The sequence below is a fragment of the Alkalihalobacillus sp. CinArs1 genome (genome assembly GCF_947387515.1).
GTDB lineage: Bacteria > Bacillota > Bacilli > Bacillales > Guptibacillaceae > Guptibacillus.
In genome coordinates this window covers 173,015-230,685 of sequence record NZ_CANDOB010000003.1, presented here as the reverse complement: position 1 = coordinate 230,685, position 57,671 = coordinate 173,015, and the positions used below count along the sequence as shown (strand labels likewise).

Below are 57,671 nucleotides of genomic sequence, written 5' to 3'. Positions count from 1 at the left end.
ATATTACTCAGATTTAATCGAACAATTAACAGCGGAAGGGGAAACAGAAACAGGCTACAAAAAAGTTGGAGCCATCAGCCTACACACTGATGAGAAAAAGCTTGATAAGATGATCGAGCGCGCTCTGAAGAGACGTGAAGATGCGCCAGAAATTGGGGAGATAAGAAAGCTGACGACAGAAGAAACGAAAGCAATGTTTCCGCCGGTTTCAGAGGATTACCAGTCTGTGTATGTGAGCGGTGCAGCAAGAATTAATGGTGCAGCGCTTAGGAAGGCTCTTTTACGTGTTGCTAAAAAGTTCGGCGCAACTATGGTAGAAGGAAACGCACAACTACTGCATACAGCGGGTAATGTGACTGGTGTTAAGGTTTCGGATCGTGAGATAAAAGCAGATAACGTGATCGTTACTGCTGGAGCATGGGCGAACGAGCTGTTCGAACCACTCGGTTTATCATTTCAGGTAACATCGCAAAAAGCTCAGATCGTGCATCTTGATGTGCAGGAAGACACTGGGCAGTGGCCGGTCGTAATGCCTCCGAACGATCAATACTTGCTGAGCTTTGACGATGGTCGAGTGGTTGTCGGTGCAACGCACGAAAACGATGTAGGATTTGATAAACGAGTGACAGCAGGTGGGTTACATGAAATCTTTAGTAAAGCACTACAAGTAGCTCCAGGTCTTAGCGATAGTACGATGGTCGAGGCGAAAGTAGGGTTTCGTCCATTTACACCAGGTTTTCTCCCTGTGTTTGGTCATGTTCCAGAAACAAGTGGTCTACTAGCGGCTAACGGACTAGGAGCATCTGGATTGACGGTTGGACCATACTTAGGTCTAGAGCTTGCGAGAATGGCGATGGGAAAAGAAACGGAATTATCTCCACTCGATTATGATCTTTCTGAAGCCATAACAAGGTTGGATTAGTGTAGCATAGGAAGGTTTCTCAACTCGTGTATAGAAGAGATAAAGAATCAGCCCTTGTCAGTAAAGGAGTGGTCAAGATTAGATGGTTTGCGTTACTAACGTTGCTTATGGTAACCGCATGCGCTTCATCAGATGAGCAGACAACTGCGCCAAATGAAGGATCTGCCGACGTTATCGTTGAAAACCTGCAGATTCCATGGGAAATCGTGAAGTCAGGTGAAACATTCTATATGACTGAAAGAGAAGGAACGATCGCGAAGTATGAAGACGGCAAGCTAGACCGCGAGGAGATCATGCTCGATAAGCCTTTACTAACGAAAGGAGAAGGTGGCTTGCTTGGTATAGAACTCTATCCGGATTTTTCTGAATCAGGGAAAGCGTTCGTCTACCATACGTATGAAGAGGATGGGCAAACAGTAAACAGAGTGATAGAAGCGACCAAAAGTGATAACGGATGGAATGAAACGAATGAATTGATAAGCGGGATACCTGGGTCTCTTTATCATAACGGAGGAAGAATCAAGATTGGTCCAGATGAGAAGGTATATATCACGACTGGCGATGCTACGAACCCTGATCTAGCTCAAGATAAAACGAGCCTTGCTGGAAAAATCCTTAGAATGAATCAAGATGGTTCGATACCAGATGATAATCCCTTTGCAAATTCCTACGTCTATTCATATGGTCATCGTAACCCACAAGGTTTAGCGTGGGATGATGGTGGCCAGCTGTATTCTTCTGAACACGGAGATTCAGCTCATGATGAAATCAACAAGATCGTACCAGGAGAGAATTACGGGTGGCCGGTTATTGAAGGAGACGAAGAACAAGAGGGGATGACCTCTCCAATGTATCACTCTGGTAAGGATACTTGGGCCCCTTCAGGAATCGTAATAAAGGATCAAACGCTCTATGCTGCAACGTTAAGGGGGAATGAAGTCCGCTCCTTTGCTCTTGATGAAAACAACAGTGAAACGGTTATTTCTGGTTTTGGAAGACTTCGGTCATTGTATTATGATGATTCCCTTTATGCAGTCACGAACAATACAGACGGCAGAGGGAATGCGTCCGAGAAAGATGATCGGTTCATTGAGATCCAACTAAATAAGTAATGCCATATATCGTCATCTCAATTCGTTTGAGATGACGATTTTTTATGTAGTTTGTTGAAAAGAGACGTAAGGCTTCATGTTGGATCTAAAAAGTTACATAATCCGTGTTGATATGGAGCATCGTTGGCAGATTTGATAAACCCTGACTGTTTTTAAGAACCTTTGTCATCATGCAGGAAATTCCATATGAAGGCATTGAATAGAACTGTAATACATTTGGGGAGGACTGGCAGTAATGAATAATCATCTGATGATTTCTGGTGTTGCTGACCTGTTTAAAGTGACCAAACATACATTGAAGCAGTGGGAGAATCAATTCTCTGCATTCCTTGAAATTCCACGTGATGAAAACAATTCTCGTACTTATACGGATAGAGATCTAGAAATCCTTTACTTGATCACCAACATGAAAGCGAGTAACACAGATGATGATGCGATTTCGTTAGCACTCGAACAGCACATTATTGAACTCCAAGAACAAAAAGCAATCGATGAATTTAATCAAGCTGCAGAGCTCAAGCGACAGGAGATTGAAAGGGAAAAAGAGCTGCAAGCACAGGTTGAAGAAGTAGAGAAAGTTGAAGAATCGGTAGTTTACTCAACGTATGAAGACCAAGAAGAAATAAAAGAATCATTATCAAAAATCGTTTCGTTTGTTGAATCGGAAGAAGTCAAGCAATTGCTGAAGATGGATAAGACGGTTAAGAAGATGGAAAAAGATATCGTTCATCAGATTCATGAAATCGTCCATGAAGAAATTGCGACTGCTTCTGATGCTCATGCGTCTATGAATCAACTAGAACTTAACGCGATTGGCAAAAAGATCGATGATTTAACGGATGTTTCTGCGGAGGAAAGAGCGTTCTACCAGGAAGAAGTTGAAAAGGAACGGAAAGTAGCTGCTGCACACATGTCGGAGCGAGAAGAGCGTTTAATGGCTATCGTTCAAAATCGTTTTCGAAATGAAGAAACGCAGGTAAAAAGGAATGAAGCTGATTCGAAATGGGGTGTAGGTAAGATTAAGCACATCTTGGGCTTTGTGAGGTAGAGAGAAGTAGAAACTTGATAGGGGGAAAATCGATGGAACATGCTAAAGTCATGTTTTCCATTCTTAGTCTTCTCATCGCTGCCACGTTCGCTGCCCTATATATTTATATATTTTCACTTCATACAGAAATGGAAGGGTCGAAGGCAAGTGCAACAGAGGTGTCTGCCGCATCATTTCCTACTGAATATCAGTTTGTAGAAGATTTTGTTTCAGATTTTCATGCTTTTTATAATAGAACGACCGGGTATGGGATGATCGAGAGAGTCGAAATGGAAGATCAAGAGAAACATGCTGAGGCAGTTACTGCCTACATCAATATCTTCCTCGAAAATGGTGTGGAGCATCATGATCTAAAAGTAGATTTACAAGCGATCAAAATGATCGCGAGCAGTGAGCTCGATGAAGCCGACGTGAGGCTCCTTCACCGTTATTTTCACGATCTTGATAAAGCAATGAACGGATACGATCATCCAGATACGTTCGGTGTGACCGAAACGTTCGGTGGAGAATACAATCATGAATGAAGTCATAGGTATGGCGACGTAGAAGCGATGTTTTATGAAGTGATAAAACATCGCTTTTCGAATTGTCTGTCAACACCTTGTGCGATTTCCTTTTGTTGGATAAACTAGTTAAAAAGGCACATGAGAGGGGAATCTATGAAAACAAAAACGGTGGTTGTCTGGCTTGGCGTAGCATCGATACTGACGCTTGCGTTAACAGCATATTATATTTTTTCCTTGGATAAGGAAGTGAAGTCAACGCAAGGTAGTTTTGTAGCCACCCCGAATGAAGCGGTGGCGCAAGATGAGAGGTTATCGACTGAAGAGCTAAGAGAATTAGAAGCTAAAGTGATTTCTGAACCACAGTTTGATAACATTAAAGAGTTTATTTCTCTTACGCACGGGTTTTATAACGAAACAGCTGGATACGGTGGTATAAAAGATTTAGATGATAACGTACAAAGTGAAAAAGCAATCAACGTCATCATTCATGCAAACCATTACATAGAGACAGAATCAGAAAACAAAGATCTCGTAAAAGATTTAAAAGAGATTAAAACGTACGCACTTCGTTATCTTGAAAAACCTGGTGCAAACCACATTAAGAAACTCCATCGTTATTTTCATGATTTAGATATCGCCCTAAATCAGTACAATGGTCATGACAAGGTGTGGGGCGTGACAGAGCTTTACGGGAAAGGAAGATAAAAAAAGTCACCATCATGGTGACTTTTTTCTATTAATCTTCGTCTTTCATATCTTCATCGTCTTCACCTAGGTACTCTTCGTCAGTTTCAAAGAGCAACCCGGTTTGACATGATTGACAATCTCTAACACATTGATTAAAGCTGAATGGAAATAACCTACGACAGACAGATGAACAGAATCTTGAACAGTCCCCTCTCGATTCTCCACCTGTATTCGAGCTATAAGAACGGTCGCTCGCAAGGCGAGGACGCTGAGGCAGTCTCTTAAAATAAGGTTTGCTATGCTTCACAAAATCCACCTCCTTACGTTACTAGAGTATGCAAGAGGAAGAGGACATGCTAATACTCTTAATGAAAAAGTTGACAAGTCAGGCTTTATCATCCATTCGTTTTATTGATACACTTAGTATAAAAATGTGAGAGGTGAAGGTATGAGTGAAGATGGAAAGAATCAATTCGTGAATAAGCTGATCGATGAAAAGTCGCCGTATTTACTTCAGCACGCACACAATCCCGTCGATTGGTATCCATGGGGAGAGGAAGCGTTCGAAAAAGCGAAGCGTGAAAATAAGCCAGTGTTGGTGTCGATCGGTTATTCGACGTGTCATTGGTGTCATGTGATGGAGCGGGAGAGCTTTGAAGATGTTGAAACAGCGAAACTCTTAAACGAGCGGTTCGTAGCGATCAAAGTAGATCGGGAAGAACGCCCAGATATCGATTCGATCTATATGAAAGTTTGTCAGGGATTAACAGGACAAGGTGGCTGGCCGCTCAATGTCTTCGTAACTCCAGATCAAAAGCCATTTTATGCAGGAACATATTTTCCTAAAGAAAGCCGGTATAACATTCCTGGTTTTAAGGATGCGATCATGCAGCTCTCTGAACAGTACAAGTCGAATCCAGAGAAGATTACGAGAATCGGCGATCAAATCACGCAGTCTCTTCAAGAACGAATGAAGTCAGAAGGTTCTTCTCTTTCTGAAGAACCGCTTCATACAGCCTTTGACCAGATGCAAAATATGTTTGATACAATTTTTGGTGGATTTGGGACGACGCCTAAATTCCCTTCTCCACACATGCTGATGTACTTGTTACGCTATGCGCGTACATTTGATAATGAATTGGCTACGACGATGGTAACGAGGACGCTCGATGGGATGGCAAACGGCGGCATTTATGATCACATTGGGTATGGTTTTGCTCGCTATGCCGTCGATCAAGAATGGCTTGTGCCACACTTTGAGAAGATGCTCTATGACAATGCGATGCTCGCGATGACCTATACAGAAGGGTATCAAGCGACTGGAAACGAACGTTATAAGGAAATTGCGCAACAAGTCCTCGAGTATGTAAAAAGGGATATGACTTCAAACGAAGGTGCATTCTACTCTGCAGAAGATGCCGACTCCGAAGGTGAAGAGGGGAAATTTTACGTTTGGACAAAAGAAGAAGTCATAAAAGTTCTTGGAGAGGAAGTAGGAGAATTCGTTGCTTCGACTTACGATGTGACTGAAAAAGGGAATTTTGAAGGTAAAAACATACCGAACTTGATAAAAACTACGATAACAAAGCAGGCTGAGACACACGGCTATTCAGAAGAGGAGTTTCGCTCGATTCTAAGTGAAGCTAGGAAGAAGCTGTATACTGAACGAGAGAAGCGTGTTCATCCCTATAAGGACGATAAGATCTTAACAAGTTGGAACATGCTGATGCTCGCTGTATTCGCAAAAGCTGGCAAAGTATTTGATAACGATGAATACAAAGAATATGCTGCACGAGCCTATTCGTTCATTGAAAAAAACCTTGTTGTTGAAGGCCGCCTTATGGCTAGATATCGAGATGGGGAAGTAAAACATAAGGCTTTCCATGATGATTATGCGTATGGACTTTGGGCTCTTAATGAACTATATGAAGCAAGCTTCGAAACGACGTATCTAGTAAAAGCGAAGCACATGGCAGATGAGATGAACCGTTTATTCTGGGATGAAGAAGTAGGCGGCTTCTATCTTTACGGCCATGACGCAGATGAATTGATTGCAAGACCAAAAGACGTCCATGATGGGGCGTTGCCGTCTGGAAACAGCGTTGCGGCTCTTCAACTCCTAAGACTCTCAAAGCTAACAGGTGAAACGAAGTATGAAGAATGGGGAAATAAAATGTTCACAGCATTCGCAGGAGATGTATCCTCGTATCCAAGTGGACATGCCTATTTCTTAATGAGTAAGCTGCTCACAGTTTCTTCTCCGAAGGAAGCAGTTGTGATCGGTGATAAAGAGGACGAGAAGACAAGGAAAGTACAGACATTTTTCCAACGTGAATTTTTACCTGAACTTACGGTTCTTGTAACTGATGATCCTAGTAAATTACGAGAAGCGGCAACATTTGCTTCTGAGTTTGAAAAGCAGAGAGAAACAGTGGTTTATCTCTGTGAGAACTTTACGTGCAGTATGCCGACATCAGAAATTGATCACATTATAAATAAGCTAAAATAGAGTAAAGCTATCGGGTTATCGCTCGGTAGCTTTTCTTAAGGTGGGCTATGTATGGATCGTATTAGAGAAGCGCTCGCTTTAATTGAAAAAGAGAACAACGTGCACATCTTGTTTGCATGTGAAGCGGGAAGTCGCGCGTGGGGATATGATAGGGCAGAGAGCGATTATGATGTAAGGTTCATATATGTACATGAGATAGAATGGTATCTCACTCTTTTTCAAAAAAGTGATGTGATTGAAAAGGCGGCTGATGAAGTAGAGTTGCACGGTTGGGATATAAAGAAAGCGCTAGGTCTTTTAACGAAATCGAATCCAACATTATTGGAGTGGCTTCAATCGCCGATCATTTATCGAGAAAGTGATTCGTTTCACCGTGTACGCGAACTTGCGGGTGAGATGATTCAGCTAAAGCCGGTCATGTTTCATTACACGAAGATGGGGAAGAAAAACCTTACAAATTACCGTGAGTCAGGAAAACAAAAACACCTGCTATATGCGCTTAAGTCCGTCCTGTTTACGGAATGGATCTATGACCGTAAACGTATACCGGATAAAAAAGTTCAAGAGCTCTTACAATGGTCGACGATACCAGTTCGTTTAAAGGTTACTTGTGCGTATTTACTCAATCGAAAAGTGATTCAACATGATAATCTGGTTTCAGACTTTCTTGAACAACAGCTAAACGTTTATGAAGAGAAAGCAAAAGAACTACCGATGCATGAGACCAATAGAGAGAAAGTGGATCATCTGTATCGAGAACTCATCGAAAACGACTAAAAAGGTTTTACATCTGTTCAAAGCGAATTGGAAGTGTAATAAAGAGGCGTTCTGCCTCTTTTTCTATTGCTTATAGGTAGAATTGCAAACAGACATTCGCTACAATAGGCATAGAACATTGAGGTGAAAGCGATGAATAGAAAACAAACGTTAGAAACATTAATACATGATTTAAAGCAAGATGAAAACATCGCTCATTGGCATGAGATCGAACCGGAACCTGCCAAGATGAGAGAGATGCCTGAGTCACTTGATCATCGAATACAAAGTGCCCTTCGTGAGAGGGGAATCGAACAGCTTTATACTCACCAGTATGATGCTTACAATGAAGTTCAAAATGGAAATAGTATAGTAGCCGTTACGCCAACTGCATCTGGTAAGACGCTTTGTTATAACCTTCCCGTGCTCCAATCGATCGCTGAAGATGAAAATAGCCGTGCGCTATATTTGTTTCCAACGAAAGCTCTTGCGCAAGATCAGCGCAGTGAGCTTACGGAGATAATCGATGATATGGGAATCGATATTAAGAGCTATACGTACGATGGTGACACGTCCCCAAATATAAGGCAGGTTGTGAGAAAAGCGGGGCATATCGTGATCACGAACCCAGATATGCTGCATTCTGCAATTCTTCCTCACCACACGAAGTGGGTGTCTCTATTTGAGAACCTAAAGTACATTGTGATCGATGAGCTTCATACGTATAAAGGCGTTTTCGGAAGTCACGTCGCAAACGTGATCAGGCGCTTAAAACGTATTTGCAACTTCTATGGCAGTGACCCGATTTTCGTTTGCACGTCCGCGACGATTGCTAACCCAAAAGATCTTGCAGAACAATTGACAGAGAAACCGATGTCTCTTATAGAAAACAACGGTGCACCTCGCGGCAGAAAACACTTTGTTTTTTATAATCCGCCGATTGTGAACCAGCCACTCAATATAAGAAAGAGCGCTACCGTCGAAGTAAATCGTATCGCAAAAGACTTCTTGAAAAATAAGATTCAAACGATCGTCTTCGCAAAAAGTCGTGTCAGAGTTGAAATCATTTTAAGTCATCTACAGGAGCTTGTTAAAAAAGACATCGGACCTAAATCGATAAGAGGTTATCGAGGCGGTTATCTTCCTAAACAAAGGAGAGAGATCGAGCGTGGCCTTCGTAGCGGCGACATCATGGGAGTCGTAAGTACGAATGCACTAGAATTAGGTGTCGATATCGGACAGCTTCAAGTATGCGTGATGACAGGCTACCCAGGAAGTGTTGCGAGCACATGGCAGCAAGCGGGTAGAGCGGGAAGAAGACAAGAAGAGTCGTTGATCATCATGGTCGCTGGGTCAACGCCAATCGATCAGTACATCGTTCAGCACCCAGAGTACTTTTTTGAACGGCCGCCAGAATCTGCAAGGATCAATCCCGACAACTTAGTCATTCTTGTCGACCATGTGAAATGTGCAGCTTACGAACTTCCATTTAAACAAAACGACCGTTTTGGGTCGATGGAAATAGAAGATATACTTGAATACCTCGCTGAAGAGAACTTGCTGCATCATAAGGGAGATAAGTATTATTGGATGAATGACTCGTTCCCAGCTCACAACATCAGCCTCAGGTCTGCTTCACAAGAAAACGTCGTGATCATCGATCAGTCGAACGTAGCGGATCATATCGTCATCGGTGAAATGGATCGGTTCAGCGCTATGACGCTTCTTCATGATGAAGCCATCTATTTGCACCAGGGTATACAGTATCAAGTGGAAGAGTTGGACTGGGATGAGAAGAAAGCTTATGTGCGCCAAGTAGATGTGGAATATTTTACAGATGCGAACCTTGCAGTTAGCTTAAAAGTATTAGAAGAAGACAAACTTTCTGAGCACGATTCCACTACTGTTGGGTTCGGGGATGTTACAGTGAATGCGATGCCTACCATATTTAAGAAAATCAAGTTAAGTACGTTTGAGAATATCGGTTCAGGGCCAATACATTTGCCAGAGGAAGAGCTGCACACGACATCGACATGGGTTAGCTTAAAAGAAGATAAAGATCAGCTCGGTACAAAAACGATGGAACAGATCCTCTCAGGCATTTCGAACGTGATTAAACACGTTGTTCCAGTACTCGTGATGTGTGATCAAAACGATGTCCACGTTGTTCCTCAGATCAAGGCAACACACAACAATTTGCCAACAATCTTCCTGTACGATCGTTATCCTGGTGGAATCGGCCTCTCGGATGAACTATATAAGCGATTTGAGGAACTCGTCACTTCAGCTGAGAACCTTATTCGAAACTGTCCATGCGAGGACGGTTGTCCTGCATGTATCGGAACAGAACATGAGGCGAGCAATGCGAAAGAATTGAGTATGAGACTACTTAGAAGACTGATGGAGGAGCGATGATCCTCCATCACAAGAGGGGCGCGAGTAGGTTAGCGCCTCTTGCTTCTAAATTTGTAAGAGGTGAACGTTTATGTCACTTAAAGCAAAATTAAATAGAATGAAAAAGCATATCAACACCGATGAAAAGAAAGAAGAAGTGAAAGCGGTCGAACCTACACTCACTGTGCCTCACCTTGAGAAATGGACGAGCCTTGATTCTGAGCCGTTCTTTTTTGACGATGAGTATGCGATCGTGAGAAAGAAGACTTATCCGAAGGACCATCAGCATGGTCGTTATGTATTCAATGAGCTTGAACGTGTGATCCAGAGGTGGAACAATTTTCACAGAGCTCATCCACTTTCATCAAAAAACCTTAATCCAAGTGATCTTTTATTTTTCGATACTGAAACGACAGGCCTTGGTGGCGGAGTTGGAAATACGATTTTTCTTCTAGGGTACTGTCAGTATACGAATGAAGGAATTTCAATGAATCAATACTTTCTACCAGGTCCAGGTAGAGAAGTGCCGATGTATAAGGCCTTTCTCGATGATGTTCAACATTTGAAAAACCTTGTCACGTATAACGGGAAAGCATTCGATTGGCCGCAGGTGAAAACAAGGCATACACTTATCCGTGAACAAGTTCCGAAGCTTCCACAGTTCGGACACTTTGATCTTCTTCACGGAGCACGAAGATTTTGGAAGAACGAAATGGAATCCGTGAGGCTATCGAACGTGGAGCAGCAGAAACTCGACTTCATTCGTAAGGAAGATACACCTGGATATTTAGCTCCTATGCTTTACTTTGAGTTCGTAAAGGATCCTGATCCAGACTTAATTTCGAGCGTGATGAAACACAATGAGGAAGACATTCTCTCATTGATTACACTCTATATTCATATGTCCAACTTATTATTGGACAATAGAGGACATCATTTATCTGCAATGGAGCAGTTTCAATCTGCAAGATGGTGGGAAGCTGTAGGTGAAGACGATCATGCAGCATCACTTTATCAGCTTTCGATCGACGGGAAATATGATCGAGATGCTAAAAAAGCTCTTGCAAAAATTCATAAAAAGCAAGGCGATCTCGCAAAGTCACTTCCAATTTGGATCGAGTTATCGGAAGACACGAACGATGAAGAAAGTGACATCGAGCTTGCCAAATATTATGAGCATAAAGAGAAAGACTATGAACAGGCGCTTCATCATGCTTTATTAGGCTACCAAAAGTGGAAGAGTAAGAAACGAATACTAAAAGATAAAGCTGAGGCTGAACGAATACAGTACATGAAACGAATCGAACGATTAGAGCAGAAAGAAGCACGTAGACGGTAGGAGGTTATTATGCAGGACTTTTATGACGTATTAAAGAAAAAGGAACCATTTCACTCACTTAGCGACGCAGAAGTTGAGGAATTGATCGCATCAGCTCGCTTCTCCACCTACCATAAAGGGCAATTTCTGTACCATGAAGATGAGGATGCAGATGCGCTTTATTTATTAGTATCAGGTATTGCAAAGAACATCGTTCATAAGTCGAACGGCCAACAAGCCACGATGCGCTTCTATTATCCAGGAGACTTAATCGGGCTCATGATTATGCTGACAGATGAAACGATGACGTTCTCTGTACAAGCCAATGATGATTGTGAAGTCATCCGCATTAAGAAGGAAGTTATGCTGAAGATCATGACGGAGAATCCTACTTTCTCACACAATGTTCTCGACACGATCGGTGAGCGGATGAGAAGCCTGTATGATGAGATCAAGCAGGAGCGGGACCGTGAGACAGAAGGGGAAAACATTGCTCTCTACCGTACAAGAGTGAGCTCGATCATGGATTCGAAAGTGACGATCCCACCTACCTACAGCGTTCTAGAAACCGCTGAATTATTTAGAACGAAGAATTATGATGGCGTGATCGTGAGCGAAGATGGAGAAAGTGTAATGGGGACGGTTACGCCTCTCGAGTTATTTAACGCGTTCACACGTGGGGATTTTCAAGATCCCATTCATAAGTGGATGTATCAAAACCCCAACCTTGTTGAGGAAGATGCATTTAGTTATGAGGCTCTCGCATATTTAAAATTTCACAAAGTATCTCTTCTACCTGTTGTAAAGCGAGATAAGCTCGTTGGGATGGTATCTGCAAAATCGTTCCTAGGCATTCAAGAATCGGCGTATCTTGACCTATCCTATCGATTATCACGTGCGAAAGAACTCCAGGAAATCGTTGATCTTTCTCCGCCAAATCACAAGGAATTTCATTCATTCATCGAAGAGCTGCTCGAAGCAAACACACTGGGGTACGAAATCTGCGAGATGATGTCCAATTACAATGATGAGATCCATAGAAGAGTGATTCTTCTAGCTGAAAAAGAAATGATCAAGGAAGGGTATGGACGACCTCCCGTCAATTACTGCTTTATCGTCATGGGAAGCGAAGGGAGAAAAGAACAGGCGTTCAGCACTGATCAAGATAATGGCATGATCATTGACGATTATGAGCACCTTGCTCATAGAAAAGAAATTGACTCTTACTTTAGCAAGTTATCTGCAAAGATCAATAGAAAATTAACAGAATGTGGATTACCAGAGTGTTCTGGCGGGATAATGGCACAAAATGAGAAATGGAGAAGATCGCTGACGAATTGGAAAAAAGAGGTAAATAGATGGATCACCGAAACTGATGCAGAAGAAATTCGTAACTTTACAATCTTTATGGACTTCAGACCGGTATATGGTGATTTTGATTTATCAAGAAGTTTACGGCATGCGATAACGAGCAAGATCAAACGTGCCCAAACTCTTCAAATGCTTCTGATGAAAGATACGATTCGGTTCCGTGTACCGTTGAATCCGATTGGGAAGCTTCAGCTTCGTGGAAAGGAAAAGACGCTCGATCTGAAAAAATCAGCGATTATGCAGATCGTAAACGGAATTCGAATCTTTGCCATGAAGTATGGTGTTGAAGAAGTGAATACCATCAAACGATTACACGCATTGAAGAAAAAGGAAATCTTTCACCATCGGGATGTAATCAACATCGAAACAGCACTTCATTATCTCTATAGTTTCAGGATCAGGCAAAACCTCCACCAGTTAAGTAGAGGCATCGAGATCACAAACAGCGTAAAGCCCATGGAATGGGATAAGGAAGAAAGAAGGAAAATGAGGGAAGCGCTCCTAGTTGCAAAGCGTATGCAGCAAGTAAGTGAACTGAGCTTCCGTAGGAATCGGAGTATTTAGTTATGCCTTCAATAGGATACAAGTTAATAAAATATTTATTGTTCAACCGACGAAAATGGAAAAAGAAGATGCGAAAGGAAATCGACTCGCCCGTCTATAAACGGCTTGAAGAAAAGCTGCCTGAATATCAGCAGGAGAGCGTGAGGTATTTTACAGTATTCGACTTAGAGACAACGGGGTTCTATCCTGCGATCGGTGATGAAGTTATTTCCATTGGAGCTGTAAAAATTGATCTTGTAGAAGGTCGGATATTAGAGGAATCGTTTTATCGAATCGTCCGACCGTTTAATAAAGTGCCGAGGTTCGTTAGACAACTAACAGGGTTATCCATCGGAGAGATAAGAGCTGGTTGGTCATTTTTAGAAGCTCTTGAAGAATTCATTTCCTTTAGTGAAGGCACAACGCTCATCGCGCACCCCGTAAAGTTCGATGTGTATGTTCTGCAAGCGCTCGTTCAAAAGTGGAATTTACCAGATTATTTACCACCTTATTTAGACTCTGAAGCACTAGCGAAGGAAGTATTTCCATCAGGAAATCCTCAGCTTGATTCGTTGATCCGCAAGTTAAATATCGAACGGCATGAACGACATCATGCGTTGAACGATGCAAAGATGACTGCGGAGTTGTGTTTGAAGCTATTCTCAAAGCTTCATGTCGAGAAAACACTAGATGAGGAAATAAAGGCTCGAATACAGCGAGAAAATCTGGTATTTGGCAGGAAATAACCATTCTTACTAATCATTTCCCGGGTAAGCGCATAATATTGTGCAATTCGACGAAATCTAAGTAAAAACTTGTCATTTCTGCGTTTACATTTGTCGTAACTTGTTGTAACTTTGAATAGGAAAAAACATTTTGTTTAGCATTAACGTAATGGAGAGATGGAAAGTGAAACAGGTCATAATGGTTTTGTTTTTTGTAGTGATTGCATTAACGGTAGTAGTTATGAGTGAAATCAGCGAGTCTGCTCAATTATACGATGATTCTGAAATCGTCCAACAAAAATAGGCGGTTTCCGAGCGTTTCAAACGGCAAATAAGGACAAACACACAGTACATGTACGCATGTGGTTACATAAATTAGTAGGGAAATCTATATTCTAGAAGGGGGAACCTACTAAATGTTTAGACGTAATGATCACATGGGTCCAAACGGTAACATGCCTAATCAGGTAAGTCCTAGTATGCATGGTCCGAACGCAAACATGCCAAACCAGGTCATGCCTGCTATGCAAGGTCCGAATGCAAATATGCCGAATCAAGTGAGCCCGGCGATGCAGGGGCCAAATGCAAATATGCCACATCAAGTTAGTCCCGCTATGAAAGGTGGAAATGGGCAAGTAAGTCCAGCCAATCAAGGTCCTTGTCCAACAGGTCCATTTGTCTATCCGACAAAGCAATGTGTAAAGAACTACTGCTACAAGCATCAAGTAGAACACATTCATCCTACACACATTAAGAACGTTCATCATCATATGTATGAGCACAACCATGTGTACCCACTAACTCAGTCTGACGAAGTATTGGCTTCGCATACGAACAATTATCCACCACCAAGACCTACAGGTGCTATGCCAGCTGGAATGGGGCAAGACCCATCACAAGTGGCTGGAGCAATGCAAGGTCCAGGCGGCCCGGCTCAAAAGAGAAGAAGATAATTACAACAAAACGAACTGGATCCCAGTTCGTTTTTTAATAGGAGTGGAAACGATGGCTAACGTATTGCTCGTTACAGGGTATAAAGCTCACGAGATAGGCATTTTTAATGACGATCATCCCGGATTACATATCATCAAGGAAGCTTTACGGATCAGGATCTCTCAGCTGATCGAAGACATGGAGTTTGAATGGATACTCATCAGTGGCCAGACTGGCGTCGAGCTATGGGCGGGGGAAGTAGCGCTCGATTTACGAGAAGAATATCCAGACCTTAAATTAGCTGTATTAACTCCGTTTCTTGATCAGGAAACGAAATGGAAAGAATCAACTCAGGAGTATTATCAAATGATAATGTCAGAGGCTGATTTCGTTGAGTCGATCACGAATCGACCTTATGAAAATCCTGGCCAACTGAAGGCAAAGAACGAATTTTTGGTTAAAAAAAGCGATGCTATGCTCATTCTTTATGATGAAGATACGCCAGGATCACCGGATTTTTATTTAAAAGAAGCGGACAACAGAAAGAAACAGCAAAGTGAATACGAAGTTTATACGATAACCCCTATCGATCTTGATTTGCTGCAGCAGGACTTGCAGGAGAGCGACCCAGATTTTTACAGTCAGTAAACATTCCAATTGACAAGTTGAAAGACTTTTGGAAGAATAAAATAAAGACAAAAAACAGTGTACATACTGAGGTGATATTATGGCAGAACAGCAATCGTTACAATTAACAGCTAAAGATATTCTTGAAAAAGACTTTAAGAGTGGTTTTCGTGGGTATGACCAAGATGATGTAGACAAGTTTTTAGATGTTGTGATCAAAGACTACGAGAATTTCGAGAATGAAATCGATCATCTTCGCCAAGAAAACACGCGTTTAAGAAGAGAAATGGACCGCATGTCTGAGCAACAAAAACGCCAACAAACGCGTTCTCAAACTCAACCAGGCAATACTAACTATGATATTTTGAAACGTTTATCTAACTTGGAGAAGCACGTATTTGGAAGCAAACTATACGAATAAACCGCCAAAACAGGTGGTTTTTTTTCTTAGAAGTAGATAAATTTCAATTACCGTACTTTACGTATAAAAACTTTAGTCCAAAACAAGATAGTAAGGTATTCTTGCAAAATCCATCGAATTAAGCTATAATGAAGTTTGTTGTCCTAATAAAGATAACGTTCGGGTAATCGCTGCATAGGAGTCTTATCTCTTATGTAGAGGAAAGTCCATGCTCGCACGATCTGAGATGATCGTAGTGTTCGTGCCTGATGAAACAATAAGTCAGGGTAGTCCATTCGGGCTAACGGCGGGGAAAAGGCCTAAGTCTTTCGAGATACGGCCTGAATACTCTGAAAGTGCCACAGTGACGAAGTCTTAATGGAAACATTAAGAGTGGAACGAGGTAAACCCCACGAGCGAGAAACCCAAATTATGGTAGGGGAGCTTTCTTGAAGGAATTTAACGGATAGAAAGCCAGACGGAGGACGCGTCTGGAGATAGATGATTACCACCTGAGTGCGAGGGGAGACCCGTTTGCAGTACAATGGAACAGAACATGGCTTACAGAACGTTATCTACTTTGAAAAGCCCCGCAAAGGGCTTTTTTGCATGTTTAGAGGAATTCCTGTATGATTAAGTCGAAAAAATGTACGGGGTACATCTTAGAAAGATGCAGTCATACGATCGGAGTTGAATAGAATGGCAAAATATGAACTGATTGCAACGGCTACAATGGGTCTTGAATCTCTTGTAGGTCGAGAAGTAAAAGATTTAGGTTTTGAAAACGTACGTGTCGATAATGGAAAAGTTACATATGAAAGCGATGAGCTCGGTATTTGCAGATCAAACTATTGGCTAAGAACAGCCGATCGCGTCAAGTTGAAGGTCGGGGAATTTAAAGTAACAACCTTTGATGAACTATTTGAGGCAACAAAAGCTTTACCATGGGGCGATCTCTTGCCAGAAAATGCGGAGTTCCCTGTTTCGGGTAAATCGGTTAAATCAACGTTATATAGTGTGCCGGATTGCCAGGCTATCGTAAAAAAAGCGATCGTAGAGAGTATGAAAGAGAAATACAACGTTTCATGGTTTGATGAAGACGGTCCGCTCTTTAAGATAGAGGTTGCTATTCATAAAGATACTGCAACCCTTACAATCGATACGAGTGGTAAAGGTTTACATCGAAGGGGATACCGTTATCATCACAGTGCAGCTCCGTTGAAAGAGACGATGGCAGCAGCGATGATCATGCTCACAAACTGGAATGCTGACAAGCCCTTCATGGATCCTTTTTGTGGATCAGGTACGCTTCCAATCGAAGCGGCGATGATCGGGCAGAATATCGCCCCAGGCTTTAACAGAGAGTTTGCTTCAGAAGATTGGGCGTGGATCGGGAAAAAGCGATGGGAAGAAGCGATGATTGAAACAGAAGACCTTGCTAAATATGATCAGCCGCTTCATATCTTTGGAAGTGACCTTGATCCGAAGATGGTCGAACTCTCAAAGAACAATGCATTAGAAGCTGGTTTCGGTGATATGCTTCAGTTCAAGCAGATGCAGGTTTCTGACGTGAGTTCTAAGATGGAATACGGTTGTTTGATCGGTAACCCTCCATACGGTGAGAGACTTGGAGATCGAGAAGAAGTCGAACAAATGTACAAAGACATGGGACGAGCGTTCCGCGATCGTCTCGACACGTGGTCGATCTATATCTTAACATCTCATCCAAAATTTGAAGAGTTATACGGCAAGAAGTCTACAAAGAACCGTAAGCTTTATAACGGTGATATTAAAACCCACTATTATCAGTTCTTTGGACCTAGACCGCCTAAGAAGTAATGAAGAAACCCCCAGCATGTGCTGGGGGTTTTGTTTATACTTTTTCTACGATATACGCTCGTTTATCTCGGAAATACTTTTCCCCGTCATCAGAGGAATGTTCAAAAAAACCTTCCAATTCATTCACTACTTTATATTCCCTCTCAGGATCTGAAAAAAGTTGGGAAGCATTACTTGCTAGTAGTACAACGTCCGTCGTCGATACGAAGCTATCAAGTTCTTTTGCGGTATAATGTTCTCCAGGTTTAAGTGTGTTGATTCGGTGTTGTCTCATGATTAACTCCTCCTATCTAATTGCGTTATAGTATCCTCTACCCGGGAACAACCTGCATGTAAACAACCGAATACGTATAAATTTAGTATTGAGAATTATTTGGGGAGGGAAGGTATGAAGAAAACTGGGTTTTATCTTTTTGTTTTTATTGTGCTAGGGTTGTTCTTGGTGAATCCTCAGTCTGAAGATTATGTGCAGTGGGCGGCTGATGAATTGAAAAAGGATCAAAATAAATTAGTGGAGATCGGGGTAGATCTTGCGGTAGTTCCGTATCTTACTGCAAACACTGCTCGGACAGATTGGTTCGTTTTCTCGATTTACAAAACGAAACATATAGATGGTACTGTCATTACAACGGTGGGCGTGGTGAATAACTTTATCGTTATTTCTAAAAAATGATTGATGGACGTGTACGTTATTTTCATGTATCGTTTTTAGTGGACTCAATAGAAAGGGGGATATGGAAATGGAGTTAAGCATTTTTAGTTTTCTAGTTCCGATTATTGTTGCTGTGTATCTTGCTATCGATGCACCTAAACATGGCAAAAACCCATGGCTTTGGGGGATATTAGGATTTTTATTTACACTTCTACCATTAGGGATCTACTTGATTAAGACGGATCGTAAAGTAGCGGGTTGGATTTTCGTTGTACTATCGATTCTTTCGATCATCGGTACAATCGCACTTATAGGCATGGTGATCGCTATTTTCTCTAGCGGAAGCGCAGGTATGTAATCTAGCTGTTTTGAACTTCTTAAAATAGGGAAAAAGAACCTCATTGGATATATGGAGGAATGGATATGAAGTATTGTATACAATGTTGTTCTTTGTTGAAGCGGTCAGAAAAGGAGTGCCCCGAGTGCTTGAACGACCGGTTTACTACTCTCGAAATTACATTACAGCATTAAAAAAAGACATAGGATTTATCCTATGTCTTTTTTCGTATTCTTAGTTAATCGTATACCAGGTTATGGTAGGATAGTTACATAGAGGGATTAAGTTGTTCTCAGTTCTTTCTCAGAGAAATATTCGGGCTTTTTAGCACCTTGTGCATGTAATTCCTTAAAGCAGCATTGATACTCATGCAATGACATGTTGCCATTTAAGTAATTCACCTGAGCGAAATCGAGCAGCTCGTCCGCAGTAGATGGCTCTTTACCTTTAACTTGTTCGAATGTTTTGATCAGACTATTGATAGACAATCTAGACCCCTCCTTGAACTAGTTTTCCTTACAAAAAGGATAACATGAGATTTTTAAAATCCATTGTTTTTGAATTTTTTAACTTCCGACAAAACGTTACATGTTTTAACGAGGGTTGTCGAATGCGTCATGCCGTTACATAACAAACACTTATACGAAAGGGAGCGAGAAATATGCAAGTCGATTTGAATAAAATTGAACAAGATTTTTTGAACTATACGAAGAAGATGACAGGCTTTAATGAAGCGATCGGGCTGATGTACTGGGATTTAAGAACGGGTGCGCCGAAAAAAGGAGCTGAGCAACGTTCTGAGGTCATCGGTATGATGTCATCTGAGGTGTTTAATATGTCCGTCTCGGACGAAATGAAAAACTATCTCTCTAACCTATCAAATGCAAAAGACCAATTAGATGAGAAGACAGTTAAGGCTGTCGAAGAATGTCAAAAAGAATATGACCGAAACATTAAAATTCCTGCAGAGGAATATTCAGAGTACGTTATTTTAAGTTCGAAAGCTGAAAGCGTGTGGGAAGAAGCGAAGGAAAAGAATGACTTTGAATTATTCCGACCATATCTTGAGAAGTTGGTAGCTTTTAATCAAAAGTTCGTGGAGTATTGGGGCTATGAAGACAATAAGTATAATACGCTGCTAGATTTATACGAACCTGGGGTTACGGTGGATATGATCGACCGCGTGTTTGGACAACTGCGTGACCATATCGTTCCACTCGTTAAAAAGGTAGTTGAATCGAGTGACAAACCTCATACTGATTTCTTATTCGAACATTTTCCTAAAGAGAAGCAGCAAGATTTCAGTTTAGAAATACTTAAGAAGATGGGGTATGACTTTGATGCCGGACGACTTGACACGACTGTACATCCTTTTGCTACTGGCTTAAATCCTGGGGATGTTCGTGTTACAACGAAGTATGATGAAGGTGATTTCCGCACAGCTGTATTTGGAACCATCCATGAAGGTGGGCATGCGCTGTACGAACAAAATATCTCTACAGATTTAATTGGGACACCACTATGTTCGGGCACTTCTATGGGAATCCATGAGTCTCAATCTTTATTCTGGGAAAACTTCGTCGGTCGTAATAAATCATTCTGGAAAAATAATTATGAGACGTTAAAAGCGTATTCTTCAGGACAGTTCGACGGCGTGAGTTTAGACGATTACTACCGTGCGATCAACGTTGCAGGACCATCTCTCATTAGAATTGAAGCAGATGAAATGACGTATGCCCTTCATATCATGGTTCGATATGAAATTGAAAAAGGGTTGATCAACGGGGAGATCGAAGTAAAGGACCTTCCGTCTATTTGGAATGAAAAGATGGAAGAATACCTAGGAATCACTCCTGACAATGATGCGAATGGTGTCCTGCAAGATGTTCACTGGTCAGGCGGTGCGTTTGGGTACTTCCCTTCCTATGCACTAGGTTATATCTACGCAGCACAAATAAAGCATGCGATCTTGAAAGACCTTCCTAATTTTGATGAACTCTTAGAATCAGGCGATCTTCTTCCGATAAAAGAGTGGCTCACTGAGCATATTCATCAATACGGAAAGATGAAAAAGCCTGTTGAAATCATTAAAGATATTACTGGTGAAGGACTAAACGCTGCTTATTTAATCGAGTACCTAGAAAATAAGTACAGTGAAGTCTATCACATAAATGCTTAATTGAAGCTTTTAGCTATCACAAGAGTCGTCCAATAAAACACCAAATACATCTCTGCCTGCACAGAGATGTATTTGTGTTTCCATCGTGCATGAACGCCTGTGACTAGCTACCTCTCACAGTTCATCTTGGTGTAACTACTCTTAAAGAAGGGTACATCCATTAGTGTTGAAAATGTAAGCAGATTAGAGGAGGGACGTTTTATGGAGAAGATCCGTTGGGGTATCATCGGATGCGGTGATGTGACAGAAAAGAAAAGTGGGCCAGCTTTTCAAAAGATTGAACATAGTTCACTTGAAGCCGTGATGAGAAGAAATGGAGAAAAAGCAAGAGATTATGCAGAACGGCATGGCGTCCCTAAGTGGTATGATGATGCAGAAGATCTGATACATGACGAAGATGTGGATGCTGTCTATATAGCCACTCCACCTTCTACACATAAACATTATACCTTGATGGTTGCTGAAGCTGGAAAGCCTGTATACGTGGAAAAACCGATGGCGAGTCGTTCGGAAGACTGCCTAGAAATGGTCCGTGCATGTGAAAAACACGAAGTACCATTGTTTGTTGCCTATTACAGAAGGTCGCTACCTAGATTTTTGAAAGTGAAAGAACTAATCGAACAAGGCGCAATTGGAGAAGTGCGATTCGTCTCGGTGCAGCAGATGCAACAACTCGTTAAAAGAGATGAAGAAGGGAATTGGCCGTGGAGAGTGAAGCCTGAAACGAGTGGTGCTGGATTGTTTTATGATGTTGGTTCCCATACATTAGACTTGTTGGATTATTTACTTGGTCCTATTTCAGATATCAAAGGTTCAGCTTATAACCTTGCTGGTTCCTATCCAGCAGAAGATACTGTGAATGGTGCCTGGAGGTTTGAGAGTGGTGCTGTTGGGACTGGCGTTTGGAATTTCTCTTCTTATAAAAACGAAGATGATAACCGTATTGTTGGGACACGTGGAGAAATACAATTTTCTACGTTTGATGATAAACCCATTCTGTTAAAAACGGATTCAGTTGAAGAATCTTTTCGTATTGAGCATCCTCATCATATTCAACAGCCACATATTCAATCGATCGTCGATGAATTACTCGGGAATGGGAAATGTCCAAGCACTGGGAACACAGCTTTAAGGACAAACAAAGCAATGGATATGCTTGTGGAAGAGTATTATCTGGGCATCGAAAAATAAAGGTCAAGGATACATTGAAAGAGCTTGGATCAGCAGCGTGCTTTCCCAAGCTCTTTTTTAATTTTCTAATGCCATAACCGTCAGTCAATCGGCCGACATCACATTCGTATGATGTTCTTTTACCCCTGCAAACCCTCTTATAATAATATCTGAAAATAACTTCGACCTCTCTTTCAAATCGTCAACCGAGTAAAGGCCAGAGAAATATTGGATGACTAAGCCGTCGATCATAGCAACGAAAGCACTGACCCCTTCTCTGTAATGAAGTGCCCAATACTCTTTTTGAGGATCTAGTTCTATGAATTTGTCTCTTAAGTAGAGGAGCATTTCATCAAAAGCACGTTTAAATTCTTTAGGTTCTTTGTTTTGTGCTTGTTTACTCATCTCAGCTTGTATCTTATCGAAGTTATCCTTGTTGTAGTCCATAGAACCATAAATGAAGTTTTCAATGAATTCTGGGACGGTTTCACCTTCACAGCAATCGATAGCATTTTCATAATCAAGCATTAGTCTAGATAAGTTTTCATTCATAAGATCGACTCCTTTTAAAAATGTAAACTCCTAATTCCCCGATAATAAAAAATAAAACCGTTGAAATATATTGAAAATTACAAACGTTTACATGTAAGATTAACATGTAGCTCTTTATTATCGTTGAAAAATGTTCTACATAAAAAAGGAGTGATCTAGGATGGAAAAGGTAACGTATGAAATTGTAGAAAGAACGGCAATCGTCACGATCAATAACCCGCCTCTTAATGTATTAAGTAAAGAAGTGATCAACCGCATTTATGACATCTTTCAAGAACTTGAAACGGATGACGAAGCTGTATCGGTCATCTTAACGGGTGCTGGAGACAAAGCTTTTGTGGCAGGTGCTGATATTAAGGAATTCCCTGAATGGATGGGACAAGCCAATTTCAAGGAAATCGTCATGGATACCCATCGAATGTTTAACTACATTGATGATTTTCCTAAACCGACGATCGCTCTTTTAAATGGACTAACATTCGGCGGAGGCTGTGAACTAGCCATGACTTGTGATATCCGTGTCGCTGAAGATCAGGCGCAGCTAGGTTTGCCAGAGATTAAACTAGGATTGTTTCCAGGTGGAGGAGGTACTCAGAGGTTACCTCGCTTAGTGGGAGAAGCGAGAGCAAAAGAAATCATGTTTACTGGTGAACCGATCACTGCGCACGAAGCAGAACAATACGGACTTGTGAATCACGTTGTGCCAACTGGACAAGGCATGACATACGCACAGAGTCTAGCGTCTAAGATATCTGATAAATCTCTTCAGTCTTTATCCAGAATAAAACAAGCGGTTAATAAAGGAACTGAACTGCAGTTGGAAAAAGGGATTGAACTTGAAGCAGATCTGTTCGACCAAGTTTTTCAGACTGAAGATATTAAAGAAGGTGTCAATGCCTTTTTTGAAAAAAGAAAACCACAGTTTACACACAGGTGATAGGGAAGAGGGAATGAGATGAGCCACGAAATGAACGTAAAGGTTAGATTTTGTGAAACAGATGCCCTTGGGCACGTGAATAATACGAGCTATTTCATTTACATGGAAGAAGCAAGGGTTGAGTTTTTGAATCAGCATAGAGGAAGTTCGGGTACTGATGACTGGAAATTCATCTTAGTATCTACAAATTGTGATTTCCATGCCCAACTGTACTTCGGTGAAACGCTTACGGTTGAAACGGATATCAAGAAGATTGGAACGAAGAGTTTCGTCATGCGTCACCGTATGACGAATGCAGAGAACGGTAAGCTTGTTGCTGAAGGTGAATCCGTGATTGTTTACTTTAATTTTAAAGAACAAAAAAGTGAGCCGATTCCTGAAGCGCTTCGAAAAGCGCTCGAGGAAAGTTTTCAAGTAAGTTAAAGGGCTGCAGAGCGAGCGTGGGTAAACCTCGCTCTTTCTTTTTTATGAGAAAAATGATTCGAAAAAGAGATTTATGGATATTGTGTAATGTATAGACCTAACGAAAGGACTGATTCTGATGAAAAAACTATCGAAGCAACAGTATGATAAAGCCTGCTCATACATAGAGAACGAGGCGAGAGGAATCGATCGAGCATATTTTCATTTTTGGAATGGATCAGGAAGTAAAGAGGAAGTTTTAGAACAGCTAGAACAGTACCGAAATGATGATGGCGGGTTTGGTCATAGTATAGAACCAGATTTCAGACTAAAAGAATCATCACCGATGGCTACCACTGTAGCTTTTCAATTTTTAATTAAGCTCGGATTATCTAAAGACCATCCGTTTATTCAAGAGGGAATACGTTACTTTCAATCTACATGTAAGGAGGAAGGCTGGAACGCTGTGCCAGAGGCAGTCAACCATGTTCCTCATGCACCATGGTGGAGTGTTCAGGAGGGAGAGCAGAAATACTCGGCAAACCCTGATGCCGAAATCGTCGGTTACCTGATGGCGTATAGTGATGATAAGGAACCTAAATCTGCAATGCTTATGAAAGTGATGGATCATTTAAGTGATTTGAACGAATATGAAATCCACGAAGTTCAATGTTACTTGAGGCTAGCTGATTTAGCTCAAGGAGATATTCAAAATGTCATACTAGAGAAAGTGCAAAAGCAGCTACCATATATCGTAGATCGTCCCGAGAAATGGGATTCGTATGGCGTTCAACCCGTTGTTCTCGTCGATTCAGAAGAGTCACCATTTGTAGATGAATTGAATCAGGAGGTTCATGTTAATCTTGACTACATAATAGAGAAACAGCAGGAAGATGGTAGCTGGGCACCTACTTGGGAGTGGGGGCAGTACCAGGATGATTGGGAAAAAGCGAAGAAAGAATGGAGTGGGCATCTTACAGTTCAGCAATTGATTACACTGAGCAAGTTTGATCGAATCGAACGTGAACAGTGATGAAGGAGGCTAATTAATGAAAGCTGTAGTGATCGAAGCCTATGGTGGACGAGAGCAATTGAAAGAAGTTGAACTTGATTCGCTAACGCCAAATGACGACCAGGTCGTTGTTGAAAGCTATGCAACTTCAGTAAACCCTATCGATTGGAAAGTAAGAGAGGGTTACTTGAAAGAGAAGCTTCCTTTCAATTTTCCAATCACACTTGGCTGGGACATTGCGGGTATCGTAAAGGAAAAAGGTAGCAACGTAACAGACTTTGAAGTTGGAGACAGGGTTTTTGCAAGACCAGCAACGACAGCTCAAGGTACTTACGCTGAAGAAGTTGTCGTGGATTCTCATTTACTCACTCATATCCCAGATAATATAACATATGAAGAAGCCGCCTCGATCCCGTTAGTCGGTCTTACCGCATGGCAGTGCTTGATTAATTTTGCAGATGTTAGAAGAGAGGATAAGGTTCTGATTCATGGCGGTTCTGGTGGAGTTGGGAGCTTTGCGATTCAACTTGCTAAGGAGAATGGTGCTTATGTAGCAACAACGTGTAGTGGGAAAAACAAGGAGTACGTTGCAGCGTTAGGCGCAGATCGTGTTATCGATTATGTAGAAGAAGACTTTTCTAATGTTGTGGAAGAATACGATGTTGTAATCGATACGATCGGAGGAGAAGTATTGGATAAAAGCTTCCTCGTATTAAATGGGGGAGGAAGGCTTGTGTCGATCGTCGATATCCCAGATAAAGAAAAGGCGAAGGATAAAGGAGTTCGCTCAGGAACAGTATGGTTAGAACCCAATGGTGAACAGCTAAATCAGATCGGTGAACTTTTAAGAGAGGGGCGTATCAAAGCCACTATCGGGCATCGGTTTCCGTTTAGTGAAGAAGGTATCAGAGAGGCGCATAGAGTGAGTGAATCGCACCATGCTAGAGGCAAAATCGTCATTCTTTTTGATAAATAAAGGCAGCTTCGGCTGTCTTCTTTTTATGTGTTTATAAAATTTCACGCACCGTATTATAGATAATAATTTTTAAAACAATACATTAAGAACTCAATACCAAAATAAAAAGCCAGGATATACAATCCTGGCAAAAAATTAAAAGATAATATGCGCCATAATCACGATTACTGGTAGTGAAATCAGTGTACGTTCTAAGAAAATGATAACAAGATCAAAGAAACGAACAGGTACTTTTGATCCAAGTAACAATCCACCTACTTCTGACATGTAGATCAACTGGGAAACAGATAGACAAGCGATGACGAAGCGAGTTAATTCACTTTCAATGCTTGAACCTATGATAGCTGGTAGAAACATATCTGCAAATCCGATCACCATCGTTTGAGCAGCTTCTGCGGCTTCAGGCACTTGCATCAGATTGAGTAACGGAACGAATGGTGCTCCCAAATAGCTGAATAGAGGGGTGTTCTCAGCGATAATCAATGCGATCGTTCCGATTGCCATAACGATTGGAATAACGGCCATCCACATATCTAAAACGTTTTGGACGCCGCCTTTTGCGATGGATGAAATCTTGTTTTTACTTGCAGTTTCAGTCGCTTTGACGATTCCGAATCGAAATGGTGTATAGCCGTCTGGAATTGCATCACTACGCTTATCGGATACATTTTCATGTGTTTCATCAGGTTTTCTAGATAACGGCGGTATTCTAGGCATGATGATTGCTGCAATGACACCAGCTAGTGCGATCGTTAGATAGTAAGGTATGAAATATGCTTGAAGTCTCATTTCAGCTAACACTACGATACTGAACGTAATGGATACAACAGAGAAGGTTGTTCCGATTACCGCGGCTTCTCTTTTTGTATAATATCCTTCTTCATACTGTTTACTTGTAAGTAGAACACCGATCGTTCCATCACCCATCCAAGATGCGAGACAATCGATAGATGAACGACCAGGGAGTGTAAAGAGCGGTCTCATGAATCTAGTAAGAAGCGCACCGCATAATTCTAGCAACCCAAAATTTAATAAAAGTGGTAAGAAAAGGCCAGCAAATAAAAATACAGAGAATAGTATAGGTATAAGACTATTTAGCAGCAAACCACCCGTTGCATCTGACCAAATCCATTCTGGCCCAATCTTGTATAAGGTAAGAATAGCAAAGATCATCCCAAGTGTACGGGCGATGAGCCAAATTGGTGAAACTTGCAGTAAGTTTACGAGAAATGGGGAGTTTGTTACCCATTTTGGCTTAGCCACCACTGCAATAATGCTGAGTATCACTGTGATCGAAATGATAAGTGTCATTACCTGGGGAAGCGTTACTGGAACTGATTCAGCAAAAAATACTTGAAGCCAATCAGCTAGTTTCGCTATTGGTATCGTGATTCCTTCCTTTGCGGGTATGGGAATCATGAATAAGAATATCCCGATCAATGATGGTATAGCGAATTTCATGATACTGGAAGCTGTTACGTTTTCTTGATGATTACTACTTTGCATCGACTGTCACCTCTGTTATGTATAATAATTTTATGAATAACTGTATCTTTATAAAAACAATGTTATAAATATAACACAAAGCTGTTAAAGTAACAGCAATAAAATGAAGTTCAAGAATATAGACATTGTTCTGAAAACAGAAACTATTATTTATTATACCGATAAAAGACAGGTATTTAAAGGTTTTTGTGACAAAGTGTCCATCTAACTTGGAAGATAACGTCCTAGAGAAGAGCGCAATTATACATAAATAAAGGCAAGGAACTCATTTGTCGAGTCCTTGCCTACGTAAAAGCTATATATGTTTAGCATGTCTAGTTTGCCGATTATATTCAAGATGATTTTCAAATGTAGAACCGAAAAAACAGGAAGAACATTTTTGGTATCCTTTTTGCTCCGTCAATACCTCGAGTTCTGTGTCAAGATTAACCTCAGACCGATCTTTAAGTGGTGTTTCAGGCAAGTGGCACTCATCACCAGCATAGGCTGTCCTATGGACAATTCGGTTTTGGTGGTCAATCATGTATTTTCCCATATTGTTATATCAATTCCCATCTATAAGAAGATTACTCTTAGTGTAACACATGGGTACTTATATTGATACAGCATAAATTATTTATTATACCCTATTTTGTTAAGAAATATTACTATTTATGCGTTATTTTCTAAAAAAATTCACAAACTTGAAACCTTAAGGGGTGTTTTACGTAATAAAAGTAAAACAAATGAGGAGGAATATCATGAGTGGAATCGGATTGTTTTTTCTAATCGTAATGACTAGCATAATTTCCCTCGCATTTTACTCCGATCATAACCGTAAAAAAAGGAGAGTAAGTTCGAATCCAAAACCTTCTTTCGAGTCCCGCTCAGCTGCAAGTATGTTTGTTATCGCATCGATTGAAGAGCGAGTAGACATTTCCCCAGAAGAACGAAGCGAACTAGATCAACTTGACGTAGAAGGTATCCTTGCATTTGCTGTTGCTAGAGAGTGGTTATCTAGTAATGATGAATCATCGATTAAAGACCAACTTCACTCAACAAAAAGTGAGCCTTCATTCGATTCAAGTTATGTTGAAACGGACCATACGTATGGTGGCTCAGGAGGGTACGATAGCGGCGGCGGATTCGATGGAGGTGGGGGAGGTGAATAACTTAATGAATGAAAATGTGTTTATCCAGTCTGGATCGTTAGCAATAAGGAGTCTCGCGCCAGGTGATGAAGACCTCTTATTAAAATGGCTGACCAATGATCATGTTTTGAAATATTACGAAGGAAGAGATCGTCCCTATACGTTAAATCGTATCAAGGATGACTATTTTGATCGAAATGATGTCGTCGGTTGTATCGTGTCCTATGATAAAGCTCCAATTGGTTATATTCAGTTCTACCGCTCCTATTCTATTGCGTGGGTATCCCTTCCAGATGGGACATACGGTATGGACCAGTTTATCGGTGAGCCTTCATACTGGAATAAAGGCATAGGTACTGAACTTGTCAAAATGGTTGTTGAGTTTCTTGTTAAAGAAAAAGAAGCAGCGTTGATCGTTATGGATCCGCAGGTATGGAACGATCGAGCAATTGCTTGTTATGAAAAAGTTGGGTTTAAAAAGAAATCTATTCTAAAACAACACGAGTGGCATGAAGGCGCGATGAGAGATTGTCAGCTAATGATGTATGAACCTTATCTCCACCTGAATTCTGTACAAGATCAAGATAGATCGTACATAAACGACATTTTCAAAAAGAGCTGGGGAAGTGACATGATGGTGGTTTCTTCAGGTGTTTATCATAGCAACGACTTAGACGGCTTTTATTTGAAGCATGAGGGTAAGGTCGAAGGATTAATCACTTATGTTTTCCGTGGTGAGACGTGTGAAATCATATCGCTCGATAGCTTTAATGAAGGGGCTGGCATAGGGAGTAAGCTATTACTTGAAGTCGAGCTTGCTGCTTATCGAAAAGGTATCCATAAGGTAGAACTTCTAACTACGAATGACAATATGGACGCACTCCGTTTTTATCAAAAGAGAGGCTATCGTATTACGAGCGTATTCCGTGGTGCAGTTGATGAGGCACGTAAGGTGAAGAAAGAAATACCAAAAACAGGGTATTACAACATTCCGCTGCATGATGAACTGCTCTTAACGAAAAACTTAAAATAAAAAATAAGAGCCCGGTGAGTGATCACCGGGCTCTTATGAATTTACAATTTATGCTTTTGTTACGTTAGCAGCTTGAGGTCCACGGTTACCTTCAACGATTTCGAAGCTAACTTCTTGGCCTTCGTCTAGAGTTTTGAAACCTTCGCCGTTGATTGCAGAGAAGTGTACGAATACGTCGTCTGCTCCTTCAACTTCGATGAAACCGAAACCTTTTTCAGCGTTGAACCATTTTACTTTACCGTTTTGCATAAAAAATTGCCTCCTAATGTACCACATCGTACATAATTTAAAATTCACCATTTCACTAAGTAATACGTTTACATTAAAAAACTGTAACTTCAAAAGCGAGGATTTAACTTTGTTACCCCCTCGAGAAGTTACAGCTAATTTAAATCCTAAATATATTAAAAGTAAAAATGGTTTAATTACATAATAGCACTCACATATTCGGAATGCAAACCTTTATTGGAATTCTTTTGGGATTTTAACGGTGAGTCTTATTCGTCGTTTTTGAATCGGTATGATTGAGCCAAATAGTGCGATTATTGAAGCGCCGATTAAGATCCCGGATACGCCTTCTCCAGCAAACAGTAAAAGTGATAAAAAGACGATTAGATCAAATATTGAATCTAAGATAGATAATAATGAAATCGTCGTAGCCCGCACATGCGAAGGAATGATATCGTTACTGAGCTGAGAATAGATCGGATAACGAATCGCACCGATCCACCTTAAGAAAAGGATGACACCAAGAATCAACCAAAGCGTATCTTGAAACAGTGCTGCTACAAGAAGCCCGCCTGCACTCAGAAAGCCTGAAGCATACATCAAGGTTATTCTTGAAATTCTTTTTGTAAGAAATGTAATACTTCTTGATGAAAAGAATGCGAGAAGTGCTCCAATTGCATAAACAGGTCCGATTAAAAATACAGGTAACCCCGCTTCGGTCATCAGGGGTTGATCAAACCTCTCGAACACAGCCACTGTGGGGATGAAAACGAGTGTAAGGTTCAGAAACATCAATAAAAGCTGCGGGGCTCGTTTGATCACACGTAATCCTTCTACAACTTTATTCATCGACGTATCGGATACAGTCATCTCAACGGCTGGTTCATGAATGAAGAATAGTAGAATGAATTCAATCAGATAGACGCCAAGGCTTAATAGTATTAACAGCTGGAATTGCTGCTGATTTAAATCGTTTGCAAGAAAAGCCCCTATCAATACGGCAAGAATCATCGAGATAAAACCTGCGGATTGAATTTTTCCCATCGCTTCATCCATCTTGCTCTGCTTTTTATCGACTTTTAACGATTCGTAGATTAATGCTTCATCCGCTCCAGAGAAAAAGGTAACAGAAAAGCCATTTAGAAAACTAAATAGCATAAATAACCACAGATCGTTTGAAAGCAATAGTACGATGATGCTCAGTAGTTTAATTAAGGAGCCGATTAAGAATGAGAGTTTCGGACCAAACCGGTCAGCAAAGACCCCAGCAGGTATTTCTCCAATTAATACGGCACCGCTCCAGCACATCAATACGACTAAAATCGTTGCTTCCGTTAAGCCATTACTTAAATAAAACAGTGTTAGAACAGGCTGCAAGAAGCTAATTGACCCAAAAAAATTCACCCAAAATAAAACAGAAATGTTCCTTTCAGAAATCGAGTACATTGTCCTCCAACTTTCTCAAAAATGTTCCGACAAATCGAAAGCAGGAGGGGTAATGATTAGTTCGTTTCACCTCTCCTGCTTGTAAAAGTTGAATGTAGAATTTTTGACATATGATTTCCTCCTTAATTGTTATGAGAAAATTATAGCAAATTTTTCAGATAAGATATATTGCACATTCAATTGTTTCGTTCTTGATAAAAAGAAGGAAAGTGTATTACTACGTTAACGAAAAGGAGAGATTGTGATGAAGCAAGCAGAAGAACGATTAGAATCCTATCGTACAGGGATCGAGCAGCTTACCGAATCATTACCTGAAGCTATAAAACAGTACAATAGGTTTACCGCAGAATGTTTTGAAGAAGGCGACATCCAAAAGAGTACGAAGCATTTAATGGCTTTAGCTATCAGCACGAAAGATGGGGATAAAGAGAGTATGACTTATCATATGGATCAATGTGTTGAACTTGGATGTAGTGACAAAGAAATCTATGAAACGATGTTGGTCTCCGCTGCATACGGTGGTGGATCAGCCATGAGTCAAGGAGTAACGAAGGGTTTAGAGATTCTTAAAGAGATTAGACAAAGATAACAAAAACTGTGTTACCATGAATTGGATAATGGGAGGGATTAGATGGAAACGTCTCTTACTACCACATCACATGGTATCAAGGAGTATTACTATAGGAGAGGAACTGGAAAGACGATCGTTTTGTTAACAGGAATGGGCGGATCACTTTATGAGTGGAACGAACTAATGGATTCTGACTTTTCATTTCTAGCTTATAACCGAGCCGGATATGGAAGGTCAGAGCCTGTATTGAACCACACGTTAGCAACCCCTCACGAAGAGCTTTATTCTTTATTAGAAGCGCTCTCTATCGACGAAGCAGTTATGCTTGCAGGTTTTTCGTACGGTGGATTGATCGCTCAAGGATTTGCGATGCATTATCCAGAGAAAGTAGCAGGGGTGTTATTGATCGATTCAACATCGATTAACATGCACCGCTTAGATGAAGTGAAGTCAAGTGATGAAACCAACACTGATGAGTATTGGCTCAAGATGTGCTCGAGGTTGTCTGCATTAACTCCTACAGAGCTAGAGCTCGAACAACCACCTGAACTCCATCCTAAACAAAAAGAATGGAACAACACTATTCAACAGGCATTATATGATCACGATCTCAACCCAAGTTTATATCAAACAGTTGGGAAAGAACTCTCACTTTGGAAGGAGTATGCTGCATCGCTACATAATCGATCGTTTCCACAAGTTCCACTCGTAATCATAGCGAGAGATAAAAAACATAGTATCCGGGAGCAAATCGATGCTGGAACTGTAAAAGATGAAGCGGAAGAGATGGAAACGGTTTGGAGTGAGTTGATTCAAGAGCAAAGGCTCTTAGCTTCTAATAGTACTTACCGTGTTGCAAAAGGATCAGGCCATCATGTTCCTCTGAATCGCCCTGACCTTATTCTACACTCTCTTAAGGAATTACTTAATCGTTGAGCGTTTTAATAGGGCTTGATTGAGGAAAACTTTATAATAGAGGTAACTAAGAAAAAGGGGTGTATGAAATGGCGATTGAAAACCCATCTCGAGAAGAGATTAAGAAAATCTTAAAGGACAATAAACGGATTGCCGTTGTAGGACTTTCGAATAACCCTTCTCGTACGTCGTATATGGTATCACAGGCGATGCAAGATGCCGGTTATGAAATCATACCCGTTAATCCGACGATCGACGAGACGCTTGGCAAGAAAGCAGTTGACTCATTAAAAGATATCGAAGGACACGTTGATATCGTAAACGTATTTAGACGGAGTGAGTTTCTACCTGACATTATGAAAGATGCTGTGGACATTGGTGCTGATGTGTTTTGGTCACAGCTTGGAGTCGCCAATGAGGAAGCCTATCGATATGGCAAAGAGCACAACATGACGATGGTTATGGATCGCTGCATCAAAGTTGAGCATGCGATGACGAAATAAGTAAAGACGTCCAACAGTGGACGTCTTTATTTGTTTAGAAGATAAATGAGCGTGATATCTGCCGTAATTGCAATTTGGCCAGGTTGGATAGGGGTTGCAGATGAGTAAGCGATATTTCTAGGAGTAATCGTCTCTGGAACGCCTGCTTCAATCACTTTGTGTGGTGATGAGGGGAGTGAAAGTCCAAGCGCTTCTGAGATGTTTTCTGCTTTTGCTTTTGCCTGGCGTATGGCGAGTCTTTGAGCTTTTTCGTAATACGGCTCTTTATTACGCACATCGAACGTAATGCTAGAGATGGTCGTGGCACCAGCCGACACTGCTGTATCGACCACTCTCCCGGTTAATGCAACGTCATCGATCACCACTTTTAATAAATGTGTGACCTTGTAACCGAGGAAAATCTTCTTATTATCCTCATACTTATATTCTTCTTCTATTTTGTAGACAGCCGTTCCGATGTTATGTGGCGGTATTCCCATTCCTCTTAACGAAGCAACGATATTAGTTGTTGTAGAGGCATTTTCTTGTTGTGCTTCGGTGATTGAAGCAGACAGCGTTTCGACCCCAAGAACAGCGATTCCACGGTCTGGTGTGACGTCGATCGTGCCCGTCCCCATCACCGTTATCGTATGATCGCATTGGCACTCTTCATGGCCTTTTCTTTCTTCCGTCATAGTAGCACCTCTTTCTGGTTATTACTCAGCAGGACAATTCCGATTACTTTTGTTAAACTTAAATTGTCAAACAAGGAGGAATGTACATGTCAAAACAAGAAACGCTCCAAAAATATGCAGAGCTTGCGCTAAAACGAGGAGTTAACCTACAAGAAAATCAAATGTTAGTTGTGAATGCGCCAGTTGAAAGCGCTGACTTCGCAAGGATGGTAGCAAAGAACGCTTATGAAATCGGAGCGAAAACCGTACATATTAATTGGACAGATGATACTCTTGATCGTTTATGGTATGAAAATGCAGCCCAGGATGTGCTAGAAAACGTCCCTGAATGGCGTGTGAAGATGTTCGATCATTTTGCTGAAGAGAGCGCTGCACTACTCTCGATTCGTTCTACAAACCCGGATCTACTTAAAGGAATCGACTCATCCCGCATCTCAGCTTCTAACAAAGCAGCTGGAGAAGCGATGAAGAACTTCCGTAAATATACGATGAACGACAAGATCACATGGTCAATCGTCGCTGTTCCCAATGAAGAATGGGCGAAAAAAGTGTTTCCTGAGTCAGGCGGTGAGGAAGCGGTTGAAAAGCTATGGGAGCAAATCTTTAAGATTACTCGTGTAGATAAGGATAATCCGATCGAAGCTTGGAATGACCATAACGCTACCCTTGCTAAAGCAAGAGATGTATTAAACGATCGCCAGTTTAAAAAGCTCATTTACAAAGCACCGGGTACAGATCTTGAGATCGAATTGCCAAAAGGACACATCTGGAAAGGCGGTTCATCTCTTTCTGAGAAAGGGATCGAATTCAATGCGAATATGCCTACGGAAGAAGTGTTCACACTTCCAGACAAATATGGCGTGAACGGTACGGTTTCGAGTACAAAACCTCTTAGTTACGGTGGTAACTTAATCAATAACTTCTCTCTCACGTTTAAGGATGGTGAAGTGGTTGATTATTCAGCAGAAGAAGGAATCGAGACGCTTAAGAGCTTGTTGAACATGGATGAGGGTGCGAGAAGACTAGGGGAGATTGCAATCGTTCCACACGAATCGCCTATTTCTCAATCAGGTCTCATTTTCTTTAACACCCTGTACGATGAGAATGCTTCTTGTCACCTCGCGCTTGGTAAAGCATACCCAAGCAGCATTAAAGGCGGAGCAGATATGGATGATGAAGCACTAGATCAGAATGGCGTGAACAATAGTATCACGCACGTTGATTTTATGATGGGATCTGGTGAACTTGATATCGATGGCGTTCTAGAAGATGGGACGACAGAAGCCATTTTCCGAAATGGAAACTGGGCGATCGATGTAAACTAATATTTAGAGCTCTGGCTAATAGCCAGAGCTCTTTTTGTTTGGCAGCACCTGTTATAATGAAAGGTAGTAAATACATAGATCAGGTGATGATATGCACGAATCAATAAAGGTTTCCGTTCGACCGCTCGTTGAATATGCATTTCGAAGTGGAAGCATAGACGCACGCTTTCGAACGGCGACTACGATGCATGAAGGGACAAAGCTACATCAATACGTTCAAAAACAGTATGGTGAACAGGATCAAAAAGAAGTTCCATTTGAGATGGAGTTTGAATACGACGACCTCCTTTTTTATATTGAAGGCCGATGTGATGGTCTATTAAAGAGAAATGATTCGTACGTTGTCGATGAAATTAAATCAACTTCACTTCCACTTGAGGAAATAAACGAAAACTCTTATGCCGTTCATTGGGCTCAAGCCAAGTGCTATGCCTACATGGCGATGATGAAGTATGACCAGGCTACTATTTCCGTTCAGTTGACATACATCCAATCGGAAACGAAGGAAGTCCGAACGTTTACCAATTCATACTCACTTGAAGACCTTTCGCACTTTATAAGTGAAGTCATACAGCGCTATACGCCTTTCGCAAGATGGAAAGTTGACCATCATCATCGGTTGATAGACAGTAGTCGTTCATTGACGTTTCCGTTTGAAACCTATCGAGAAGGACAACGAAAGTTTGCTGGATCTGTTTATAAAACCGTCCAAGAAGGTGCTACACTCTTTGCTTCCGCTCCTACAGGAATCGGAAAAACGATGAGCACGCTTTTTCCGACGATAAAAGCAATCGGTGAAGGACATGGACAGAAGATCTTCTACTTAACCGCTAAGACAATCACACGCGAAACTGCACAAGAAGCGTTTAAAATGATGGAAGATAAAGGTCTCATTGCTACATCCGTTACCATTACAGCGAAGGATAAAGTTTGTTTTAAAGAGAAAACGATTTGCCAAAAGGATTATTGTGAATATGCAGATGGGTATTATGATCGTATTAATGAGGGGCTATTAGACCTCTTGAGGAACGAAACGAGAATTACGAGAGAGGTCCTTGAAGGCTATGCACATAAGCATCGACTCTGTCCTTTTGAACTTTCCCTAGATGCTGCCTACGTTGCAGATGCCGTGATATGTGATTATAACTACATATTCGATCCGCGCGTATCGTTGAAACGGTTGATTGAAGAGCAAAAGAAACAAACAACGGTGCTGATCGATGAAGCGCATAACCTTGTTGATCGAGCAAGGGGGATGTTCTCTGCAGAATTGCATAAATCTGCGTTCTTACAACTAAAACGATCCTATCGATCGACTAATCAAGAAATTTCGAATGCCGCTTCCTCTATCAACAAATTATTTATCGATTATAAAAAATCCGCTCAGAGCGGTTATGTTGTTCAAACTGATGTCGATGAAGAATTACTCGTTCACCTCGATACGTTTGTTTCAGTGTGCGAGAAGGAGTTGTTACTTCAGGGGAATGATGAAGAACTGTTAGATGTGTATTTTACATGTCAAAATTTCATACGGATTGCGAAACTATACGACCATCATTTTTTCACTCTCGTTCAAGCGGGGAAATCTGAAGCTAGCATGAAATTATTCTGTTTTGACCCTTCAAATCAACTTTCTAGAATGCGAAACGGTTTCAGGTCGACCGTCTTCTTTTCAGCTACCTTCTCACCACTGTCCTACTATCAAAACATGCTTGGTTGGGAGGATGATGACTATCAAGTAACGATCCCTTCTCCCTTTCCGGAAGAGAATATGAGTGTTTATATCGCACCGTTGTCTACGAAATACCGAGAACGCGAGGAAACTTTGGAGCCACTCATCGATCTACTTGAAAATGTTGTGACAAAAAGAAAAGGCAACTACTTGTTTTTCTTTTCTTCCTACGGGTATATGGAACGCGTTTATGAAGCGTATACAGATAGAGAAATTGACACCGACACGATTCTTCAGCATCAAAACATGACTGAAGAAGAGCGGGAACAGTATTTAGAAACATTCACATCTGGACGTTCAAAAAGCCTCGCTGGTTTTGCTGTACTCGGGGGGATCTTTTCTGAAGGAATCGACCTTAAAGGAGATCGACTGACTGGCGTAGTCGTTGTAGGAGTTGGATTACCAAACTTTGATACTGAGCGCAAATTGATGAAAGAACGGTTTGACCTTGACGGGAAGAATGGATTTGAATACACGTACGTGTATCCTGGAATGAATCGGGTTCAGCAAGCAGGCGGACGATTGATTCGTTCTGAAACGGATAAAGGAATTCTAGTGCTGATCGACAGCCGTTACGTAGAAAAGAGATATCAACAGTTATTACCTTTTGAATGGAGAAACTTTGATCTGCTTACTCCTGAAAAAAAGATACAGTGAACAAAACCCGCTACGATGCGGGTTTTGTTGTGTCTCTCCTTCTCCTTCATAATATCCTCCATTCTAAGTTTAACTCCTAACGGAACAGGTAATAGATTAAGATGAATGAAACTTGAAGGAGACCCACACACAATGAACTTATTCCTTGTCTTTGTCTTATTTATCATTGCAGCAATCGCGACATACTTTGTGGCGACTCGGCTCGCTATGTACGGCGATGCCCTTAGTGAGAAAACAAAAACCTCATCAGCGTTTATGGGGATCATCATAGGTGCTGCTATATCTTTGCCAGAACTGACTTCAAGTGTGACGGCTATTGCGATCGATAGCCCTGACCTTGCTATCGGAAATCTGTTAGGAAGCAATTTATTTAACCTTTTAGCGCTTGCAGTACTTGATATTGTGTACCGGAAAGAGCAGATCATGGGTAAAACGGATATTGGTAGTAAACTCTATATCTACTTAGTGATCGTGATGACATTGATTGTAGTAGCTGGTCTATCTCTTACGCTACCTGCATCAGTGTTCCATATTGGATATAGCTCTGTCATCCTTGTTTTCGTGTATCTTGTAGGAATCAAGTTGATCAACAAAAAAACGGAAGAAAAAGTGAAGCGAAAGAGCAGGAAAAATGAACAGTACAATGATTTTACGTACAAAAAGGTCCTGACGAGATTTATCCTTTCAGCAGTAGGGATCATGATCGTGGGAACAGTCCTGACGTTAACGGCTGATCGAATTGCAACCGAAACGGGTCTTGGGGCTTCGTTTGTCGGCTCATTCTTAGTAGGTGCTAGCACGTCGCTTCCTGATGCTGTGAGTGTTGCGACCGCGCTGAAATTGAGAAACTATAACATGGGAGTAAGCTCATTACTAGGAAGCAACGCGTTCAATATCATGCTGCTTTCTTTTACGGATGTGTTGTATCTCGAGACGAATATTTTTAGACACGCTAGTATGTCGAACATTATTACGACTGTCTCGTCAGTCGTTGTCATCCTTGTGATTTTATATAGCATTACGAGAAGGAATCACAGAACGACGTTTTACTACGTGCTCCCACCACTTACAATCGTCATCATCTACTTCATCGCTACGTTTACAGTCTACCAAATGAGATAAATGATAGAGGCAGAATGCCTCTGTCATTTTTTTTTTTTTTTCGATTCGTACATGCGGGCATGGCAGGAATGAGAGCGTTTTACAAGAATGTAATAAATTTTCAAACACGTTTACGCGTGTGTAGACGGTGGAATCCCCCGGTTAGAATACATCTTGGAGGTTACACACATGTCAAAAGGAAATAGCATTCACGCTCTCATCATCCTATTATTTACACAGTTTATTTCAGGAGGAGTAACGAATACAAAAGGAATTGTTCTGAACCAGGTAGAAACCGACATAGGGCTCGATATGAGTCAATTTGGACTGGTGGTCTTTATCTTCCAGCTAGGTTTTACCTTTGCGAGTTTACTCTTTGGTTATTTAACGGATAAAAAAGGACTTCGCATAATGGTGATCTTTGCAACAGCTTTAATGGGGCTTGGATTCCTTGGTACGGGGTTCGCACCAAACATCACGTTCTTTCTAGGATTCTATATGCTGATCGGCTTTGGGCTTGGAGCTCTAGGTGTTGCATCGAATGCGATCGTTCCTGCTGCATACCCGAATAAACAAAATCAGATGTTTAACCTTGCTATGGGGATCTATGGACTCGGAATGGTCTTATTCCCTCAAGTCTTAAATTTCTTATTCCAGTTTGGGTCATGGCGATACTTTTATGTAGGAATCGCCGCTCTTAACGTGATCGTGATCTTCTATGTCACATCCGTTGCGTTTCCAGAAGGGAAGCCTCAAAAAGTTAACTTAAAAGCATTTATCCCAATGATAAAAGACGCTCAGATGGTCTTTCTCATGTTCTTTCTTATCTTTGAAGTCTCTGCAGAGGTTTCGTTTACGAATTTCTTTCCAACGTATTTGAAGTCGTTAGATCTCGGTGGTCTCTCGCAAGAAGCGAAGTCTGATATGGTCGCAACGATTCTATCGCTCTTCTCAGTGTTCTTTATGATTGGAAGACTAGGGGTCGCGTATCTCGCGAACAAAATAAATGAAAGATTGATCATGATCACATTTTCACTCGGTTCAGTGCTGATCGTTGGCATTAGCTTTCTGTTCGCAAACCAAATGCCTTATCTATTTGCAGGGGCAGGTTTGTTTTTCTCAGCGCTATTTCCAACCGCAACAGCATTCGGAACGAGCATTTCGAAAAACCCAGGCTCTGCGCTTGGCCTAATCTATGTAGCAGCTGGAATCGGTGGAGGACTTGCAGGGTATTTGATCGGAATTGTGTCGGAGATATTCGGCAACAAAGGAGGATTTAGCTTAATCATCGTGTTCCTAGGACTTATGTTTGTTTCTTCTTTACTACTGAACACGAAAAAATCGAGCCAGACACAGAGTGGGTAAGCATGAAAGGATATCCGAAATCACACCTATCTACTGGTGTGATTTTTTTGCTTCTAATGACCGCATACTAGTTCTTGAGAAGGTTTTCTACCTATCAGTTGAACGATCGTGTAGATTGAGAGATATGGAACGTTCTTCGTATATTGGCTTCTAATTCGATAAAATAATAAAATAACGTTGACCTTGTGGTGTACCCCACAGTTTATGATATAGGTGGGAGTGAGAGAATGTACAAGATTAGTGATTTTTCCGAGATGACGGGATTAAGTAAAGAAACATTACGGTACTACGCAGAAGTAAAGTTACTCGAACCCGCTTATATTGATTCAGTTAACAAGTATCGGTACTACGATGACGGTAGCTACTTCTTAGCAATCCTCCTAGTGAAGTTAAGAAGGCTTGGTTTTTCGATACAAGAAATGATCGGTGTGATGGAGGACGAGTCTTTTGCTAACTTAGAACAATTATTACTTCAAAAAAGAAACAAGATTACTATGCAGATAGAAGATCTTTATCTTCAGCTTGAGGAGATTGATGAGTTTCTTGCATCTGGAAAGGAGAACGATGAATGATTCAATGGAAAGAAGAAATGATTATTGAGAAGAACATAGAGAACGTATGGAGATTGTTTTCAGATGAAAACATTAAACGGATCATGCCGAAAGTAGAGGAACATATTTTGATCGAAAAGAAGGAGGATGAGGCAGGGGCAAAGCATAAGCAAACGTATCGTGAAGGAAAGCGGCTTGAAACCTACATTGTCGAAACACTAGCATATGAAGACCTACCGGACAAAAAACACAAAGAACAAAGTTTCGTTTTGGGGAAAGCGTTTGAGATCACACTTTCGTTTACGTTACTTAAACTTGATGAGACTACCACTAAATTTATATATGAAGGTCAAAACAAAGGTGTTAACTTTGTTGGAAGGGCTATGTTGAAGTTAGGTAGTGAGAAAAGTAACAATAAAGTGGTACACGAGTTTATGGAAAGAGTTAAGACCGAAGCGTTAACAGGGTAATACAGCATCAAAAAGAGAGCTTATCAGCGGGATAAGCTCTCTTTTTCATTATACTATGCGACTCTACTCTCAGAACGCTGAGAAGATTTATTCACTGCTTTGTAGATGCGTGGTGCCATAACAGCTGCGACGATTGACATGATGATATCTTTTGGTAGCGGAGCGAGCATCCACATCCAGGCCATACCATACGTGAACCCTTCAGGCGCCATCGCCCAGAATTTATAAGCGAAATACATATAGTTTGTTCCGAGAACGTAGTTAAGAATAAATGCTGTGAAACTAGCGATCATAAATGTTCGTAAAGTAGGCTTTGCTTTTGATTCAATGATCTTTCCTGCGATATAAGCGACTAAAATATACGATAAGATAAATCCAAATGTCGGTTTGAACAGAATACCAGGACCTCCTGTAAACTGAGCGAAGACCGGTGCACCTACGAAACCAACTAACGCGTAGACAGTCATTGAAATTGCGCCTAGTCGGCTACCTAGTAATAGCCCTGCTAATATAGCAAAGAATGTTTGTAGCGTAATCGGCACGCCACCTACGACTAAAAATTGTGCGATATTTGCTCCGACTGCCATCAAGGCAGCAAACATTCCAGCGAATACTAAATCAATCGTTCTCATTTTTTTCATAGTTAGCCCTCTCTTTCGGTTTCTATAAAGAATCGTAAAAGATTTCCGTCATAGTGTCAACTTAATTTTTGTGTAAGTTAACAAATAAAAAAGAGGTTAACAGCACTTCGATGTCAGGAACATTTATTAAAATTATATATGATTTATGTTAGCGTGAAACCCAATAGGCGTAGAAGGAATTGTAGGACGTTGCCTTGAAAACTACTACTTAAATCCACAATGTATGGTAAACTTATTACGAAAGTACGTTGAGAGGAGCCTCTGTATGAACTTACTGAGGGGAACCATTCTAGTCGTTTTATCCCTTTGCATCGTCCTTGCAATAGGAACTGCCTTTGCAAATGAGCAAAAGGATGAACTTGTTTTTGTTACTGGTGAAGTACAAAAGAAAATGGTGCGATATGAAGAACCCCAACTAACTGAAAAGACAAATGACAAGAGCGGGAACGATGAAGAGACGATCGATGCGGTCGAAAAACCTTATTTTTATCTTATTGTAAACAAAACTCCCTATTTAGCCGATGAATCAAAATGGAACAAGGTCGATGAAGGAGATCACGTCACGATCGGGTATGAACCTGGAAATGTACATAGATTAAAAACAATTGATGAAGAATAGACAATAAGGTACAATACGGTTCGATGTTTTTCTCTCCTGCCACTGTGCAGGATTTTTTATATACAGCAACCTTATTGAAACGGTAATCCGTCGATAATCGGTCGACAACTTATAAAAACAGCCTCTATCTGGCAATGCTGAACAAAATGAGAGAAAAAGAGATAGAAACACATGTTCTCATATGGTAGGCTATTCTATACAGAGTTTTGAAAGGGGAAAAACATGGCAACGAAACAAAAACAAGCAAACGAATATAGTGATGATTCGATTCAGGTGCTTGAAGGTCTTGAAGCGGTTAGGAAACGTCCTGGTATGTATATTGGGAGCACGGATTCAAGAGGTCTTCATCACCTTGTATATGAAATTGTAGATAACTCAGTAGATGAAGTCCTTGCTGGACATGGTGATGAAATCAAAGTAACGATCTATGAAGATAACAGTGTGAGCATTCAGGATAACGGCCGTGGGATGCCCGTTGGAATGCATAAGCTCGGTAAACCAACTCCTGAAATCATCTTAACGGTCCTTCATGCAGGTGGTAAGTTCGGTCAGGGCGGATACAAAACGAGTGGCGGCTTGCATGGTGTTGGTGCTTCTGTCGTAAATGCCTTATCTGAATGGCTCGAAGTGACGATCCACCGTGACGGCTTTACGTTCGTGCAGCGTTTTGAAAACGGCGGTAAACCGGTAACGACCCTTGAAAACAAAGGAAAAACACGTAAGACGGGTACATTGATTCATTTTAAGCCAGACACAACGATGTTTAGCACATTGAATTATAACTACGACACGTTGAGTGAGAGACTTCGCGAAGCCGCTTTTCTTCTTAAAGGATTGAAGATTACGCTAGAAGACCAACGTCATGATCGTAGCGAGCAATTTTACTTTGAAACAGGGATCGAAGCGTTCATCGATTATTTAAACGAAGACAAAGAAACGCTACATCCCGTCGTAACGTTCGAAGGTGAGAACAACGGAATCGAGCTCGACTTCTCGTTTCAATATAACGACGGTTTTTCTGAAAACGTTCTTTCGTTCGTTAACAACGTTCGAACAAAAGATGGCGGTACGCATGAATCAGGTATGAAGACTGCAATCACGCGTGTGATCAATGATTATGCTAGAAAAGTGAACTTATTAAAAGAAAAAGACAAAAACCTCGAAGGAAACGATATTCGAGAAGGGTTTACTGCAATCGTATCGGTCCGTATTCCAGAGCACCTACTTCAATTCGAAGGACAAACTAAAAGCAAACTCGGTACAAGTGAAGCGCGTTCCGCAGTTGATGCTGTTGTTTCTGGACAATTTTCTTACTTCTTAGAAGAAAATCCATCGACGAGTGAGATGCTTATTAAGAAATCGATAAAAGCGGCTCAAGCAAGAGAAGCAGCAAGGAAAGCACGTGAAGATGCGCGATCTGGGAAAAAAGGAAAACGTAAAGAAACGATCTTGAGCGGGAAGCTAACCCCAGCGACCTCTCGTAACCCTAAGAAGAATGAACTGTATCTTGTTGAGGGTGACTCAGCCGGAGGTTCGGCTAAACAAGGGCGAGACCGTCGTTTTCAGGCTGTTCTACCGTTACGAGGTAAGGTCATCAATACGGAGAAAGCCAAGCTTCAAGACATTTTTAAAAATGAAGAGATCAATACGATTATTCATGCCATTGGTGCAGGGGTTGGTCCTGACTTTGACATCGAAGATACGAACTATGACAAAGTCGTAATCATGACAGACGCTGACACGGACGGTGCTCACATTCAAGTTCTTCTACTAACGTTTTTCTACCGCTATATGAAGCAGCTTGTCGAACATGGCAAAGTCTTTATTGCTCTTCCTCCACTTTATAAAGTAAGTAAAGGAAAAGGGAAGAAAGAAGTCGTAGAATATGCCTGGGACGAAGAAGGCATGAAAGAAGCGATGAAAAAAGTAGGGAAAGGCTATACGATCCAACGTTACAAAGGTCTAGGTGAAATGAACGCCGATCAATTATGGGAAACAACGATGAACCCAGAAAGCCGCACGTTGATCCGTGTGAAGATCGAAGACATTGCAAGAGCTGAACGACGCGTTTCGGTTCTCATGGGGGACAAAGTTGAACCCCGAAGACAATGGATCGAATCAAATGTGGCCTTTGGATTAAATGAAGATACCAACATCATCGAAAACGAGAATATTTCCATCATTGAGGAGGCGTAACATTGGCTAACGCAGAGAAATTCTTAGATTTACCACTAGAAGACGTCCTTGGTGATGCATTTGGTAAGTATAGTAAATACATTATTCAAGATCGAGCACTTCCTGATGCTAGAGACGGACTTAAACCCGTGCAGCGACGTATTCTTTACGCGATGCATCATGAAGGAAACATCGCAGATAAACCGTTCCGTAAATCTGCTAAAACAGTCGGTAACGTTATAGGTAACTATCACCCGCACGGTGATACATCCGTCTATGACGCGATGGTACGTATGAGTCAAGATTGGAAAGTGCGAAACGTATTAGTTGAAATGCACGGAAACAACGGTAGTGTGGATGGAGATCCACCTGCCGCGATGCGTTATACGGAAGCACGTCTTGCAGCGATTTCTTCAGAACTGTTACGAGATATCGAAAAAGATACAGTTGAATTTGCACCAAACTTTGATGATACGCAGGAGGAACCGATTGTTCTTCCTGCTCGTTTTCCGAATCTACTCGTAAATGGCTCAACGGGAATCTCTTCTGGTTATGCGACGGATATTCCACCTCATAATCTTGGGGAAGTCGTTGATGCTGCCGTGATGCAGATGGAAAACCCGGATGTCACTGTAGAAGAATTGATGTCTGTCATTAAAGGTCCAGATTTCCCTACTGGCGGAATAGCGCAAGGAACGGAAGGAATTAAGAAAGCTTTTGAAACTGGTAAAGGAAAATTCATCCTTAGAGGAAAAGCCGAAATAGAAGATTTACGAGGTGGCCGCCAGCAAATCGTCGTAACAGAGATTCCATACGAAGTAAACAAAGCGAATCTTGTAAAGAAAATCGACGAACTACGGGTCGACCGTAAAGTTGAAGGCATTTCTGAAGTACGTGACGAAACGGATCGGACGGGACTTCGCTTCGTTATTGAACTGAAGAAAGAGGCAGATGCGTCAGGCATCCTTAAATTCTTGTATAAAGCGACTGACCTACAGATCACGTATAACTACAATATGGTCGCCATTTATAATAAAACACCGAAGCAAATGGGATTGAAACGAATCCTTAAAGCATACATCGAACACCAAAAAGAAGTCGTAACCCGCCGTTCTGAACACGACCTTCGAAAAGCAAAGGCTCGTCAACATGTTGTGGAAGGGTTAATACGCGCCGTTTCGATTTTAGATGAAGTGATCGCTACGATCCGCTCTTCAAAAGATAAGCGTGACGCTAAAAACAACTTGATTAGTGAATATGATTTTACAGAGGCTCAAGCGGAAGCCATCGTAACGTTGCAGCTTTATCGTTTAACGAATACAGATATCACGACGCTTGAAAAAGAGTCCAATGACCTGGATAAGTTGATTAAAAAACTCGAGTCGATTCTCGGGAGTGAGAAGAAACTCGTTTCGGTTATTAAGAAAGAACTTCTTGAAATCCGTAAGAAATATGCAGATGCGCGTATGACTCGAATCGAAGAAGAAATCGAAGAAATCAAAGTGAACCTTGAAGTGATGGTCCCTTCAGAGGATGTGATCGTTACTGTCACAGAAGATGGATACGTTAAGCGTACGAGTCCAAGGTCTTATGCTGCTTCGAACGGAAAAGACTTCGGAATGAAGGAAACAGACTTCTTACTGCGCCAATTTGATAGCAATACAACCAATACCATTCTGCTCTTTACGAATAAAGGAAGCTACATCTATTTACCTGTTCACGCACTACCAGATATCAGGTGGAAAGATCTAGGTCAGCATGTTGCGAATCTATGTCCGATCGATTCTGACGAGCGGATCATTGAAGCTATGGAGATCAATGAATTTGAAGATGAACGGTTCCTCGTATTCGTAACGAAGCAAGGGATGATTAAGAAAACGGAACTATCTCAATACAAAGCTCAGCGGTATTCTAAACCGTTGATGGCACTCAAGCTTAAAAAAGATGATGAACTAGTAGATGTGTATGTGACGAATGGTAAGAACGAAGTGTTTATTGCAACTCATTTTGGTTATGGATTACGATTTAAAGAAGAAGAAGTAAATGTCGTTGGTCAGCGTGCAAGTGGTGTGAAAGGAATTAACTTAAAAGACGATGACTTTGTTGTGAGCGGAATCTTGTTTGATGCAACAACGAAGTTTGACTTATTCCTCTTGACTCATCGGGGAGCGGTTAAGAAAATGCCGTTAAGTGAATTCGATCTAGCCTCACGTGCAAAACGAGGCGTCGTCATGCTAAGAGAGTTGAAATCGAACCCGCATCGAGTGATAGGCGTTAAAACCGTGACAAAAGGTGATACTGTTATTGTTCGGACTGAAAAAGGAGAACCAGTACAAATTGACCCTTCAAGCTACCGACCGAATGACAGGTATAGCAACGGATCGTTTATCGTTGATGTTGCTGACACCGGCAATGCATGTGAATTAAAGAAAGAATCAAATACTGATTAAAACGAATGTGAACCTGTTCAGTTAGTGAACAGGTTCTTTTTATGGAAAAAAGTATGCTATACTAAAGGATGCGAACGTATGATTGCCCCTCCGGAAAAATCGCACCATAATCATCTAAGAATAAAACAACTAGGGAGTTGAGAAGAATGGAAGGAAAAACCCACTTGATGGGTGGTCTTTGTATGGGGGCAGCGGCTCACAGCTATTACATAACGGAAGTCTTACCGGTTCCAGAGCTCATCGTATTTTACGGTAGCTGCTTGTTCGGAGCTTTGTTACCCGATATCTGTCACCCGGGCTCGTGGACAGGTAGAAAAGCGAAAGTATTATCTAAAAACATAAGTCGGTTCTTTGGTCATCGAACGATCACACATAGTCTATTGTTTCTAATCTTAGTCTATTGGCTCACATCTACGTTTACATTTATGTACTACGAGACTGTTCAAATCGGCTTGCTCGTCGGTATTGTCAGTCACATAGTTCTAGATGCACTAACGGTGAGAGGAATACAGTTATTTTATCCAATTCCGCTCAGAGTTCGCTTTCCACTCTACTTAAAAACCGCTTCTAAAGGGGAATCAGTCATATCGAGTAGCTTGATGCTCCTAACATTATTTTTTGTATACAAACAAATGTTCTCGTAGCGTAAAATCGGCACTTCTTTTCTTGTAAGCCTAATTACATTCAATCAACGTTACAGTATAGTAAGGTAGAGTAGAGGCTAAAGTAGAAAGGATGGAACTATGAAAAAACCAAGTAACTGGTTAAAGTGGGGCGGCATCATCTTAGTAGTAATTGGACTCATCTGGTTTAGCCGTACCTACTTAGATTTCCGAGTGAACGATATACGAGATTGGATTTTATCATTCGGAGTGTTAGCTCCCATTGTATATATCGTGATCTATACGATTCGTCCGCTCATTTTCTTCCCAGCATCGGTATTATCGATCGCTGGAGGACTCGCTTTCGGATCTTTATTTGGAACATTTTATACGGTCTTAGGTGCAACCTCTGGTGCCGTCTTATCATTCGTCGTGGCGAGAACGCTAGGAAAATCGATCGCGAATAAAGACTGGCAAGGGAAAGGACGTAAATTACAAGAGCAGCTTGAGAAGAATGGCTTTTTCTATGTTCTATTTTTCCGTTTTGTACCCTTGTTTAATTTCGATCTGATTAGCTATTCAGCTGGATTATCAAAAGTTAAGTTTTCATCATTCCTATTCGGTACGTTGATCGGAATAATCCCAGGCACGTTTGCTTATAACTTTCTAGGTAGTAGTCTTGTATCAGGAGATCCGCTTGTGATTGCTAGTGCAGTGATCGTCTTCTTGATCTTGTCTGTTATCCCAATATTGATACGAAATAAATACGCTAAGAAAGACCCAACTCTACAGAAGAAATAAACAAAAAGGATCCTACCGCGATGGCAGGATCTTTTTTATAGTTCAAGTTTTTCATCGCTTAAACGCTTTTTAGCTTTCTTTGTATTGCGCCTCTCAATCACGAGATAGATAATGGTGGAGACTAGTAAGATAGAGTGCGTCACACCAAATTCAGTGCCGTAGTAATCCGAATGCCAATAGGACACAATACCAGGAATAACACGATCACTAATTGGATAAAAAATTGGAACAGCGTCATTCATATGTGTTAAAAAGTCGACGAACACATGGAGGAACCATCCCCAAATAAAGCCAGAGAGTGGCGTTAGTTTAAACCCTTTATGCAAAATCATAAGGACAATAAACGCGATGAACCAAATCACAAAAGAATGTCCGAGTTTCCTCAAGAGATCGACGACAGGGTGGTCAAATAAGACATGAACGAAACCGTGCATTGAAAACGCTTCTTGTGAACCGAATAGTCTTTGTACTCCGTATTCAGCTAATAAGTATAAGAACATGACATAATAGATGATATCAGGAGCGATTCCACCGATCACGATCGACTTGACCGTTTTCCGTTGCTTCTTCCGAAAGAAGAAGTAGCTCCAAAACGCATGATGCAATGTATTCATGTTAATTACCTCGCTTAATCCTAACATTGACTCCTATTTTATCATTACATTGTAATGTATTGCTCATAAATACGCCTATCGACTTTTTATAAGCGTTATTTCAGACACGTTCCGCTCGTTTTGATAAAGTTATTGATGACGACTACCTTACGGAGGGATCTTATGAATTCATTTAATGAAGAAATAGATAGACACAATACTCATTCAGTAAAATGGGATCATACAGATGATATTTTTCAGAAAGAAGCTCTGCTTCCTATGTGGGTGGCGGATATGGATTTTAAAGCTCCTGAGAAAGTGATAGAAGTGCTTATGGAGCGGGTGAAGCATGGGGTTTTTGGCTATTCGATGCCTACACAGAATACGAGAAACGTGGTGAAAGACTGGTTAGAGCGAAGGCATGATTGGTCGATCGATAACGATTGGATCGTTTTTACGTCTGGTGTTGTCCCTGCGATAGCTGCAGCAATCAATACGTATACCTCAAAAGACGATAAAGTTCTAATTCAATCACCGGTTTATTATCCATTTCGGGATATGATCGAGAAGAATGATCGGATCGTAGTGGACAATCCGCTTGTTCTAGAGTCAGGTACATATAAGATGGACTTTGAGGACTTAGAACAAAAAGTAAAAGACCCAGCGGTTAAAATGCTACTACTTTGTAATCCTCATAATCCGGTAGGTCGCGTGTGGACGTGTGATGAATTAACAACTCTAGCGAATTTATGTGTTCAGCATGACGTGTTGATCGTATCGGATGATATACACTTTGATTTAATCTTAAAAGGGAATGAGCACACCCTAATTTCAACGCTTTCATCAGAAATAGAAGCGAATACTATCACGTGTATTTCTCCAAGTAAGACGTTTAACATTGCAGGTTTACAAGCATCTGCGATCGTTATACCGGACGAAAAGAAGCGGGAGCAGTACGAAGATTATATGAAGAAGATGGGATTGTTTGCTCCAAACGCGCTTGGAATTCTAGGGATAGAAGCGGCTTACACACATGGTGAGAAGTGGTTAGATGAACTCCTTATTTATCTAGAAGATAATTTATCCTATCTAACGGCATTCATTAAAGAAAATCTGCCTGAAATTCGTGTGATTCAGCCTGAAGGAACGTACCTGGTCTGGTTGGACTTTCGATCTCTTCAACTAAATCATGAAGAATTAGAGGCGTTTATACAAAATGAGGCAAAGTTAGCACTTGATGAAGGATATATATTTGGAGAAGGAGGGAAGGGGTTTGAGCGAATTAACATCGCCTGTCCTCGCTCCACGCTTGAAAAAGGTCTTAAACAATTAGAAAACGCGTTTAGAAAATAGAAATTGGATGCAGGGCGCTATACAACTGGCGCCTTTTTCTGCGATTAGCGTAGTACCTAATGAGGAAATTTTGTAACAAAACAATGTCATTTATAGAAGTTCTTACATAATCACGCGAAGAATCAGAATTTTTGTTATGATAGAAGAGGTTGGATTTATACAGTAGTCGCTAGATAAGGAAAGCGGGTGATGATTGTGAAAAAAGCCACAAAAGGACTCTTAACCATCCTACTTTTCTCTGTTCTTGCATTTAGTTATCTAAAACTTGCTGAAATTTATGTAGACTATAAGAACGATAAATATAAAAACACTGCGAGTGCAATTAGTCTCGATATCAGTTTGCACCAGAAAATCGAAGAACAGAACATTTATGAAATCCACTTACATAGTAAAACAACGAATGCTAACGAAGTGGTCACATCAAAAGAAAATGAAGAAACGTTAATCAAGTGGATCAACAGCTTCGGCAAAAGTAAAATAACAGAAGTTCCAACACACCGAGTAAGCGTTGATAAAGCTGATCTGATTGTTTACTTTAAAACTGGAAAAGAAATGCGTATCAACTTAGATGATGATTCAATTGTCATTTCGAGAAATGACAATGAGAACAAGAAGTTTAAAAACTATTTGATAAGTGATAATAAATTAACGGAAGACGTCAGAAGCTTATTAGGTAAATAATTTTTAATTCCGTCTCACTATCTTAAGTTTACTTAACGATTGAGACGGAATTTCATTATTTAATACGACTTCCTATAATATATATTATGTTAACTAAGATAAAATTAGAAAGACATGTAGATCTTCTTAAGCTCTCTCACTTCTGCTTCATCGTCATACTTTACGTTTACGATCGTTCATTAATTGTCATCTTCGTAGCAACCAAATAAATTCTAGATCGCTCTTTATAAATCTCGCTAAAAAACTATAGACTACTCGTGTTTACACGAATAGTCTATTAGTTTTGTATAATTAGTTTATTTGTATTATATGGAATCACTCATCGTTTTAATTTAGAATCAACGTCGGTTCATATCCAACACTTTCTCCACCGTAAAATTCAATTACGTTAGCATTGAATCCTGCTGTTGTCGTCGCTTTCAACCTGAACTGTGTAAGTCCATTCGAGTTAATACTAGATAAGCTGCTAGTTGGCAGTTCTATATCGATATAATCACCACTCGGAGGTGCAAAACTTGTTATTGTGGATTGAGTTGGTGCACTTCCGTAATCTGCTTGTTCAATTGAAGAATTGCTACCAAACGTTCCTTTTTTTACATCTAGCTGCAGGTTTGCTATGTTCCCTTGTTTTGATTTTACGTATAATCGGATTTTTGCGGATTGGATTGTCTCTGCAATCCCACTTGTATCGAACGAAAGCAGCCCACGATACGTATCAGTGTTATACATCCCTTTGTCGCCGACCTTTACTGAACTAGTTCCTTTTCCATCAGCTGTATATTGGCCAACAAACCCATCTTCATTCCCAATCGATACAATCGTAGTCGGATCATTAGGAATACTGGTTTCAATGAGATAATTTTCTGTTTTCACCTTTTCAGCGTTTCCATTCGAATCAACACTAAAGAATTTCAGTGTCGTATCTTTCGTAATCTTAATCGGACTGCTATAGACTTGTGATGATTGGGTTGGAATAGTTCCATCAATCGTATAGTATGTCGTTACTAGTTCATTAGAGCTTAGTTCAACGCTCACTGAATCTTGATAAGTTCCTCCACTTGGAGAAGCAGTTGTAACAGGCGCATTTGGATCAGATGGATCAGTCGGTTCGTTAGCATTAAAGAACTCCCACATCATCCTGCTCGCATTTGGTCCTTGAGGGTCTGTGTAGCTTCCCTGTGAGCTCCCACCAGACCATGCATGCCCCATGCTCTCCACGATAACTTTTTTCATCCACACTTTACCATCTTGCCCATGATAATCACTTAAGGTGTAACTTCTTCCGCCTGGAACCTGCAAGTTTTCCGTGTTTTCAGGAACATCATCAATCCATTCGTCTTCGGTACCTGTAGCTGATAAATCATTTGTTACTGCCCATTGTGAAATTACTTGATCACCGTTCACAGGTCTAACCGTGTAGTCAGACGTCCCATGAAAGACGATGACAGGTAACAGTTCTGCATGACTACCCATGGCGCTATATGCTGCACGACCTTGTAACGTTGGGTCAGGTCCTCCACTAGACATTGCACTAAAAGCAGAAGATGAAGTTGTAGCTGCTTTGTATTCTAGGCCAGCACCAACCCCAACTCCTGAGAATATATCGGGATAAGTAGCGCCCATGATCACACTCATCGCCGCACCAGCTGATAGCCCTGCTACATAAACTTGATTTTGTTGGATCGTATAATTTGTCTGGATTTCCTGAACCATTCCAGCGATGACTCCCGGTTCTCCACTACCTCGAGACTGATGACTTGGCTCAAACCAGTTCCAGCATTTACTTGAGTTTGCACTCGAGTTTTGCTCAGGATATAAAACAAGAAATCCCTTTTCGTCAGCGAGCGCATTCATTTGTGTACTAGTAGCAAATTGATTCGCATCTTGCGTGCATCCGTGAAGCATAACGTACAATGGGTAAGATTGATTTTGGTCATATTGTTCAGGAATATACAGCTTATATGTTTTTCCTCCGTAGGATCCTGAAGTGAACTGTCCTGCTGCTAATGTGGAAGAAGGTGACAAGACTGAATAGCATACTAACAAAAGAATTACACCAATAACCCAACTCATTTTCAATCGCATATAACAACACCCCCTTTCCATTGTGTGTGCTTCGCTATGATAAGGGGCTCGAGTTACACCGTGGTTACAGAAGGATTATTAAATGAAACTAATCTCCTATTATTATTAGGAAACTTACTTCGAGCACAGGTTATCTTTCAGTACAAAAGGATTAACTTTGGATGTTTCAAAACGTTACTCCTAATCATTCTATTTAATACTATCTCAGGATTCAAAGGCATTGAAACCATCTCAAAGGTTCAAAATTCCGAAACAGAACAAACGTTCTCTACTCGATAAAACCTTAACTCATAAAGAAAAAATGGGAAATGCAAAGCACCTCCCATAAATGTGACCTATAGTTGATCGTTTAGATTACTTCCCTTTAAATTGTGGAGCGCGCTTTTCCTTAAAAGCAGCTGCCCCCTCTTTATGATCTTCCGTCGTTACCATCATCGCCTGCGTAATTCGTTCCTGCTCTAAAACGTCTGGAAGCGATGCGGTTAGGGATACATCTGCAATTTTCTTTATAAAACCAAACGCTTTACTAGGCCCTTTAGCAAGTTTCTCAGCATAAGCGATCGCTTCATCTTGTAACTGAGATAATGGGTACGTTTGGTTGACGATCCTTAATTCTTTTGCCTCTTTTGCAGATATCGGCTGTGCTGAGTAGAATAATTCTTTCGCTTTGTATGGACCGATTAATCGCGGAAGGAATGATAGTCCCCCACCATCTGAGATCAATCCTACTTGAGTAAAGCTTAAGACGAAGCTGCTGTCTTCTGCTGCTAGGATGATATCACTTGCTAGCGCTAGGTTGAAACCAGCTCCTGCTGCAAATCCGTGGACGACAGAAATAATCGGCTTCTCAAGGTCTTTCATCGCAAGTACAAGTTCATTCAATTTCCCAATATGTTCATAAACTTCGGTTGAAGAAGTGTCGCCCATCGTCTTCACGTCTCCACCAGCACTGAAGGATCTACCCGCTCCAGAAAGGATTACAACACGAACCTCATCGTTCTCCTTTGCATCCTGAATTGCCTTTGTCAGACCTAAGATCATCTCTTTGCTAAATGCGTTCAAGGCTTCAGGACGGTTTAACGTAAGGTGAAGTACTGCTCCCTCTAGATTTACGTTTAAATGATCTGTTTTTACTGTAGTTTCCATTCTAATCTCTCCTTTTATTGTTCGATGAGCGAATCATCGTGAATTTTTATAATAAGAAAGCGATTGCAATTTTTGATAAGCTAGCATCGAATCCTTCCCGCTTTTCACACTTCGTACTTCTGTTTCTTGTAACTATGTTGAGCAATTTTTCTGTTCCGTTCAATCGAACTTCCAAAATCGTAAGGTGAAAGTTCATTGAAAACGAGTTGAACAGCTTGCTGTTTCTCTTCTTTCGGTAAAATACTTATAAGTAGCTTCCGAGCAGTTGACTCAGTAGTTTGAAGCGCTTCTTCTAAATAGGTTTTCGCAAGCATGAGTTTTATCTCACTCTGATGTTTCACCGCTCGAAGAACAGCAGACTCTGCAGCGTATAACGTGATCGCGATATTTGAAAGCTTCATCACAGTTTCTTGATGTTCCATCAACCGTTCACCGTGTTTCTCATATGCGCTTCCTACACAGTACAGAAAAACGTTTCGGATGCTCTGGATAGCCGATTCTTCATTTAGAGATTCATGACGATTGTCTTCTAAATCTCGTCTTGCTTTCTCGACTAGCTCTTCAGTCGGAATGTCACCCTTCATCGCTTTCTTAAAGAGGGTTCCGGTGATCAACAGTCGATTCACCTCGTTCGTACCTTCGAAGATTTGGTTGATCCTTGAATCACGGTAGATCTGCTCGATTTGATACTCTTGTATGAAACCGGCTCCTCCATGTAATTGAAGAGATTCATCGACGACTTCATCTAGCGTTTCTGAACCGAAGACTTTACAAATCGCACACTCGACTGCGTACTGCATCATTTGTTTGCCGATAATCGTATGATCCGTTTCGTCATAAAGTCTTTTCATGGCTCCCTCTAACAAAGATGCCGTTCGATATTGAAGAGACTCGGAAGCGTAGATTGTAGCCATCATATGCGCTACTTTATCTTGAGTAGCCGTAAATTCAGCGATGGTTCGTCCAAACTGTTTCCGTTCATTAATATGTTGAAGAGCTAACTTCATGGCATGCTTTGCTCCACCAGTACATGCTGAACCGAGGTTGAAACGACCTAAGTTCAGTACGTTTAGGGCAATTACGTGCCCTTTCCCTGCCTCTCCGAGAAGGTTCTCGACTGGTACCATGCAATCTTCAAAAATCACTGATCGAGTCGATGAGCCTTTAATCCCCATCTTCTTTTCCTCTGGTCCGAGTGATAGACCCGGGAAATCCTTTTCTACAATAAATGCTGAAAACTGTTCACCATTGATCTTGGCATACACGATAAACGTATCTGAAAATGCCGCATTCGTAATATATAGTTTTGTTCCATTCAAGAGGTAGTGCGTTCCTTCTTTATTCAGTACAGCCGTCGTTTGGGATGCTAGCGCATCGGATCCAGCATTCGGCTCTGTTAAACAATACGCACCGATAAATTCACCTGAAGCAAGCTTGGGTAAATACTTCTTCTTTTGCTCCTCGGAACCAAAGTGAGTGATCGGTAACGTAGCGATGCATGTATGGTTGGAGTGAGCAACACCATAACCGCTCGTTTCTCCAATCACCTCTCCAACGATCCCTTTAGCGATTTTATCGAGCCCAAGTCCTCCGTATTTTTCTGGAATGCTGTGAGCAAGTAACCCAAGCTGTCCCGCTATCCTCAATAGCGAAACAACTCGAGCGAAATCCTGCTGTTCAATCGCCTCTCTATGTAGATTCACTTCCCTCTCTACAAACTGACGAGCTGTCTTTGCAATCATACGGTGTTCTTCTGTAAATTCTTCAGGAGTAAAAACGTCGTCTGCTCTTTGATAAAGAAACTCAGAGCCCGCGGGATTTGCCTTTGTACCTGCCATGTGAGACCTCCTTAAAGGTGAAGCTTTTTTACCGTTTTACACTCACATTGTTCCGCGCGTGAGCGATTAGGCTTGCAACGAAGTGATTGAGGTGGCGGAAACGTTCATCTGATGTTTGTCCCTTTTTAAAGCGATAGTAGATTTGCTGACAAATAACAGCGAGTTTGAAATAAGCAAATGTTAAATAGAAGTTCATCTGAGAAACGTCTCTACCGGATTTACGCGCATAAGACTCGATAAATTCTTCTCTTGTCATAAACCCTTTCATCACTGTGACGGGTGGTTTTCCCATTCCGCGTTTAAGCGGTTCGGGGTCATCTTCTTGCAGCCAGTACCCCATTGCCGCTCCAAGATCTGCGAGAGGATCGCCTACAGTTGTCATCTCCCAATCAAACAAACCAACTAGTTTGCTTAGGTCATCATGGGCAAACATCGCGTTATTCAGTTTGAAATCATAATGAATAACAGTAGGATGTTGTGAGTGTGGAATATTGTCTGCTAACCAACGTGTTAGCTCTTCAACACCTTTGATGTCATCTGTCTTCGAACGGTTATAACGTTTGATCCATCCGTGAACTTGTCGTTCCATAAACCCGTCAGGATGACTAATTTCTTTCAATCTAGTTGTTTCATAGTCAATGCTATGAAGCGCTACGAGTGTGTCTACCATCGACTCAGACATGCTTCTGCATAGCGCTTCCGATGGTTGAAACCCGTCAGGAAATGATGTGTCGACCACTACACCTCTCTTTCTTTCCATCAAAAAGAATGGAGCACCTAGCAAACGTTCATGATAGAGATACGGTTTAGGAGCTAAAGGGAAGATCGGGTGTAGTTCCTTCAAGATCGTAAATTCCCGCTCCATATCATGAGCCTTCGGTGCTACAGGTCCTAGGGGAGGTCTTCTGAGAACGGCTTCCCACTCACCTATCGATAGCTCATACGTTAAATTGGAACTACCGGTACCAAATTGACGAATTGTAAGCGAATCATCAGGCAAATCCTCGATGTTTTCTCTTAAAAAGTTTTCAAGCTTTCGTTGATCGAGCTCTTCTCCTTCTCGAACAGAAATCGTATCATCTGAATAAGACATCGTTCACCTCCAGAATAGTAGCTTGCTAGTTCTTCACTTGTTTTTTTGTATAGTCATAAAAGCCTCTACCGGTTTTACGGCCAAGTGTCCCTGCCTTAACCTTTTCCTCAATGAACTTAGGAGGTTTATCCTCAGGATTACCAGTTTCACTGTAACGCTGCTGCATCACATAGTAGCCGACATCGATTCCTGATAGATCCATCAATTCAAATGGACCGATCGGGTGCTTGAGTGCTTTTCTACAGATTAGATCGATATCTTCAAAGTCTGCGATTCCTTCTTCGTATAAGTTCATCGCTTCTTTTTGTAATGCGCCTAAGATACGGTTTGCAACGAATCCTGAAATTTCTTTTCTTAGTAAGACGCCTGTGCGATTGATTCGTTCACAGAGTTCCATTGTGACACGAGCGGTCTCTTCTGAGGTCTCCTCACTCATAACAACTTCGACACAGTCCATAACGAGCGGTGGGAAGAAGAAAT

At 41.1% G+C, this 57,671-nt stretch carries 56 protein-coding genes and 1 other RNA gene (2 of these 57 running past the window's edge); 42 read left to right on the top strand and 15 right to left on the bottom strand.

All coding sequences use genetic code 11. The annotated features are described in order from the left end of the window. From PFZ69_RS16885 to PFZ69_RS16865, 5 genes are all read left to right on the top strand, one after another. Positions 1–922 carry the 3' portion of an NAD(P)/FAD-dependent oxidoreductase gene (locus PFZ69_RS16885; RefSeq protein WP_270182271.1) on the top strand. Its footprint begins 200 nt before the window's first position, so only the last 922 of its 1,122 coding nucleotides appear in the window; its start codon lies beyond the left edge, outside the window; it ends in the stop codon at positions 920–922. A 26-nt stretch (positions 923–948) separates the two neighbouring features. Beyond that, a complete protein-coding gene (locus tag PFZ69_RS16880; protein WP_270182270.1) occupies positions 949–2,034 on the top strand; it encodes a PQQ-dependent sugar dehydrogenase in 1,086 nt (361 codons plus the stop codon). A 235-nt stretch (positions 2,035–2,269) separates the two neighbouring features. Beyond that, positions 2,270–3,082, top strand: a complete 813-nt coding sequence (locus tag PFZ69_RS16875; RefSeq protein WP_270182269.1) for a MerR family transcriptional regulator — start codon at positions 2,270–2,272, stop codon at positions 3,080–3,082. Positions 3,083–3,114: 32 nt separating this feature from the next. After that, entirely contained in the window at positions 3,115–3,606 is a 492-nt protein-coding gene (locus PFZ69_RS16870) for a hypothetical protein (protein ID WP_270182268.1), read from the top strand. A gap of 135 nt (positions 3,607–3,741) precedes the next feature. After that, positions 3,742–4,293 carry a hypothetical protein gene (locus tag PFZ69_RS16865; RefSeq protein ID WP_270182267.1) on the top strand — a complete coding sequence of 184 codons (552 nt, stop codon included), beginning with the start codon at positions 3,742–3,744 and terminating at the stop codon, positions 4,291–4,293. 31 nt (positions 4,294–4,324) lie between these two features. On the opposite strand, the gene PFZ69_RS16860 is transcribed toward PFZ69_RS16865, so the two are convergent. Beyond that, positions 4,325–4,582 (bottom strand): hypothetical protein, encoded by a 258-nt coding sequence (locus tag PFZ69_RS16860; RefSeq protein ID WP_270182266.1) that lies wholly within the window; start codon positions 4,580–4,582, stop codon positions 4,325–4,327. Positions 4,583–4,723: 141 nt separating this feature from the next. Here PFZ69_RS16860 and PFZ69_RS16855 point away from each other — a divergent pair, with 141 nt between their 5' ends. The 11 genes from PFZ69_RS16855 to PFZ69_RS16805 all read left to right on the top strand — a co-directional run bounded on the left by PFZ69_RS16855 (position 4,724) and on the right by PFZ69_RS16805 (position 17,690). Further along, positions 4,724–6,784 carry a thioredoxin domain-containing protein gene (locus PFZ69_RS16855; protein WP_270182265.1) on the top strand — a complete coding sequence of 687 codons (2,061 nt, stop codon included), beginning with the start codon at positions 4,724–4,726 and terminating at the stop codon, positions 6,782–6,784. 51 nt (positions 6,785–6,835) lie between these two features. After that, a complete protein-coding gene (locus PFZ69_RS16850) occupies positions 6,836–7,561 on the top strand; it encodes a nucleotidyltransferase domain-containing protein (RefSeq protein WP_270182264.1) in 726 nt (241 codons plus the stop codon). Between the two features lie 132 nt (positions 7,562–7,693). Continuing rightward, positions 7,694–9,955, top strand: coding sequence for a DEAD/DEAH box helicase (locus PFZ69_RS16845; protein ID WP_270182263.1), 2,262 nt, complete (start codon positions 7,694–7,696; stop codon positions 9,953–9,955). 70 nt (positions 9,956–10,025) lie between these two features. Further along, the gene (locus PFZ69_RS16840) at positions 10,026–11,273 is read left to right on the top strand and encodes a ribonuclease H-like domain-containing protein (protein ID WP_270182262.1); all 1,248 of its coding nucleotides are present in this window, start codon (positions 10,026–10,028) and stop codon (positions 11,271–11,273) included. 9 nt (positions 11,274–11,282) lie between these two features. Further along, the gene (locus tag PFZ69_RS16835; RefSeq protein ID WP_270182261.1) at positions 11,283–13,187 is read left to right on the top strand and encodes a DUF294 nucleotidyltransferase-like domain-containing protein; all 1,905 of its coding nucleotides are present in this window, start codon (positions 11,283–11,285) and stop codon (positions 13,185–13,187) included. Positions 13,188–13,189: 2 nt separating this feature from the next. Next, the gene (locus PFZ69_RS16830) at positions 13,190–13,912 is read left to right on the top strand and encodes a 3'-5' exonuclease (RefSeq protein ID WP_270182260.1); all 723 of its coding nucleotides are present in this window, start codon (positions 13,190–13,192) and stop codon (positions 13,910–13,912) included. 395 nt (positions 13,913–14,307) lie between these two features. Beyond that, the gene (locus PFZ69_RS16825; RefSeq protein ID WP_270182259.1) at positions 14,308–14,844 is read left to right on the top strand and encodes a CotD family spore coat protein; all 537 of its coding nucleotides are present in this window, start codon (positions 14,308–14,310) and stop codon (positions 14,842–14,844) included. 52 nt (positions 14,845–14,896) lie between these two features. Further along, entirely contained in the window at positions 14,897–15,472 is a 576-nt protein-coding gene (locus PFZ69_RS16820; RefSeq protein WP_270182258.1) for a DUF1273 domain-containing protein, read from the top strand. 76 nt (positions 15,473–15,548) lie between these two features. Next, on the top strand, positions 15,549–15,872 hold the full coding sequence (gene gpsB, locus PFZ69_RS16815) for a cell division regulator GpsB (RefSeq protein ID WP_270182372.1): 324 nt from the start codon (positions 15,549–15,551) through the stop codon (positions 15,870–15,872). 155 nt (positions 15,873–16,027) lie between these two features. Then, positions 16,028–16,420: RNase P RNA component class B (gene rnpB / locus PFZ69_RS16810), an RNA gene on the top strand. A gap of 130 nt (positions 16,421–16,550) precedes the next feature. Continuing rightward, positions 16,551–17,690 carry a THUMP domain-containing class I SAM-dependent RNA methyltransferase gene (locus tag PFZ69_RS16805; RefSeq protein WP_270182257.1) on the top strand — a complete coding sequence of 380 codons (1,140 nt, stop codon included), beginning with the start codon at positions 16,551–16,553 and terminating at the stop codon, positions 17,688–17,690. A 34-nt stretch (positions 17,691–17,724) separates the two neighbouring features. Here the strand turns inward: PFZ69_RS16805 and PFZ69_RS16800 are convergent, their stop codons facing one another. After that, entirely contained in the window at positions 17,725–17,964 is a 240-nt protein-coding gene (locus PFZ69_RS16800; protein WP_224882825.1) for a hypothetical protein, read from the bottom strand. A gap of 114 nt (positions 17,965–18,078) precedes the next feature. Between PFZ69_RS16800 and PFZ69_RS16795 the strand changes: the two genes are divergently transcribed. Both PFZ69_RS16795 and PFZ69_RS16790 read left to right on the top strand, forming a co-directional pair. After that, a complete protein-coding gene (locus PFZ69_RS16795; RefSeq protein ID WP_270182256.1) occupies positions 18,079–18,363 on the top strand; it encodes a hypothetical protein in 285 nt (94 codons plus the stop codon). 67 nt (positions 18,364–18,430) lie between these two features. Continuing rightward, positions 18,431–18,700: a hypothetical protein gene (locus PFZ69_RS16790; RefSeq protein WP_270182255.1), complete on the top strand. Its 270-nt coding sequence runs from the start codon at positions 18,431–18,433 to the stop codon at positions 18,698–18,700. Between the two features lie 260 nt (positions 18,701–18,960). Here the strand turns inward: PFZ69_RS16790 and yppF are convergent, their stop codons facing one another. After that, on the bottom strand, positions 18,961–19,167 hold the full coding sequence (yppF, locus tag PFZ69_RS16785) for a YppF family protein (protein ID WP_270182254.1): 207 nt from the start codon (positions 19,165–19,167) through the stop codon (positions 18,961–18,963). Between the two features lie 173 nt (positions 19,168–19,340). Between yppF and PFZ69_RS16780 the strand changes: the two genes are divergently transcribed. Then, positions 19,341–20,858, top strand: coding sequence for a carboxypeptidase M32 (locus PFZ69_RS16780; protein ID WP_270182253.1), 1,518 nt, complete (start codon positions 19,341–19,343; stop codon positions 20,856–20,858). Positions 20,859–21,059: 201 nt separating this feature from the next. Continuing rightward, positions 21,060–22,049 (top strand): Gfo/Idh/MocA family protein, encoded by a 990-nt coding sequence (locus tag PFZ69_RS16775; RefSeq protein WP_270182252.1) that lies wholly within the window; start codon positions 21,060–21,062, stop codon positions 22,047–22,049. Positions 22,050–22,133: 84 nt separating this feature from the next. Here PFZ69_RS16775 and PFZ69_RS16770 read toward each other — a convergent pair whose 3' ends face one another. Continuing rightward, positions 22,134–22,580, bottom strand: coding sequence for a hypothetical protein (locus PFZ69_RS16770; protein WP_270182251.1), 447 nt, complete (start codon positions 22,578–22,580; stop codon positions 22,134–22,136). A 160-nt stretch (positions 22,581–22,740) separates the two neighbouring features. Between PFZ69_RS16770 and PFZ69_RS16765 the strand changes: the two genes are divergently transcribed. From PFZ69_RS16765 to PFZ69_RS16750, 4 genes are all read left to right on the top strand, one after another. Continuing rightward, positions 22,741–23,517, top strand: coding sequence for an enoyl-CoA hydratase (locus tag PFZ69_RS16765; protein WP_270182250.1), 777 nt, complete (start codon positions 22,741–22,743; stop codon positions 23,515–23,517). A gap of 18 nt (positions 23,518–23,535) precedes the next feature. After that, the gene (locus tag PFZ69_RS16760) at positions 23,536–23,940 is read left to right on the top strand and encodes an acyl-CoA thioesterase (protein ID WP_270182249.1); all 405 of its coding nucleotides are present in this window, start codon (positions 23,536–23,538) and stop codon (positions 23,938–23,940) included. A 118-nt stretch (positions 23,941–24,058) separates the two neighbouring features. Continuing rightward, positions 24,059–24,952: a hypothetical protein gene (locus tag PFZ69_RS16755; RefSeq protein ID WP_270182248.1), complete on the top strand. Its 894-nt coding sequence runs from the start codon at positions 24,059–24,061 to the stop codon at positions 24,950–24,952. Positions 24,953–24,968: 16 nt separating this feature from the next. Beyond that, the gene (locus tag PFZ69_RS16750; protein ID WP_270182247.1) at positions 24,969–25,907 is read left to right on the top strand and encodes an NADP-dependent oxidoreductase; all 939 of its coding nucleotides are present in this window, start codon (positions 24,969–24,971) and stop codon (positions 25,905–25,907) included. Between the two features lie 135 nt (positions 25,908–26,042). On the opposite strand, the gene PFZ69_RS16745 is transcribed toward PFZ69_RS16750, so the two are convergent. Next, the gene (locus tag PFZ69_RS16745) at positions 26,043–27,413 is read right to left on the bottom strand and encodes a YjiH family protein (protein ID WP_270182246.1); all 1,371 of its coding nucleotides are present in this window, start codon (positions 27,411–27,413) and stop codon (positions 26,043–26,045) included. 740 nt (positions 27,414–28,153) lie between these two features. On the opposite strand from PFZ69_RS16745, the gene PFZ69_RS16740 reads away from it, so the two are divergent. Then, positions 28,154–28,564, top strand: coding sequence for a hypothetical protein (locus tag PFZ69_RS16740; RefSeq protein WP_270182245.1), 411 nt, complete (start codon positions 28,154–28,156; stop codon positions 28,562–28,564). Beyond that, on the top strand, positions 28,557–29,576 hold the full coding sequence (locus PFZ69_RS16735) for a GNAT family N-acetyltransferase (RefSeq protein WP_270182244.1): 1,020 nt from the start codon (positions 28,557–28,559) through the stop codon (positions 29,574–29,576). The genes PFZ69_RS16740 and PFZ69_RS16735 overlap by 8 nt, the downstream gene beginning before the upstream one ends. A 48-nt stretch (positions 29,577–29,624) precedes the next feature. On the opposite strand, the gene cspD is transcribed toward PFZ69_RS16735, so the two are convergent. Further along, positions 29,625–29,825, bottom strand: coding sequence for a cold-shock protein CspD (gene cspD, locus PFZ69_RS16730; RefSeq protein WP_270182243.1), 201 nt, complete (start codon positions 29,823–29,825; stop codon positions 29,625–29,627). 213 nt (positions 29,826–30,038) lie between these two features. Then, positions 30,039–31,250, bottom strand: coding sequence for an MFS transporter (locus tag PFZ69_RS16725; protein WP_270182242.1), 1,212 nt, complete (start codon positions 31,248–31,250; stop codon positions 30,039–30,041). 244 nt (positions 31,251–31,494) lie between these two features. Between PFZ69_RS16725 and PFZ69_RS16720 the strand changes: the two genes are divergently transcribed. From PFZ69_RS16720 to PFZ69_RS16710, 3 genes are all read left to right on the top strand, one after another. After that, positions 31,495–31,839 (top strand): carboxymuconolactone decarboxylase family protein, encoded by a 345-nt coding sequence (locus PFZ69_RS16720; RefSeq protein ID WP_270182241.1) that lies wholly within the window; start codon positions 31,495–31,497, stop codon positions 31,837–31,839. A 42-nt stretch (positions 31,840–31,881) separates the two neighbouring features. Then, the gene (locus tag PFZ69_RS16715; RefSeq protein WP_270182240.1) at positions 31,882–32,757 is read left to right on the top strand and encodes an alpha/beta fold hydrolase; all 876 of its coding nucleotides are present in this window, start codon (positions 31,882–31,884) and stop codon (positions 32,755–32,757) included. 68 nt (positions 32,758–32,825) lie between these two features. Then, positions 32,826–33,239, top strand: a complete 414-nt coding sequence (locus PFZ69_RS16710; protein WP_270182239.1) for a CoA-binding protein — start codon at positions 32,826–32,828, stop codon at positions 33,237–33,239. A gap of 26 nt (positions 33,240–33,265) precedes the next feature. Here the strand turns inward: PFZ69_RS16710 and PFZ69_RS16705 are convergent, their stop codons facing one another. Next, positions 33,266–33,913, bottom strand: coding sequence for an SIMPL domain-containing protein (locus tag PFZ69_RS16705; RefSeq protein ID WP_270182238.1), 648 nt, complete (start codon positions 33,911–33,913; stop codon positions 33,266–33,268). An 86-nt stretch (positions 33,914–33,999) separates the two neighbouring features. Here PFZ69_RS16705 and PFZ69_RS16700 point away from each other — a divergent pair, with 86 nt between their 5' ends. The 6 genes from PFZ69_RS16700 (at position 34,000) to PFZ69_RS16675 (ending at position 41,114) form a co-directional block, all read left to right on the top strand. Then, entirely contained in the window at positions 34,000–35,238 is a 1,239-nt protein-coding gene (locus tag PFZ69_RS16700) for an aminopeptidase (protein WP_270182237.1), read from the top strand. Between the two features lie 91 nt (positions 35,239–35,329). After that, entirely contained in the window at positions 35,330–37,627 is a 2,298-nt protein-coding gene (locus PFZ69_RS16695; RefSeq protein ID WP_270182236.1) for an ATP-dependent DNA helicase, read from the top strand. Between the two features lie 132 nt (positions 37,628–37,759). After that, positions 37,760–38,749, top strand: a complete 990-nt coding sequence (locus PFZ69_RS16690) for a sodium:calcium antiporter (RefSeq protein WP_270182235.1) — start codon at positions 37,760–37,762, stop codon at positions 38,747–38,749. 168 nt (positions 38,750–38,917) lie between these two features. Then, entirely contained in the window at positions 38,918–40,093 is a 1,176-nt protein-coding gene (locus tag PFZ69_RS16685) for an MFS transporter (protein ID WP_270182234.1), read from the top strand. 227 nt (positions 40,094–40,320) lie between these two features. Then, positions 40,321–40,665, top strand: coding sequence for a MerR family transcriptional regulator (locus PFZ69_RS16680; protein ID WP_270182233.1), 345 nt, complete (start codon positions 40,321–40,323; stop codon positions 40,663–40,665). Then, entirely contained in the window at positions 40,662–41,114 is a 453-nt protein-coding gene (locus tag PFZ69_RS16675; RefSeq protein ID WP_270182232.1) for an SRPBCC family protein, read from the top strand. Before PFZ69_RS16680 ends, PFZ69_RS16675 begins: the two co-directional genes overlap by 4 nt. Before the next feature lie 53 nt (positions 41,115–41,167). On the opposite strand, the gene PFZ69_RS16670 is transcribed toward PFZ69_RS16675, so the two are convergent. Next, positions 41,168–41,746: a biotin transporter BioY gene (locus tag PFZ69_RS16670; RefSeq protein ID WP_270182371.1), complete on the bottom strand. Its 579-nt coding sequence runs from the start codon at positions 41,744–41,746 to the stop codon at positions 41,168–41,170. Between the two features lie 274 nt (positions 41,747–42,020). Between PFZ69_RS16670 and PFZ69_RS16665 the strand changes: the two genes are divergently transcribed. From PFZ69_RS16665 to PFZ69_RS16645, 5 genes are all read left to right on the top strand, one after another. Continuing rightward, entirely contained in the window at positions 42,021–42,374 is a 354-nt protein-coding gene (locus PFZ69_RS16665) for a hypothetical protein (RefSeq protein ID WP_270182231.1), read from the top strand. 222 nt (positions 42,375–42,596) lie between these two features. After that, a complete protein-coding gene (gene parE, locus PFZ69_RS16660) occupies positions 42,597–44,570 on the top strand; it encodes a DNA topoisomerase IV subunit B (protein WP_270182230.1) in 1,974 nt (657 codons plus the stop codon). 2 nt (positions 44,571–44,572) lie between these two features. After that, on the top strand, positions 44,573–46,999 hold the full coding sequence (gene parC, locus PFZ69_RS16655) for a DNA topoisomerase IV subunit A (protein WP_270182229.1): 2,427 nt from the start codon (positions 44,573–44,575) through the stop codon (positions 46,997–46,999). A gap of 146 nt (positions 47,000–47,145) precedes the next feature. Continuing rightward, a complete protein-coding gene (locus PFZ69_RS16650) occupies positions 47,146–47,643 on the top strand; it encodes a metal-dependent hydrolase (RefSeq protein WP_270182228.1) in 498 nt (165 codons plus the stop codon). Positions 47,644–47,742: 99 nt separating this feature from the next. Then, entirely contained in the window at positions 47,743–48,402 is a 660-nt protein-coding gene (locus PFZ69_RS16645) for a TVP38/TMEM64 family protein (protein ID WP_270182227.1), read from the top strand. Between the two features lie 35 nt (positions 48,403–48,437). Here PFZ69_RS16645 and PFZ69_RS16640 read toward each other — a convergent pair whose 3' ends face one another. Continuing rightward, on the bottom strand, positions 48,438–49,016 hold the full coding sequence (locus PFZ69_RS16640; protein ID WP_270182226.1) for a hypothetical protein: 579 nt from the start codon (positions 49,014–49,016) through the stop codon (positions 48,438–48,440). A 162-nt stretch (positions 49,017–49,178) separates the two neighbouring features. On the opposite strand from PFZ69_RS16640, the gene PFZ69_RS16635 reads away from it, so the two are divergent. Then, on the top strand, positions 49,179–50,348 hold the full coding sequence (locus tag PFZ69_RS16635) for a MalY/PatB family protein (RefSeq protein ID WP_270182225.1): 1,170 nt from the start codon (positions 49,179–49,181) through the stop codon (positions 50,346–50,348). A gap of 189 nt (positions 50,349–50,537) precedes the next feature. Continuing rightward, positions 50,538–51,029: a hypothetical protein gene (locus PFZ69_RS16630; protein ID WP_270182224.1), complete on the top strand. Its 492-nt coding sequence runs from the start codon at positions 50,538–50,540 to the stop codon at positions 51,027–51,029. A gap of 327 nt (positions 51,030–51,356) precedes the next feature. On the opposite strand, the gene PFZ69_RS16625 is transcribed toward PFZ69_RS16630, so the two are convergent. From PFZ69_RS16625 to PFZ69_RS16605, 5 genes are all read right to left on the bottom strand, one after another. Next, complete coding sequence (locus PFZ69_RS16625) at positions 51,357–53,114, bottom strand: extracellular catalytic domain type 1 short-chain-length polyhydroxyalkanoate depolymerase (RefSeq protein WP_270182223.1); 1,758 nt, start codon at positions 53,112–53,114, stop codon at positions 51,357–51,359. Positions 53,115–53,468: 354 nt separating this feature from the next. After that, the gene (locus PFZ69_RS16620) at positions 53,469–54,260 is read right to left on the bottom strand and encodes an enoyl-CoA hydratase/isomerase family protein (RefSeq protein ID WP_270182222.1); all 792 of its coding nucleotides are present in this window, start codon (positions 54,258–54,260) and stop codon (positions 53,469–53,471) included. 104 nt (positions 54,261–54,364) lie between these two features. Further along, on the bottom strand, positions 54,365–56,098 hold the full coding sequence (locus tag PFZ69_RS16615; protein ID WP_270182221.1) for an acyl-CoA dehydrogenase family protein: 1,734 nt from the start codon (positions 56,096–56,098) through the stop codon (positions 54,365–54,367). Positions 56,099–56,126: 28 nt separating this feature from the next. Beyond that, positions 56,127–57,191: a phosphotransferase family protein gene (locus PFZ69_RS16610; RefSeq protein WP_270182220.1), complete on the bottom strand. Its 1,065-nt coding sequence runs from the start codon at positions 57,189–57,191 to the stop codon at positions 56,127–56,129. Between the two features lie 25 nt (positions 57,192–57,216). Further along, positions 57,217–57,671: the 3' portion of a 3-hydroxyacyl-CoA dehydrogenase family protein gene (locus PFZ69_RS16605; protein ID WP_270182219.1), read on the bottom strand. 430 nt of this gene lie beyond the right edge of the window; 455 of the gene's 885 nt are visible here — the last part of the coding sequence; its start codon lies off the right edge, out of view; its stop codon occupies positions 57,217–57,219.

Coding starts and splice junctions, on each gene's coding strand:
- PFZ69_RS16875 (WP_270182269.1), top strand. CDS start 2,270: ATGAATAATCATCTGATGATTTCTGGTGTTGCTGACCTGTTTAAAGTG.
- PFZ69_RS16870 (WP_270182268.1), top strand. CDS start 3,115: ATGGAACATGCTAAAGTCATGTTTTCCATTCTTAGTCTTCTCATCGCT.
- PFZ69_RS16865 (WP_270182267.1), top strand. CDS start 3,742: ATGAAAACAAAAACGGTGGTTGTCTGGCTTGGCGTAGCATCGATACTG.
- PFZ69_RS16855 (WP_270182265.1), top strand. CDS start 4,724: ATGAGTGAAGATGGAAAGAATCAATTCGTGAATAAGCTGATCGATGAA.
- PFZ69_RS16850 (WP_270182264.1), top strand. CDS start 6,836: ATGGATCGTATTAGAGAAGCGCTCGCTTTAATTGAAAAAGAGAACAAC.
- PFZ69_RS16845 (WP_270182263.1), top strand. CDS start 7,694: ATGAATAGAAAACAAACGTTAGAAACATTAATACATGATTTAAAGCAA.
- PFZ69_RS16840 (WP_270182262.1), top strand. CDS start 10,026: ATGTCACTTAAAGCAAAATTAAATAGAATGAAAAAGCATATCAACACC.
- PFZ69_RS16835 (WP_270182261.1), top strand. CDS start 11,283: ATGCAGGACTTTTATGACGTATTAAAGAAAAAGGAACCATTTCACTCA.
- PFZ69_RS16830 (WP_270182260.1), top strand. CDS start 13,190: ATGCCTTCAATAGGATACAAGTTAATAAAATATTTATTGTTCAACCGA.
- PFZ69_RS16825 (WP_270182259.1), top strand. CDS start 14,308: ATGTTTAGACGTAATGATCACATGGGTCCAAACGGTAACATGCCTAAT.
- PFZ69_RS16820 (WP_270182258.1), top strand. CDS start 14,897: ATGGCTAACGTATTGCTCGTTACAGGGTATAAAGCTCACGAGATAGGC.
- PFZ69_RS16805 (WP_270182257.1), top strand. CDS start 16,551: ATGGCAAAATATGAACTGATTGCAACGGCTACAATGGGTCTTGAATCT.
- PFZ69_RS16800 (WP_224882825.1), bottom strand. CDS start 17,964: ATGAGACAACACCGAATCAACACACTTAAACCTGGAGAACATTATACC.
- PFZ69_RS16795 (WP_270182256.1), top strand. CDS start 18,079: ATGAAGAAAACTGGGTTTTATCTTTTTGTTTTTATTGTGCTAGGGTTG.
- PFZ69_RS16790 (WP_270182255.1), top strand. CDS start 18,431: ATGGAGTTAAGCATTTTTAGTTTTCTAGTTCCGATTATTGTTGCTGTG.
- PFZ69_RS16780 (WP_270182253.1), top strand. CDS start 19,341: ATGCAAGTCGATTTGAATAAAATTGAACAAGATTTTTTGAACTATACG.
- PFZ69_RS16775 (WP_270182252.1), top strand. CDS start 21,060: ATGGAGAAGATCCGTTGGGGTATCATCGGATGCGGTGATGTGACAGAA.
- PFZ69_RS16770 (WP_270182251.1), bottom strand. CDS start 22,580: ATGAATGAAAACTTATCTAGACTAATGCTTGATTATGAAAATGCTATC.
- PFZ69_RS16765 (WP_270182250.1), top strand. CDS start 22,741: ATGGAAAAGGTAACGTATGAAATTGTAGAAAGAACGGCAATCGTCACG.
- PFZ69_RS16760 (WP_270182249.1), top strand. CDS start 23,536: ATGAGCCACGAAATGAACGTAAAGGTTAGATTTTGTGAAACAGATGCC.
- PFZ69_RS16755 (WP_270182248.1), top strand. CDS start 24,059: ATGAAAAAACTATCGAAGCAACAGTATGATAAAGCCTGCTCATACATA.
- PFZ69_RS16750 (WP_270182247.1), top strand. CDS start 24,969: ATGAAAGCTGTAGTGATCGAAGCCTATGGTGGACGAGAGCAATTGAAA.
- PFZ69_RS16745 (WP_270182246.1), bottom strand. CDS start 27,413: ATGCAAAGTAGTAATCATCAAGAAAACGTAACAGCTTCCAGTATCATG.
- PFZ69_RS16740 (WP_270182245.1), top strand. CDS start 28,154: ATGAGTGGAATCGGATTGTTTTTTCTAATCGTAATGACTAGCATAATT.
- cspD (WP_270182243.1), bottom strand. CDS start 29,825: ATGCAAAACGGTAAAGTAAAATGGTTCAACGCTGAAAAAGGTTTCGGT.
- PFZ69_RS16725 (WP_270182242.1), bottom strand. CDS start 31,250: ATGTACTCGATTTCTGAAAGGAACATTTCTGTTTTATTTTGGGTGAAT.
- PFZ69_RS16720 (WP_270182241.1), top strand. CDS start 31,495: ATGAAGCAAGCAGAAGAACGATTAGAATCCTATCGTACAGGGATCGAG.
- PFZ69_RS16715 (WP_270182240.1), top strand. CDS start 31,882: ATGGAAACGTCTCTTACTACCACATCACATGGTATCAAGGAGTATTAC.
- PFZ69_RS16710 (WP_270182239.1), top strand. CDS start 32,826: ATGGCGATTGAAAACCCATCTCGAGAAGAGATTAAGAAAATCTTAAAG.
- PFZ69_RS16705 (WP_270182238.1), bottom strand. CDS start 33,913: ATGACGGAAGAAAGAAAAGGCCATGAAGAGTGCCAATGCGATCATACG.
- PFZ69_RS16700 (WP_270182237.1), top strand. CDS start 34,000: ATGTCAAAACAAGAAACGCTCCAAAAATATGCAGAGCTTGCGCTAAAA.
- PFZ69_RS16695 (WP_270182236.1), top strand. CDS start 35,330: ATGCACGAATCAATAAAGGTTTCCGTTCGACCGCTCGTTGAATATGCA.
- PFZ69_RS16690 (WP_270182235.1), top strand. CDS start 37,760: ATGAACTTATTCCTTGTCTTTGTCTTATTTATCATTGCAGCAATCGCG.
- PFZ69_RS16685 (WP_270182234.1), top strand. CDS start 38,918: ATGTCAAAAGGAAATAGCATTCACGCTCTCATCATCCTATTATTTACA.
- PFZ69_RS16680 (WP_270182233.1), top strand. CDS start 40,321: ATGTACAAGATTAGTGATTTTTCCGAGATGACGGGATTAAGTAAAGAA.
- PFZ69_RS16675 (WP_270182232.1), top strand. CDS start 40,662: ATGATTCAATGGAAAGAAGAAATGATTATTGAGAAGAACATAGAGAAC.
- PFZ69_RS16670 (WP_270182371.1), bottom strand. CDS start 41,746: ATGAGAACGATTGATTTAGTATTCGCTGGAATGTTTGCTGCCTTGATG.
- PFZ69_RS16665 (WP_270182231.1), top strand. CDS start 42,021: ATGAACTTACTGAGGGGAACCATTCTAGTCGTTTTATCCCTTTGCATC.
- parE (WP_270182230.1), top strand. CDS start 42,597: ATGGCAACGAAACAAAAACAAGCAAACGAATATAGTGATGATTCGATT.
- PFZ69_RS16650 (WP_270182228.1), top strand. CDS start 47,146: ATGGAAGGAAAAACCCACTTGATGGGTGGTCTTTGTATGGGGGCAGCG.
- PFZ69_RS16645 (WP_270182227.1), top strand. CDS start 47,743: ATGAAAAAACCAAGTAACTGGTTAAAGTGGGGCGGCATCATCTTAGTA.
- PFZ69_RS16640 (WP_270182226.1), bottom strand. CDS start 49,016: ATGAATACATTGCATCATGCGTTTTGGAGCTACTTCTTCTTTCGGAAG.
- PFZ69_RS16635 (WP_270182225.1), top strand. CDS start 49,179: ATGAATTCATTTAATGAAGAAATAGATAGACACAATACTCATTCAGTA.
- PFZ69_RS16630 (WP_270182224.1), top strand. CDS start 50,538: ATGATTGTGAAAAAAGCCACAAAAGGACTCTTAACCATCCTACTTTTC.
- PFZ69_RS16625 (WP_270182223.1), bottom strand. CDS start 53,114: ATGCGATTGAAAATGAGTTGGGTTATTGGTGTAATTCTTTTGTTAGTA.
- PFZ69_RS16620 (WP_270182222.1), bottom strand. CDS start 54,260: ATGGAAACTACAGTAAAAACAGATCATTTAAACGTAAATCTAGAGGGA.
- PFZ69_RS16615 (WP_270182221.1), bottom strand. CDS start 56,098: ATGGCAGGTACAAAGGCAAATCCCGCGGGCTCTGAGTTTCTTTATCAA.
- PFZ69_RS16610 (WP_270182220.1), bottom strand. CDS start 57,191: ATGTCTTATTCAGATGATACGATTTCTGTTCGAGAAGGAGAAGAGCTC.